The 57,179-nt window shown below is 48.9% G+C and carries 54 protein-coding genes; 32 read left to right on the top strand and 22 right to left on the bottom strand.

Going from position 1 to position 57,179, the window contains the following annotated elements; all coding sequences use genetic code 11:
• Positions 1 to 15 precede the first annotated feature (15 nt).
• The 8 genes from WCN91_RS06040 (at position 16) to rplI (ending at position 7,014) form a co-directional block, all read left to right on the top strand.
• On the top strand, positions 16 to 1,332 hold the full coding sequence (locus tag WCN91_RS06040; protein ID WP_342677275.1) for an adenylosuccinate synthase: 1,317 nt from the start codon (positions 16 to 18) through the stop codon (positions 1,330 to 1,332).
• 118 nt (positions 1,333 to 1,450) lie between these two features.
• On the top strand, positions 1,451 to 2,074 hold the full coding sequence (locus WCN91_RS06035) for a tetratricopeptide repeat protein (RefSeq protein WP_342677274.1): 624 nt from the start codon (positions 1,451 to 1,453) through the stop codon (positions 2,072 to 2,074).
• A gap of 132 nt (positions 2,075 to 2,206) precedes the next feature.
• Complete coding sequence (gene rnr / locus WCN91_RS06030; protein WP_342677272.1) at positions 2,207 to 4,660, top strand: ribonuclease R; 2,454 nt, start codon at positions 2,207 to 2,209, stop codon at positions 4,658 to 4,660.
• Positions 4,661 to 4,672: 12 nt separating this feature from the next.
• The gene (rlmB, locus tag WCN91_RS06025; RefSeq protein ID WP_105200296.1) at positions 4,673 to 5,407 is read left to right on the top strand and encodes a 23S rRNA (guanosine(2251)-2'-O)-methyltransferase RlmB; all 735 of its coding nucleotides are present in this window, start codon (positions 4,673 to 4,675) and stop codon (positions 5,405 to 5,407) included.
• 187 nt (positions 5,408 to 5,594) lie between these two features.
• The gene (rpsF, locus tag WCN91_RS06020) at positions 5,595 to 5,939 is read left to right on the top strand and encodes a 30S ribosomal protein S6 (RefSeq protein ID WP_105200104.1); all 345 of its coding nucleotides are present in this window, start codon (positions 5,595 to 5,597) and stop codon (positions 5,937 to 5,939) included.
• Between the two features lie 18 nt (positions 5,940 to 5,957).
• Positions 5,958 to 6,287 (top strand): primosomal replication protein N, encoded by a 330-nt coding sequence (priB, locus tag WCN91_RS06015; protein WP_105200105.1) that lies wholly within the window; start codon positions 5,958 to 5,960, stop codon positions 6,285 to 6,287.
• Between the two features lie 11 nt (positions 6,288 to 6,298).
• Complete coding sequence (rpsR, locus tag WCN91_RS06010) at positions 6,299 to 6,526, top strand: 30S ribosomal protein S18 (RefSeq protein ID WP_010386263.1); 228 nt, start codon at positions 6,299 to 6,301, stop codon at positions 6,524 to 6,526.
• Positions 6,527 to 6,561: 35 nt separating this feature from the next.
• Complete coding sequence (gene rplI, locus WCN91_RS06005) at positions 6,562 to 7,014, top strand: 50S ribosomal protein L9 (protein WP_342677264.1); 453 nt, start codon at positions 6,562 to 6,564, stop codon at positions 7,012 to 7,014.
• 853 nt (positions 7,015 to 7,867) lie between these two features.
• On the opposite strand, the gene WCN91_RS06000 is transcribed toward rplI, so the two are convergent.
• Together WCN91_RS06000 and WCN91_RS05995 are read right to left on the bottom strand one after the other, a co-directional pair.
• Complete coding sequence (locus WCN91_RS06000; protein ID WP_342677262.1) at positions 7,868 to 8,524, bottom strand: hypothetical protein; 657 nt, start codon at positions 8,522 to 8,524, stop codon at positions 7,868 to 7,870.
• Between the two features lie 533 nt (positions 8,525 to 9,057).
• Positions 9,058 to 9,180, bottom strand: coding sequence for a hypothetical protein (locus WCN91_RS05995; RefSeq protein WP_342677260.1), 123 nt, complete (start codon positions 9,178 to 9,180; stop codon positions 9,058 to 9,060).
• Positions 9,181 to 9,721: 541 nt separating this feature from the next.
• Between WCN91_RS05995 and WCN91_RS05990 the strand changes: the two genes are divergently transcribed.
• From WCN91_RS05990 to WCN91_RS05960, 7 genes are all read left to right on the top strand, one after another.
• Positions 9,722 to 10,285, top strand: a complete 564-nt coding sequence (locus WCN91_RS05990) for an RNA polymerase sigma factor (RefSeq protein WP_342677258.1) — start codon at positions 9,722 to 9,724, stop codon at positions 10,283 to 10,285.
• Positions 10,272 to 10,781 (top strand): hypothetical protein, encoded by a 510-nt coding sequence (locus WCN91_RS05985; protein WP_342677256.1) that lies wholly within the window; start codon positions 10,272 to 10,274, stop codon positions 10,779 to 10,781. Before WCN91_RS05990 ends, WCN91_RS05985 begins: the two co-directional genes overlap by 14 nt.
• Positions 10,782 to 10,790: 9 nt before the next feature.
• On the top strand, positions 10,791 to 11,747 hold the full coding sequence (locus tag WCN91_RS05980) for a DUF4097 family beta strand repeat-containing protein (RefSeq protein WP_342677254.1): 957 nt from the start codon (positions 10,791 to 10,793) through the stop codon (positions 11,745 to 11,747).
• 298 nt (positions 11,748 to 12,045) lie between these two features.
• Positions 12,046 to 13,425 (top strand): replicative DNA helicase, encoded by a 1,380-nt coding sequence (gene dnaB, locus WCN91_RS05975; protein ID WP_342677252.1) that lies wholly within the window; start codon positions 12,046 to 12,048, stop codon positions 13,423 to 13,425.
• Between the two features lie 5 nt (positions 13,426 to 13,430).
• Complete coding sequence (alr, locus tag WCN91_RS05970; protein WP_342677250.1) at positions 13,431 to 14,510, top strand: alanine racemase; 1,080 nt, start codon at positions 13,431 to 13,433, stop codon at positions 14,508 to 14,510.
• A gap of 189 nt (positions 14,511 to 14,699) precedes the next feature.
• A complete protein-coding gene (locus tag WCN91_RS05965; RefSeq protein WP_342677248.1) occupies positions 14,700 to 15,680 on the top strand; it encodes an FHA domain-containing protein in 981 nt (326 codons plus the stop codon).
• A gap of 14 nt (positions 15,681 to 15,694) precedes the next feature.
• Positions 15,695 to 18,337 (top strand): protein kinase domain-containing protein, encoded by a 2,643-nt coding sequence (locus WCN91_RS05960; protein WP_342677246.1) that lies wholly within the window; start codon positions 15,695 to 15,697, stop codon positions 18,335 to 18,337.
• Here the strand turns inward: WCN91_RS05960 and WCN91_RS05955 are convergent.
• The 4 genes from WCN91_RS05955 to WCN91_RS05940 form a co-directional block, all read right to left on the bottom strand.
• Positions 18,324 to 18,872 (bottom strand): hypothetical protein, encoded by a 549-nt coding sequence (locus tag WCN91_RS05955; protein WP_342677244.1) that lies wholly within the window; start codon positions 18,870 to 18,872, stop codon positions 18,324 to 18,326. The two genes, WCN91_RS05960 and WCN91_RS05955, sit on opposite strands and share 14 nt — an antisense overlap.
• Positions 18,873 to 18,975: 103 nt before the next feature.
• Positions 18,976 to 19,407, bottom strand: coding sequence for a secondary thiamine-phosphate synthase enzyme YjbQ (locus tag WCN91_RS05950; RefSeq protein WP_342677242.1), 432 nt, complete (start codon positions 19,405 to 19,407; stop codon positions 18,976 to 18,978).
• Positions 19,404 to 19,871, bottom strand: a complete 468-nt coding sequence (locus WCN91_RS05945) for a chemotaxis protein CheX (protein ID WP_342677240.1) — start codon at positions 19,869 to 19,871, stop codon at positions 19,404 to 19,406. The genes WCN91_RS05950 and WCN91_RS05945 overlap by 4 nt, the downstream gene beginning before the upstream one ends.
• A gap of 33 nt (positions 19,872 to 19,904) precedes the next feature.
• Positions 19,905 to 20,339: a transcriptional repressor gene (locus WCN91_RS05940; RefSeq protein WP_105264849.1), complete on the bottom strand. Its 435-nt coding sequence runs from the start codon at positions 20,337 to 20,339 to the stop codon at positions 19,905 to 19,907.
• Positions 20,340 to 20,452: 113 nt separating this feature from the next.
• Between WCN91_RS05940 and WCN91_RS05935 the strand changes: the two genes are divergently transcribed.
• The 6 genes from WCN91_RS05935 to WCN91_RS05910 all read left to right on the top strand — a co-directional run bounded on the left by WCN91_RS05935 (position 20,453) and on the right by WCN91_RS05910 (position 24,894).
• Entirely contained in the window at positions 20,453 to 21,061 is a 609-nt protein-coding gene (locus tag WCN91_RS05935; protein ID WP_342677236.1) for a MarC family protein, read from the top strand.
• Positions 21,062 to 21,167: 106 nt separating this feature from the next.
• Entirely contained in the window at positions 21,168 to 22,178 is a 1,011-nt protein-coding gene (gene dusA / locus WCN91_RS05930; protein ID WP_342677235.1) for a tRNA dihydrouridine(20/20a) synthase DusA, read from the top strand.
• Between the two features lie 143 nt (positions 22,179 to 22,321).
• Positions 22,322 to 22,525, top strand: coding sequence for a PspC domain-containing protein (locus WCN91_RS05925; protein WP_342677233.1), 204 nt, complete (start codon positions 22,322 to 22,324; stop codon positions 22,523 to 22,525).
• Between the two features lie 102 nt (positions 22,526 to 22,627).
• Complete coding sequence (locus tag WCN91_RS05920) at positions 22,628 to 23,110, top strand: copper chaperone PCu(A)C (RefSeq protein ID WP_342677231.1); 483 nt, start codon at positions 22,628 to 22,630, stop codon at positions 23,108 to 23,110.
• 8 nt (positions 23,111 to 23,118) lie between these two features.
• Positions 23,119 to 24,105 carry a DUF2333 family protein gene (locus WCN91_RS05915; RefSeq protein WP_342677229.1) on the top strand — a complete coding sequence of 329 codons (987 nt, stop codon included), beginning with the start codon at positions 23,119 to 23,121 and terminating at the stop codon, positions 24,103 to 24,105.
• A 12-nt stretch (positions 24,106 to 24,117) separates the two neighbouring features.
• Positions 24,118 to 24,894, top strand: coding sequence for a TIGR04219 family outer membrane beta-barrel protein (locus WCN91_RS05910; RefSeq protein WP_342677227.1), 777 nt, complete (start codon positions 24,118 to 24,120; stop codon positions 24,892 to 24,894).
• A 62-nt stretch (positions 24,895 to 24,956) separates the two neighbouring features.
• Here the strand turns inward: WCN91_RS05910 and WCN91_RS05905 are convergent, their stop codons facing one another.
• The 3 genes from WCN91_RS05905 to WCN91_RS05895 all read right to left on the bottom strand — a co-directional run bounded on the left by WCN91_RS05905 (position 24,957) and on the right by WCN91_RS05895 (position 27,410).
• Positions 24,957 to 25,502: an SRPBCC family protein gene (locus WCN91_RS05905; protein ID WP_342677224.1), complete on the bottom strand. Its 546-nt coding sequence runs from the start codon at positions 25,500 to 25,502 to the stop codon at positions 24,957 to 24,959.
• Between the two features lie 186 nt (positions 25,503 to 25,688).
• A complete protein-coding gene (locus tag WCN91_RS05900) occupies positions 25,689 to 26,474 on the bottom strand; it encodes an META domain-containing protein (protein ID WP_342677222.1) in 786 nt (261 codons plus the stop codon).
• A 369-nt stretch (positions 26,475 to 26,843) separates the two neighbouring features.
• Positions 26,844 to 27,410: a PhnA domain-containing protein gene (locus WCN91_RS05895; RefSeq protein WP_342677220.1), complete on the bottom strand. Its 567-nt coding sequence runs from the start codon at positions 27,408 to 27,410 to the stop codon at positions 26,844 to 26,846.
• Between the two features lie 221 nt (positions 27,411 to 27,631).
• Here WCN91_RS05895 and WCN91_RS05890 point away from each other — a divergent pair, with 221 nt between their 5' ends.
• From WCN91_RS05890 to WCN91_RS05875, 4 genes are all read left to right on the top strand, one after another.
• Entirely contained in the window at positions 27,632 to 28,285 is a 654-nt protein-coding gene (locus tag WCN91_RS05890; RefSeq protein WP_342677218.1) for a paraquat-inducible protein A, read from the top strand.
• A gap of 5 nt (positions 28,286 to 28,290) precedes the next feature.
• Positions 28,291 to 28,629: a hypothetical protein gene (locus tag WCN91_RS05885; protein WP_342677216.1), complete on the top strand. Its 339-nt coding sequence runs from the start codon at positions 28,291 to 28,293 to the stop codon at positions 28,627 to 28,629.
• Positions 28,630 to 28,703: 74 nt separating this feature from the next.
• Positions 28,704 to 30,161: an efflux RND transporter periplasmic adaptor subunit gene (locus WCN91_RS05880; RefSeq protein ID WP_342677214.1), complete on the top strand. Its 1,458-nt coding sequence runs from the start codon at positions 28,704 to 28,706 to the stop codon at positions 30,159 to 30,161.
• Positions 30,158 to 33,268 (top strand): efflux RND transporter permease subunit, encoded by a 3,111-nt coding sequence (locus WCN91_RS05875; RefSeq protein ID WP_342677212.1) that lies wholly within the window; start codon positions 30,158 to 30,160, stop codon positions 33,266 to 33,268. The genes WCN91_RS05880 and WCN91_RS05875 overlap by 4 nt, the downstream gene beginning before the upstream one ends.
• An 18-nt stretch (positions 33,269 to 33,286) precedes the next feature.
• Here the strand turns inward: WCN91_RS05875 and WCN91_RS05870 are convergent, their stop codons facing one another.
• From WCN91_RS05870 to WCN91_RS05860, 3 genes are all read right to left on the bottom strand, one after another.
• Positions 33,287 to 34,774 (bottom strand): Ppx/GppA phosphatase family protein, encoded by a 1,488-nt coding sequence (locus WCN91_RS05870; RefSeq protein WP_342677210.1) that lies wholly within the window; start codon positions 34,772 to 34,774, stop codon positions 33,287 to 33,289.
• On the bottom strand, positions 34,761 to 36,839 hold the full coding sequence (gene ppk1, locus WCN91_RS05865) for a polyphosphate kinase 1 (protein WP_342677208.1): 2,079 nt from the start codon (positions 36,837 to 36,839) through the stop codon (positions 34,761 to 34,763). Before ppk1 ends, WCN91_RS05870 begins: the two co-directional genes overlap by 14 nt.
• A 109-nt stretch (positions 36,840 to 36,948) precedes the next feature.
• Positions 36,949 to 37,449 carry a glycine cleavage system transcriptional repressor gene (locus tag WCN91_RS05860; RefSeq protein WP_342677206.1) on the bottom strand — a complete coding sequence of 167 codons (501 nt, stop codon included), beginning with the start codon at positions 37,447 to 37,449 and terminating at the stop codon, positions 36,949 to 36,951.
• Between the two features lie 293 nt (positions 37,450 to 37,742).
• On the opposite strand from WCN91_RS05860, the gene WCN91_RS05855 reads away from it, so the two are divergent.
• The 7 genes from WCN91_RS05855 (at position 37,743) to WCN91_RS05825 (ending at position 46,551) form a co-directional block, all read left to right on the top strand.
• Positions 37,743 to 39,974, top strand: coding sequence for an ABC transporter permease subunit (locus tag WCN91_RS05855; protein WP_342677204.1), 2,232 nt, complete (start codon positions 37,743 to 37,745; stop codon positions 39,972 to 39,974).
• Between the two features lie 16 nt (positions 39,975 to 39,990).
• Complete coding sequence (gene pstA, locus WCN91_RS05850) at positions 39,991 to 41,640, top strand: phosphate ABC transporter permease PstA (protein ID WP_342677202.1); 1,650 nt, start codon at positions 39,991 to 39,993, stop codon at positions 41,638 to 41,640.
• 29 nt (positions 41,641 to 41,669) lie between these two features.
• On the top strand, positions 41,670 to 42,494 hold the full coding sequence (gene pstB / locus WCN91_RS05845) for a phosphate ABC transporter ATP-binding protein PstB (protein WP_342677200.1): 825 nt from the start codon (positions 41,670 to 41,672) through the stop codon (positions 42,492 to 42,494).
• Positions 42,495 to 42,553: 59 nt separating this feature from the next.
• Entirely contained in the window at positions 42,554 to 43,255 is a 702-nt protein-coding gene (gene phoU, locus WCN91_RS05840; protein ID WP_342677198.1) for a phosphate signaling complex protein PhoU, read from the top strand.
• 263 nt (positions 43,256 to 43,518) lie between these two features.
• On the top strand, positions 43,519 to 44,196 hold the full coding sequence (locus WCN91_RS05835) for a TIGR00153 family protein (protein ID WP_342677196.1): 678 nt from the start codon (positions 43,519 to 43,521) through the stop codon (positions 44,194 to 44,196).
• A 72-nt stretch (positions 44,197 to 44,268) separates the two neighbouring features.
• Positions 44,269 to 45,537, top strand: coding sequence for an inorganic phosphate transporter (locus tag WCN91_RS05830; RefSeq protein WP_342677194.1), 1,269 nt, complete (start codon positions 44,269 to 44,271; stop codon positions 45,535 to 45,537).
• A gap of 99 nt (positions 45,538 to 45,636) precedes the next feature.
• Positions 45,637 to 46,551, top strand: a complete 915-nt coding sequence (locus tag WCN91_RS05825; RefSeq protein WP_342677192.1) for a hydrogen peroxide-inducible genes activator — start codon at positions 45,637 to 45,639, stop codon at positions 46,549 to 46,551.
• 136 nt (positions 46,552 to 46,687) lie between these two features.
• Here the strand turns inward: WCN91_RS05825 and yacG are convergent, their stop codons facing one another.
• From yacG to WCN91_RS05775, 10 genes are all read right to left on the bottom strand, one after another.
• The gene (gene yacG, locus WCN91_RS05820) at positions 46,688 to 46,927 is read right to left on the bottom strand and encodes a DNA gyrase inhibitor YacG (protein ID WP_342677190.1); all 240 of its coding nucleotides are present in this window, start codon (positions 46,925 to 46,927) and stop codon (positions 46,688 to 46,690) included.
• Between the two features lie 81 nt (positions 46,928 to 47,008).
• A complete protein-coding gene (pilB, locus tag WCN91_RS05815; protein ID WP_342677188.1) occupies positions 47,009 to 48,685 on the bottom strand; it encodes a type IV-A pilus assembly ATPase PilB in 1,677 nt (558 codons plus the stop codon).
• A gap of 75 nt (positions 48,686 to 48,760) precedes the next feature.
• Complete coding sequence (coaE, locus tag WCN91_RS05810; RefSeq protein ID WP_342677186.1) at positions 48,761 to 49,396, bottom strand: dephospho-CoA kinase; 636 nt, start codon at positions 49,394 to 49,396, stop codon at positions 48,761 to 48,763.
• Positions 49,389 to 50,279, bottom strand: coding sequence for a prepilin peptidase (locus tag WCN91_RS05805; protein ID WP_342677184.1), 891 nt, complete (start codon positions 50,277 to 50,279; stop codon positions 49,389 to 49,391). The genes coaE and WCN91_RS05805 overlap by 8 nt, the downstream gene beginning before the upstream one ends.
• Before the next feature lie 10 nt (positions 50,280 to 50,289).
• Positions 50,290 to 51,516: a type II secretion system F family protein gene (locus tag WCN91_RS05800; protein ID WP_342677182.1), complete on the bottom strand. Its 1,227-nt coding sequence runs from the start codon at positions 51,514 to 51,516 to the stop codon at positions 50,290 to 50,292.
• A 97-nt stretch (positions 51,517 to 51,613) separates the two neighbouring features.
• On the bottom strand, positions 51,614 to 53,308 hold the full coding sequence (gene pilB, locus WCN91_RS05795) for a type IV-A pilus assembly ATPase PilB (protein ID WP_342677180.1): 1,695 nt from the start codon (positions 53,306 to 53,308) through the stop codon (positions 51,614 to 51,616).
• 399 nt (positions 53,309 to 53,707) lie between these two features.
• Positions 53,708 to 54,220 carry a pilin gene (locus tag WCN91_RS05790; protein ID WP_342677177.1) on the bottom strand — a complete coding sequence of 171 codons (513 nt, stop codon included), beginning with the start codon at positions 54,218 to 54,220 and terminating at the stop codon, positions 53,708 to 53,710.
• 368 nt (positions 54,221 to 54,588) lie between these two features.
• Complete coding sequence (gene nadC / locus WCN91_RS05785; protein ID WP_342677175.1) at positions 54,589 to 55,431, bottom strand: carboxylating nicotinate-nucleotide diphosphorylase; 843 nt, start codon at positions 55,429 to 55,431, stop codon at positions 54,589 to 54,591.
• Positions 55,432 to 55,453: 22 nt separating this feature from the next.
• A complete protein-coding gene (trmL, locus tag WCN91_RS05780) occupies positions 55,454 to 55,918 on the bottom strand; it encodes a tRNA (uridine(34)/cytosine(34)/5-carboxymethylaminomethyluridine(34)-2'-O)-methyltransferase TrmL (protein ID WP_105253736.1) in 465 nt (154 codons plus the stop codon).
• A 127-nt stretch (positions 55,919 to 56,045) separates the two neighbouring features.
• A complete protein-coding gene (locus tag WCN91_RS05775; RefSeq protein ID WP_425416017.1) occupies positions 56,046 to 57,029 on the bottom strand; it encodes an IS110 family RNA-guided transposase in 984 nt (327 codons plus the stop codon).
• Positions 57,030 to 57,179: the final 150 nt, after the last annotated feature.

Genomic DNA, 57,179 nt, shown 5'->3' with positions numbered 1-57,179 from the left:
CTAAGTGAATTTGCAATGGGTAAAAACGTCGTTGTATTAGGCACCCAGTGGGGTGACGAAGGGAAAGGGAAGGTTGTTGACCTTCTTACAGATAAAGCATCTTTAGTAGTACGCTACCAGGGTGGTCACAATGCTGGTCACACACTAGTGATCAATGGTGAGAAAACCGTACTGCACTTGATCCCATCGGGTGTACTGCGTGACAACGTTAAATGTATCATCGGTAACGGTGTTGTACTTGCTCCTGACGCATTAATGAGAGAAATCGGCATGCTTGAAGAGCGTGGCGTGCCTGTGCGTGAGCGTCTTCTTATTTCTGAAGCTTGTCCGCTGATCTTGCCTTATCACGTAGCACTTGATGTTGCGCGTGAAAAAGCACGTGGCGACAAAGCTATTGGTACTACTGGTCGTGGTATCGGTCCTGCCTACGAGGACAAGGTAGCACGTCGTGGTCTGCGTGTTGGTGATTTGTTCAACCCAGAGCAATTCGCGAACAAACTGCGCGAGATCCTTGAGTACCACAACTTCACTTTAGAAAATTACTACAAGGTTGAGCCAGTCGACTTCCAGAAGACCTACGATGACGCTATGGCTGTGGCTGAGATCCTTAAAGCCATGGTTGTTGACGTTACCGAGCTGCTTGACCAAGCGCGCGCAAACGGTGAAAACATCCTGTTTGAAGGTGCTCAAGGTACACTTCTTGATATCGACCACGGTACATATCCGTATGTAACTTCTTCAAATACCACAGCGGGTGGTGTGGCGACAGGTGCTGGTTTTGGTCCACTAAACCTGGACTACGTACTAGGTATCGTAAAAGCCTACACTACTCGTGTTGGTTCAGGTCCATTCCCTACAGAGCTTTACGACGGCCTTGATAAGCAAGACCCAGTTGGTAAGCACTTAGGTGAAAAGGGTCACGAGTTCGGCGCGACCACAGGTCGTCTACGTCGTACCGGTTGGTTTGATGCCGTGGCCATGCGCCGTGCGGTACAGATCAACAGCATTTCAGGCTTCTGTATGACCAAGCTTGACGTTCTTGATGGTCTAGAAACCATTAAGATCTGTACTGGCTACCAGCTTGAAGATGGCACGGTTACTAACGTAACTCCGCTTGCCGCTGAAGGCTACGAGAAGGTAACGCCGGTATACGAAGAAATGCCAGGCTGGAGCGACAACACTTTCGGTGTGACTCGCGTTGAAGACCTGCCTAAAGCAGCTATCGACTACATCAAGCGTGTTGAAGAAATCACAGGTGTTCCTGTTGATATCATCTCTACCGGTCCAGACCGCGTTGAGACCATGATAGTACGTAACCCATTCGGTGAGTAATTACCAAATGTGTTAGAAAAAGCTGCCTCGGCAGCTTTTTTTGTGCCCATATTTTTAAATTTTGGCATTGCTTTTGCTGTTGAAGTGACATTAAGCGAGAAAGCGTCAAAGGAGCGTTATGCGTTATTTACTTACCACTTGTGTTCTATTAGCCCTTAACCTTGGCGTGGCCCGTGCTGCTGAGCCTTTGGAAGCGGTGCAGCTGTATACCCAGGATGAGCTGGTAGAACTGATCCGTAAGAATACGCATCTACAACGTGTTAAAGACGATGATTGCCAGTTGGTGCAAGATATTGCCGCTCGAGCCAGTAAGATGCAGCTACCGACCTACCAATTTCTCTATGGTGATATGCTCGCCTATAACGTCTGCGTGGAACGGGATGTGGAGCTAGGTGTGTACTATATGCGTCAGGCCGCCGAGCAAGGCCTGGCCGAGGCGTTGGAACAATTGGGGCGTTATTATGATACAGGTCGCCTAGTGCAGGCGGACAAGGCCATGGCCATTATCTATTTACGTGAAGCCGCGGCGCAGGGCAACTTGCCAGCACAAATGCGTTTGGTGAAGCTGTATAACCAAGGTTATGGCAGCCCCCGTGATTATGAAGATGCTTATCGCTGGTTGTTCAATGCTTCTGTCGCTGATAAGGCTCAGCACAATAAAATTGCCCAGCAATTGACTTTGCTTGCCAAGAAAATGCCGGACTCTGCGGTTGCCCGAGCACGCTTACCTCAGGATCACTAGCATTCTTATAGCGGGAAAGAGCATCTATTTGGTTTAAAAGCTCAATAGACCCAAAACTTTAACAGTAATTCCCTGTTGCCTTTTTCTTATATGGGTTAAAATAACAGCATAAATCATAGTTTAAGATAGTGAATGACCAAGCAGGATCCATACCTCGATAGAGAACAGCAAAAATACGACAATCCCGTCCCCAGCCGAGAATTTATTCTCGACCACATAAAGAAACGCTCAAAACCTGCCACCTTTAGCCAACTTTGCGGCGAACTTGAAGTGTATGAAAGTGATCGTCAAATTGCTTTTAAGCGCCGTTTGCGTGCCATGGAGCGTGAAGGCCAGCTGCACTTTAATAAGCACAAGTGTTACGTCATCCCTGAAGATAGCGCCCTGGTGAAAGGCAAGGTGATAGGTCATCGTGATGGCTTCGGCTTTTTACAGGTCGAGGGCGAACCTAAAGACTGGTTTATCCCCCGCCACCAGATGAATATGGTGCTCCATGGTGATGTGGTGCTGGCCAAGGCTGGCTCACGTGGTCAGGGTGGCAAGGTGGAGGCGCGTATTGTCCGTGTGCTGGAAAACGAGCGTGCACCTATTATTGGTCGTTATTTTGTTGAGCACGGTATGGCCGTGGTGGTGCCGGAAGACCCGCGCCTGACGCAAGACATTATCGTGCTGCCCGGTGCAGAAAAGGGCGCGCGCCATAACCAGATGGTACAAATCGAGATCACCCAAAACCCGACCCGTCATATGAATGCGGTGGGCAAGGTCACCGAAGTGCTGGGCGAACACCTGGCGCCGGGTATGGAAATCGAAGTGGCACTGCGCAACTATGAAATTCCTCATCAATGGCCCGAGTCCGTTGAGCAGCAAGTAGCGCCTCTGGGCGAATTTGTTGAAGATACAGATAAGCAAGGACGTGTCGATTTACGTCATTTGCCGCTGGTGACCATAGATGGCGAAGACGCCCGGGATTTCGATGACGCCGTGTATTGCGAGCGCAAAAAATCCGGTGGCTGGCGTCTGTGGGTGGCCATTGCCGATGTCTCTCACTATGTACAAAAGGGCTCAGCGCTGGATATGGAAGCCATCAACCGAGGTAACTCGGTGTACTTCCCCGAGCAGGTGATCCCCATGTTGCCGAAAGTGCTGTCAAATGGCCTGTGCTCATTAAACCCTAAGGTGGATCGCCTTTGTATGGTGGCTGAGATGACGGTGTCGGAAGCGGGTAAACTATCGGGTTACCGCTTCTACGAGGCGGTGATGAATTCACATGCCCGCCTAACCTACACCAAGGTACATGGTATTTTAGAGGGCGATGAGCGCCTGTGCGAAGAATACGCACCATTAGTGGATTACCTTAAAGACCTGCAGCAAATGTATATGGCGCTCAAAGCGGCGCGCCAGCAGCGCGGAGCCATAGAGTTTGAAACTCTGGAAACCCGCTTTGTCTTTAATGCCCATCGCAAAATAGAGTCTATTGTGCCCGTGGTGCGTAACGATGCTCATATGCTGATTGAAGAGTGCATGATCCTCGCCAACGTTGCCGCCGCGCGCTTATTGGAAAAGCACGAAGCCAGCGCCCTGTATCGGGTGCACGATGAGCCTGACAGCGAAAAGCTGGGGCATTTCCGTGAATTCTTAGGTGAGCTGGGTGTGGAGCATCCTTTTGGTGATGCCCCCGAGCCCGGTGAGATCACCGCCGCCATCAATAAGTTGGCGGAGCGTCCGGAAATTGAGCTTATCCAAACCATGTTGCTACGCTCAATGAAGCAGGCCGTGTATCAGGCAGATAATATTGGCCACTTTGGTTTGGCGCTGCCAGCCTATGCACACTTTACCTCGCCCATACGTCGTTACCCGGATTTGGTGGTGCACCGCGCCATTAAGGCCATTTTAAAATCTCAGGGTCAACAAACCAGCGGCGAGTATGCTTACAGCGCCGATGAAGCGGATCAACTGGGCGAGCAATGCTCCATGACCGAGCGCCGCGCCGATGATGCCACCCGTGAAGTGGCGGATTGGCTAAAATGTGAATATATGCAAGACCATGTGGGCATGCAGTTTGGCGGGGTGATCTCCTCGGTGACCAACTTCGGCATTTTTGTACGTCTGGATGACCTGCAGATTGACGGTCTGGTGCATATTGCCAGCTTAGGCGATGAATATTTCCATTATGATGGTGCCAAGCACTGTTTAGTGGGCGAGCACACCAACAAGGTGTACCGCATGGGTGATAAGGTGCGCGTGCAGGTGGCCTCGGTGTCCCTTGAAGAGCGCCGCATTAACCTGGTGCTGGCCAGCGATGCTGAAGACAGATATAGTCGCCGCCGCGCTAAACCTTCGGTGCGCGAGCAGCTAAAATCTGGGGAGATCCCAGGAAAAGGCAAAAAGCCCAGATCTGGCGCCAAGCCCGGAGCTAAGTCAGATTCCAAATCTGGCTCAAGGTCGGGTGCTAAACCCGCTGGCAAGGGCAAGCCTAAAAAGGCTGGTGAAAAAGACAAAAAGGGGGCCGTGGCGAAAAAAGCCAAGGCCAAGAAGGCAAAGAAAAAGCAGCGTGCAGGTAAAAATGCCCGCACCAGAGCAAAATAGTAGAGAGTGTTTGTGAGCAACGAACTAATTTTTGGCTTTCACAGCGTTGAAGCCATCTTAAGCAAAGAGCCTGAGCGCTTTTTAGAGATTTACGCACTCAAGGGTCGCGAAGATAAGCGTCTTAATGACGTTATTAATCAGGCCCGCAAGTTTGGTATCTCAATCCAGTTTATGCAGCGCAAGGCTCTGGACGATAAGGCCAAGGGCGAACAGCACCAGGGCATTATCGCCAATGTGCGCGCCGGTAAGCAGTACAGCGAAAAAGACTTGGACGATATTATCAAGCGTGAGCAAACCCCCTTCTTGTTGGTGCTTGATGGCATTACCGATCCGCATAATCTCGGTGCCTGTTTACGTAGCGCCGATGCCGCCGGTGTCCATGCGGTAGTGGTGCCTAAGGATAAGTCGGCCAGGTTAAATGCCACGGCTCGTAAGGTGGCCTGTGGTGCAGCGGAAACCGTACCCTTAGTGCAAGTGACCAACTTGGCGCGTACCCTGCGTGAAATTAAAGACGCGGGTGTGTGGGTTGTGGGCACTGCCGGTGAAACCGACACCACCTTGTTCGAAGCCAATCTCACCGGCCCAATCGCCATAGTGATGGGCGCCGAGGGCGATGGCATGCGCCGTTTGACTCGTGAACACTGTGATGTGTTGGTGAAAATCCCCATGGTAGGCACTGTATCCAGCCTCAATGTATCCGTGGCTACAGGCATCAGTTTATTCGAAGTGTTAAGACAGCGCGCTTAACTTCTCGAAATAGCGTGAAGCCCGCATTATCGCGGGCTTTTTTATTGCTTAAGGCGGATAAATTAAGTTGCTTAATTTGCCAGCAATGCGTAGAATACGCGCTCATTTCGACCTTTTAACTTTAATTCCTTGCCTTAAACCGAGTGGTCGAAACGGTGGAAGGCTATATTAACCGTAAGGAATACCCATGCGTCATTACGAAATCGTATTCATGGTTCATCCAGATCAAAGTGAACAAGTAGCTGGTATGATCGAGCGTTATACTGGTTCTATCACTGAAGCTGGCGGTAAAATTCACCGTCTAGAAGACTGGGGTCGTCGTCAACTGGCTTACCCAATCGAAAAGCTTCACAAAGCACACTATGTTCTAATGAACGTTGAAGCACCAACTGAAGTAATCAACGAGCTTGAAACTTCTTTCCGCTACAACGATGCAGTGCTTCGTAACCTAGTTATGCGCACTAAAGATGCAGTAACTGAAGCTTCTCCTCTTGCTAAAGAAGAGAAAAAAGAAGCTGCTGCTGAAGCTTAATCGTTCTGCGTGGTTGTAATGGCTGAACTGTCTAGCGAGCAAGCGCTCAACCTAGTCGAACTTGGTGGCGTTATTTGTAAGGCCCCAAAATTCAGTCAAAGCCCGGCCGGTGTGCCACACTGTATTTTCGTGCTTGAGCATCGTTCAATACAGGTGGAAGCGCAACTTAACCGACAAAGTTATGTTCGCATTCAAGTGGTCGCAAGTGGCAATGAGCATCAACCAGCAACACAATATTTGCAAGTTGAGCAACAGGTACGAGTAAGGGGATTTTTAAATCGCCACCAGGGCCGAAACGGTCTTAGTCAACTGGTACTGCACGCTCAGCAAATTGAAAGAATTAATTGAGGAAAATACTCATGGCACGTTACTTCAGACGTCGTAAGTTCTGCCGCTTCAAAGCGGAAGGCGTACAACAAATCGATTATAAAGATCTAGCTACTCTTAAAAACTACGTTACAGAAAGTGGCAAAATCGTACCTAGCCGTATCACAGGTACTAGCGCTAAGTATCAGCGTCAGCTAGCAACCGCTATCAAGCGTGCTCGCTACCTAGCCCTTCTTCCATACACTGACTTACACAAGTAAGCAGCGGATTAACTGTTTTTAAAAGGTGTAGAGACATGCAAGTTATTCTACTAGACAAGATCGCAAACCTAGGTAGCCTAGGTGACCAGGTTTCAGTTAAATCTGGTTTCGCACGTAACTTCCTTTTCCCTAAAGGTAAGGCAGTTCCTGCAACTAAAGCTAACATCGAAACTTTCGAAGCACGTCGCGCTGAGCTTGAAGCGAAAATCGCTGAAGAGCTAGCTGCTTCACAAGCACGCGCTGAGAAGCTTGAAGCACTTGCAGAAGTGACTCTTGTTTCTAAAGCAGGTGACGAAGGTAAACTATTTGGTTCAATCGGTACTCGTGACATCGCTGACGCGATCTCTGCAACTGGTATCGCTGTAGCTAAATCAGAAGTTCGCCTACCTACCGGTACTATCCGTGAAACAGGTGAATTCGACGTAGCAATCCAGGTTCACTCAGAAGTTACTGCAACTATCAAAGTGATCGTTATTGCTGAAGCTTAATCGTCGATTAGCTTTATGTGAAAAACCGCGCCAAGGCGCGGTTTTTTTATGCCTGTTGTAGGTCAGGCTTTAGCCTGACAACCTTGTAGATCGGTGCTCTGCACCGACAAAGGGGAGAATAGCGCTTATTGTCGGGGTGAACCCCGACCTACAACGACAATGCACCAATGATGTTCGCCTTTGTAGGTCGATGCAGTGGGCGAGGCTTTAGCCTTGCAATTTTGTAGGTCGGTGCTCTGCGCCGACAAAGGGAGAATAGCGCTTATTGTCGGGGTGAACCCCGACCTTGTATCTCTCAGGATTAGATGATTAGCTATCACCTAATACTGAGAGATGATATCTACAACGACAATGTACCAATGATGTGCAACTTTGTAGGTCGCTGCTGTGGGCGAGGCTTTAGCCTTGCAAGGTTGCTATTTTATCGGAGTGTAGGTGCTTTGTGCCGACAAAGAGGCCGACAGGAACCCAGCTTCAGGGATGAATTGCTTGCAGGCATTCCGTTATGGCCTTCAAATTAAGATTTTGTCGCGTTGGCGACGGCAACCAAAGGGCGGTTTGCGCCAACCGCCCCTTGGAACCCCAAGGCGCCCGTGATTCGCCAATGCTTACGAACTCAGCGTTTTGTTAAACGCTCCGCTTAGCTTTCAACACGGTTTAACTCGTCGTCCTGACTCGATAAACCTAACTACGCATCCATGCTCCGTTGTTTCAAGCACACTCCACAACAAAATCTGATTTCTCCAGCGCGAATCCAAACGGGAAATTGAGCTGATACATCAGAGCTATTCGGTCAGATTTAGTGTGGCTATTGATTGGGTTGGGTCAGATGCAAAATGCAAGACCTGACCCCTTAGCTGTTTGTATTTTCTATTGCGGTAAGCAATGCTTCTAAATCTAGCTTACTTTCAGATATGAAGTCTGGCTCACCTAACTCCAAAGAAATTCTATATGTTTTCTGCCCAAACTTTTTTGAAAATCTTTCTTCTTCAAGCTTATAGCCTTCCTGCTGCTGGAATTCAGATAAATTATTAGCGTTAAAATTTGAGGGATTACAAGTAGGTGAAAAGGGAAAATATATATAAAAATTATTGAACTTTGATTCAAGGAAATAATAGACGTTCTCATTGTTAACAAATCTACTCAAGCGAATCCTCATGAGTGGAGTTGTATTTATATCTGACATATTGATGCCAACCAAAGCAAAGGGGTTAATTTTTGTGAAATTGAAGCCTTTGTTTGAGCGGATCCACTCTATATGCTCATTAAACTCACTGACGTATTGGTCAGGTAATAAAGATATTAAGGACTTTAACAAGCTTTTATACACCTTAACGTTCAGGTATTTTTGTCCTGTTAAATCAATGTTGTCCCCAATATGTGATGAATGCTCAATATCTATAAAGCTGTGACTTCCTGAGATTTTATCATTTCCCTTAAAAGTCATGATTGAATGCCCTTTTTTTCCTTTCAGTCGTGTTATGAAAGATGGTGGAATAAAACGACTCAAGTGACGTTCATAGTCGCTGAATAGCCTGTTGCAAACATCGCATTCATTGATAGTGAAGACACTTTTATTTCCGAGTAATTCGGGTATGGAATGAGCTCGCTTATCAAATGTGACCTGGGAAGTCTTTTTACAAAACCTACATGCTCGGCCTTTTTCGCCTATTTCTAGAAGGTTCTTATCTGAATAGTTAATCTGAGTATGATCTAATATTAGTTCAGGCAAATGAACTCCAAAATGAGGTGGTATTTATCTTTAGATAGTGCGGTCAACTTGTTTAAATTCAACTTAAATATGTATTGTTTCAAGTCACTGGGGGTAGGTCTTGCATTGTGCACAATCTAGGTTTCTTTATTAACGACCGTTACTTTCTCATAAAAGTCATCATGCTCCAGCACTAACAAATAGTGACTCGATCCCCATGGCTTGGGGGTGTTGAGATGACGATGAAACAGAGGTGTTCACCGTGTTTATTTTTGAGTTGGTGCGGGGGCGTGTATGCCTTGTTGAGGGTGGTAATTCATACTCTTTACCGTCTACTTCGATGGTGGCACAAGCTCTTGGGTAACGCTGAGATTAGCTGATTTCACTAAATGCCAACCATCGCAGTTATCGGCCCAGGTGTAGTGCTCTGTATTTACGGTATTAACGGGTTTCATATAAGTCCTAATATAAGCGTTTAAGGTCTATTATCTAGCAACCAAAGCTACCCCGTAATAAAGCAAAGGCCAACCTATGCCGATGGGCAAACTTAAAAATTATCCGTATAAGCAATCGGAAAATCCGAGCTCGGTGTATCAGCCTAACCCCCTTACATTGCATCCGAAACGCGATACGAGAAGAGTAATCGCCCTTTGGACCAAGGGCGAAAACATGCCTAGGGCATGGACGCCCTATGCATGTTGGTTACGTTCACTTCTCGTGGCTCGTTGAGGAAATCATGCAATGTTGGGGCGCCTTGGGGTTCTTAGGGGCGGTTGGCGTAAACCGCCCCTAAGGTGTCGTCGCCACTGCGACAAGATCTCAATTCAAAGTGCCATCGTCACTACAGAACACCCAACTTTTCAGCCCCACGCCAAATGCACCTTTGTGACCCTTTGAAAATAAATTAAAAAATTTTTAAAACCATTTAAACCCTTTGTACTTTTGGGTGCGTCTAATAGAGTAACAAAGCAAATAAACAACAACAGGATGACGCGGATGTTGGTTAATGCCGAACAGGCATTCTCACAAACACAAACGGCGCAACAGGAACTACAAATCATAGAGAAAGCCCAACAGGGTGACCAAGATGCCTTTTATGTTCTGTATCAAACGCATGTAAAGCGTGTGTATGCGCTCTGTCTGCGCTTGGTGGCCGACCCGGCGCAGGCGGAAGATGTGACTCAGGAAGTGTTTGTGCAATTGTGGCAAAAAATACATAGCTTCGATGGTCAGTCGCAATTCAGCACCTGGTTGCATCGCGTGGCCAGCAATATCGCTATCAGTTATCTGCGTAAGCAAAAGAACTGGATTCAGCGGGTGGTGAGCAGTGAAGATGCCGGCATGGAGCACGAGCAAGCAGCGCAATGTCAGGAGCTTAATGGTCTCGACAAACTAATAGTGCGTTTGCCCGAGCGAGCTAGGCAGGTATTTGTACTGCATGCGGTGGAAGGCTATCGCCACGAAGAGATAGCACAAATGATGAATATGGCGGTGGGATCGTCAAAATCCCAGTATCACCGCGCCAGAGGGTTGTTAAAGGAGTGGTATGAAAATGAATAAACCAGACTTCGACCAGTTTTTAGATGAGCAACTGCAATCGCAGCAAAAAGAAGTGAGCCCAAGCCGCGACCTGTGGCCAGGTATTGAGCATGCCATTAACTTGCAGCAAGGCGCTAACCAAAACAAGGCAAAGCGCAATTGGTTGATGCCGGCATTCGGCAGTGCCGCCGCCGCAATTCTGGTGGCCGTGGTGGGCTTAAATATGCCGATGCAGCAAGGCGCTCAACAACCCCAGTTTGCGCTTATAAGCGATGTATTTGAGCAACAAAAGCAGAGCCTGCTGGTGCAGTACCAATCACAACCGGCGTTAACCGACAACTGGCAACAGCAACTCGAAGAGTTGGAGCAGGCGGAAAAGGCAATCAAAACCGCGCTGGAAGACGACCCAAATAATCGCGCCTTGCTTGGCATGTTAGCGCAAGTATACCAACAACAACTTGATTTAATTAATAAAGTGCACCAGCCAAAGCAGGGCACTGTATTACAGCATATTTAGGAGAAGAAGATGAAAGCACTAGCATATACCCTGGCATTGGTTCCATGTTTGGCCTTAGCGGGCGAGAAAATCGACGAGCAAATCAATGTACCGGCTGATGGTCGTATCTTTATCGATAATCAGCGCGGCGACATCATTATCAAGGGCTGGGATAAGGCCAGCCTGCAGATCAAGGGCGAGCTGGACGACAGAGCCGAGGGCTACACCCTGGAAACACGGGGTCAACGCACCGACTTTATTGTTAAAATGCCTAAGAAATCCAATTGGGGCTGGGGCAATAATGATGATGAGGGTGAAGGCTCCAAACTCACCATTTATATGCCGATGCAAAGCGCCCTAAGCCTTGAAGGCGTGAATGTGGATGTGGATGTAAGCGATCTCAATGGCGACAGCCGTATTGAAACCGTTAACGGCGATATCGATGCCAAAAAACTACAAGGCAAACTGACCTTTGAAACCGTTAACGGCGATATTGATGGCACCGACCTGCAAGGTGATATTCGCTACCAAACCGTCAATGGCGATATTAACGATATTAATTCTGCCGGCCAGTTGCGCATGACCCTAGTAAACGGCGATGTCACCAGTAAAACCAGCTCAGAAGATATTCGTTTTGAGAACGTCAATGGTGATCTGACCTTGCACGCACAAACCTTAGGTAATCTGAAGCTGAATACGGTTAACGGCGAGCTCGAAGTGTATGTGCAAGAGCTTAAAGCGAATGCGCAGATTCGTGCCGAAAGCGTCAGTGGCGACTTTGACTTATACCTGCCAACGAATGTATCGGCACGCTTTGACTTAGACGCTCATGCCGGTGGCGATATCCGTAATGAGCTGAGCAAAGACAAGGCGGTCAAAGCCAAGTACGGCCCGGGTGAGAGCCTAAGTTTCACCCTGGGTCAGGGTGAGGCCGAGGTGGAAGTGACCACCATCAGTGGTAACACCAACTTACGTAAAAACGACTAATTAACGCGACTAGCAAAAAACAACTCCCAACTTAGTGGGCGTTTATACCAATTCTGTTAAGTATGTGATCAGTTATAGCGCTGGATAAATGATATGAACACAAGGCGGGGTTTTTCTTATGTAGTTATTCTACATAGAAAAATTCCAACACAGTGAGCATGATATTTAGCCCGCTAGAATGATTAGCTATTTAAGTGAGTTGGTATTAGCCCGCTTCTTTTTTAAAAATACCACGCAATTGTTGCACTGCCATACTAAGCCGATAGAATAAGGCAATTCGCTCCCCTTTAGAGTAACTATGGCAAAGATAGATAAACAGGTTGATAGCCTAAAAGTACCCCCGCATTCCATTGAAGCCGAGCAATCCGTGCTTGGTGGCCTAATGCTTGATAATGAAGCTTTTGACCGTGTGGCTGAGATAGTGGTATCTCAGGATTTCTATACCCGCACGCACAGGTTTATTTTCGAGGCCATGGAACGCTTGGTGGAAGCTGGGCAGCCCATAGATCTTATTACCATCTCGGAATCGCTGGAGAAAAATAACCAGCTGGAAGGCATAGGTGGCTTTGCTTATTTAGGGGAAATTGCCAAAAATACGCCAAGTGCGGCGAATATCTCTGCCTATGCGCAGATCGTACGTGAACGTGCGGTTGTGCGTGAAATGATCGGTGTGGCTAATGAAATTGCCGAAGCGGGTTTTAACCCCGAAGGGCGTGACAGCCATGAATTACTCGATCTGGCCGAGAGTAAAGTATTTAAAATCGCTGAACAGCGCACCAAAAGTACCGAAGGTCCGCAAAATATCCATACTATTTTGGAAAAGACCGTCGATAAGATTGAAGAATTGTATCAGTCGCCCCAAGACGGTGTAACCGGTGTCAGCACAGGTTATTCGGATCTAGATAAGATGACCGCAGGTTTACAGCCTTCGGATCTGATCATAGTCGCCGCTCGTCCGTCCATGGGTAAAACTACGTTTGCCATGAACCTCGCCGAACATGCGGCCATGACCCGAGATAAGCCCGTAGTTATCTTCTCCCTGGAGATGCCCTCGGAGCAGATCATGATGCGTATGTTGGCGTCATTAGGACGTATCAACCAAACCAAGGTACGTACCGGTCAGCTGGACGATGATGATTGGGCGCGTTTATCGTCCACCATGGGACTACTGATCGAAAAGGGTAAGATGTATGTTGATGATGCCTCGGGGCTAACGCCTACCGATGTGCGTTCACGAGCCCGTCGTATCGCCCGCGATCATGGCGGCATCAGTATGATCATGGTCGACTACCTGCAGCTGATGCGGGTGCCAAGTTTGTCTGATAACCGAACCCTGGAAATCGCCGAAATTTCCCGCTCACTTAAGGCCCTGGCCAAAGAGCTGGAATGCCCAGTAGTCGCCCTGTCGCAGCTTAACCGTACACTGGAGCAGCGTGCCGATAAGCGCCCGGTAAACTCGGACTTACGTGAATCTGGCTCAATCGAGCAGGATGCCGACTTGATCATGTTTATCTACCGTGACGAAGTCTATAACGAAGACAGTAACGACAAGGGCACCGCGGAAATCATTATCGGTAAGCAGCGTAACGGCCCTATCGGTAAGGTCAGGTTAACCTTCCAGGGACAATACTCACGCTTCGATAATTATGCCGGACCGGCAATGGATGATGAGTACTAATAATTATGGCCCTGGCTACGGCAACAATTGACTTTTCTGCACTGCGAGCCAATCTCGCCCGGGTAAAAGAGCTGGCACCCAACAGCCAGGTGATGGCGGTGCTTAAGGCCAACGCCTATGGCCATGGTCTGGTGCCTATAGCTCAGCAATTGGCGGGGGCGGATGCCTTCGCCGTGGCCCGCATTGAAGAAGCGCTGGCGCTGCGCACCGGCGGCATTACCAAGCCTATTGTCTTGCTTGAAGGCTTTTTTAAGGCCAGCGATATCGACATCATGCTGGCCAACAATTTTCAAACCATAGTCCATGACGAGTACCAGTTGGCAGCGCTGGAGCAGGCGCAGTTAAGCGGTCAAATCAAGGTGTGGCTTAAGGTCGATACCGGCATGCACCGTCTTGGCGTTGAGCCGCAGCAGTTCGAGCAGTTTTATCAGCGTCTTAAAGGCTGTGCCAATGTCCATGAGCAGCTGCATTTGATGACTCATTTCGCCTGCGCCGATGAGCTTGAAAACAGCTATAACCAAACCCAGCTGGCCACCTTTACTACCTTGGTCAGCGACAAGCCCGCCCCCTTATGCCTGGCCAATTCCGCCGCCATTATCAATTACCCGCAAAGCCATGGTCACTGGGTACGCCCCGGATTAATGCTTTATGGGGTATCGCCGGTGCAGGGTAAAACCTCCTCTGAGCTGGGTTTACAGCCGGTGATGAGCCTGACCAGCGAAGTGATCGCCGTGCGTCGGGTGAAAAAAGGCGAACCAGTAGGCTATGGCGGTCATTGGCAGGCCAGTGCCGATACCCAGTTGGCTGTGGTGGCTATAGGTTATGGTGACGGCTACCCGCGTCACGCCGAAAACGGCACCCCGGTGCTTATTAATGGTCGTCGTTATCCGCTGGTGGGCAGGGTGTCCATGGATATGATAAGCGTTGATATAGGCGCCGATAACCAGAGCGTGGCGGTGGGTGATGACGCCATTATGTGGGGCGCCGAGCTCGGCATCGAAGAAATTGCCAGCTGCGCCAGCACTATCGCCTATGAATTGCTTTGTAATATCACTCCACGGGTTACCTACCAGTATCTAAACTAGGCGGCACTTAAGCCGCCCAGCGCCATTGAGCTATTCGAAATACCCCAGATTAAATTGATTTATAATAAGAAATTGGCTTTTCCCTTGGGGTTTGTGGCCAACTTGTTACACGGTTGTTTCTTTTTTCTAAAAAAAAGCCCAAAATATCAATTACAACAATTCTTATAGGGATAGGTGCTGGGAGCGGATATGGCTTACCTTATCGAACTAGACACGGACAATGTGATCTACCTGCATGCCCACCATAGTTTTGGTCGCTTTCAATATAGCGTCGATACCCTAGTTGTTGAGCCCAGCGTGTCGAAAATTCACTGTATTATCGAGTGGCAAGGCAGTCACTGGCAGGTCCGTGATCTTAGCCGTAATGGCACCTGGTTGAACTCGAAGCGCTTGGAAAAAGACCGCCCCGAAATACTGCATTGCAATGACTTGCTTACCTTTCCTGGCAATAGCAGCCGCGGATATCGAGTTGCCAATCTCGATAAGCCCGAGGATATGCTGATTATTCTCAACTCATTGCAACGGCCCACCGAGCAGTATATCCCCTTGAGCAGCTATAATTTGATCCCAGATGAGCAGCCGGAAATTGCCGTTTTTATTCAGCGTGAAAGCGGCTTTTGGTGCTTTGAGCGTCTTGATGGACCGCCGCTTGAGCACACCATTATCATAGAGCATGACAGGGTAAGTGACAGTCGCCATACCTATCAATTGCACCTAAGCCATAGCGAGGCGGCAACTGCATTGCGCGAGGTAGCCAGCGTGAAGCTGGCGGATCTGAACTTTATTTTCAATCTTACTCTGGATGAAGAGTCGGCGGAGCTGGTAATTAAAGGCCCCAATGAAGAGGTCGACCTGGGTGAGCGTTGCCATCATTATCTTACCCTGAACCTGGCGCGCTATAAGGCGCAGGATGCGGCCCAGGGCGTACATGAATTAAGCCAGGGCTGGGTTGATACCGAAGTGATCGCCAAAGACTTGGGTATAGACTCCCGCTATCTTAATATTCAAATTCATCGTGCCCGCAAACAATTTAGCGATGCCCTGGCCCATGTTGAAGGGGCGGATCATGTGATTGAGCGCAAGCTGCGCAAGGTGCGCTTTAACGCCAGTAACTTCGAGATTTATAAGGGTCATCAACTCGAGGGCGCAATCAACAGCGCTTCTAACTAGTAGGGCTGGCGGTAATGCAGAAGTTAGCACACTACGAGATTAAACATCTGATCTACCAAGGTGCCATGGGTACCGTCTTTGAGGCTTTCGATACCAAGCTGGAGCGCACGGTTGCCTTGAAGGTGTTGGCGCAGGCGGATCTTAGCGCCGCCGACAGTGCTGAAGCCCTGAGTGAAGCGCGCTTTCTGGCGCGGTTAAATCACCCTAATATTATTCAAGTATTTGATTGTGCAGAAGATCATGGTACGCATTTTCTGGTAATGGAGTTTTGCCGTGGTAAAAACCTGCTGCAGTACCAAAAACAGCATTTACTCAGCCTGGAACAAAAACTCTCCCTGTTGATCGATATCGCCAAAGGGCTGGAGCATGCTCATCGCAACGGCATCATTCACAGGGATTTAAAACCCAGCAATATTTTGATCAGCGAATCGGGGGCAGTAAAAGTCGCCGATTTTGGTATTGCCGAGTTTATCGGTGCAAATGCCAAGGCCGGTGCCAGCGCCGGTACTCAAGGCTATATGGCGCCGGAGCAGATCCTTGGTCAGCCTCTTAGCAATAACAGCGATTGGTTTTCTTTTTGTGTGCTTGCCATCGAGTTACTGACGGGACAGCACCCCTATGGTGGCCAAGGCAGTGAGAAAGATGTGGCACGGGCCATATGCGATGGCCAGTTTATTGATCTAAACGCGTTTTCTGCCTACTTGCCGCAGCCGCTTATCCATATACTCAGTCAAGGCTTGGCGGTAGAGCCGGGTAAGCGCATTAATTTACGCCGTGGCGCCTTGAGCACTCAGCTTGAACAAATATTGCAGTTGCAGGTACAGCAGGCCATTATGGCGCAGCAGACCGAACCGCTAGAGACGTCAGCTCAAGATAAGCCGGATCCTGTGGCTTCAGCTGAGGTTGCTCCCGAAGTTTCAGAGGCGGCTAAAGCGAGCTCAAAACCTACCCGGCAAGCCTGGTATTATGGCCTTACTTTTACCTTGATCAGCGCCTTGCTGGTGAGCCTCTATCTATTTCGCGGTTACTTTATCAAGGCGCCTGTGGTGGCTATTTTGCCTACTCAGGTAGAGATAGCAGCGCCGGAGCTGGCCTACTACCAGGGCACGCTGAGCGGCTCTATTCAAAGTGCATTGTGGCAACAATTGGCATCGCAAAATGAGCATCTGGTGAGTCGTACGGAACTGCAGATGCTGGCTAAGGGCGTTGAGCCGGAGCGCTTACAAGACCCTAAAACCTATTTTCAGATGCTGGCCGATTACACCGGTGCCAGCGTCTTTATCACCAGCTCGGCTTCTTGCCAACAGCGCTATTGCAGCATTGAAATCAGCCGCTTAGAGGCACCAAACTGGCAGCTGGTGGCCACTAAACAGTGGCAGGCGGACTTGGTCGATACCCGTAATGTGCATGAGTCGGCGCGCTTTTATGGCGCCAGCCTCTTTGCTCATGAAGCCACTTTTGCTACGCAGGACGAGCAGGCGCTACAAGAGCAGATCTTCAATTATTACAGCCGTTATTATCATGATGGCGAGATCAGTGAACCCTTGTTTAACGATATTATGGCCTTGCTGGGTACTCAATCGCATTTTGATGTGGGTTATACGCTGGCACGGGAGTTGGCACTGCAGCTTAAGGAGATCACCGGCAAGGATGAATATGTAGAGCAGGTGCAAGGCTTGTTTGCCAAAGCACCGCGACAATATCAGCGTCGGCCCAGCTATTTTAGCAGTCGAATCTTGCTGTCCTTGGCCCAAGGGGAGGTTGAAGACGCCTCGCACGACCTGGCGCAATTACGCCAGCTAGGTGGAGGAGAGGCTGAATATTTAAATCTGCAAGCGTCTTGGTATTTGGCTCAAGGAGAGCGAGAAAAGGGGCGTGATGCCTTGGAGCGCTCTCTGATGATGCGACCCAATCTAAATGTGCAGAAAAAGCTGGCGGCTTTGCTCTATAGCATGGGTGACATCGACTCGGCGCTGTCCTTACTCGATGATGTGCTTAATAAGCTGCCATTGGACAGGGATGCCCTACAGTTAATGGCGGTGCTGGCGCTCACTCAGGGGGATTTTGCTACCGTGATCCAGCATTATGAGGCGAGCATTAAGGAGTCCTTAGATCCCAAAGATGTTGCCAATACCACCACCTTGGCAAATCTCGCTCTAGCCTATTTGTATGTGCAGCAATATCAACAGGCGCAAATGATAGCCGGGCAAGCCCATAGCCTAGCGCCAAATAATTCGGGGATCCTGTTAAACTATGCGGATGCCCTGACCCTGGCGGGGCAATTGGCTTTGGGGCGTGAGTATTATCAGCAAGTGATAGATGTGAATAACGGCCAGCAGTCCGCTTATTCCTGGTCGGACAGGGCTCAGGCCTATGCTCATCTAGGCGATTATCAAAGGGCAACCACAGCCATTAATACCAGTTTGGAGCTGGGGCAGGAGCTGGCTGATATCCATTATGCCGCGGCCATTGTTTATGCTGCCACCGGCGATAATCATTCGGCGCTGTATTATGTGCAAAAGGCAATGCAGGCGGGTTATGGTGCCAATTGGTTTGTCCTACCCTGGTTTAAGCCGTTATGTGCCTACCCGCAATTTACCCAGCGATTACACCCGTCACAACGGCTTTGTGATAACGCCGAAGTTACTGCTCTTTAGGGCGCTCGACAATAATGCGCGGGTCCTGCGACATATAAAAACGCCCGCTGCTCAATTGCTTGGCGGTATAACGAAAGCCAATGGTAAGCGGCTGTGCCGAAGGTGAGGGTGTGACCTCAATTACCTTATCCAGCGGGCTGTTATCACTGCCGGCATAACGAATCGTGGGCTCTACCTGGCGCAGCACTATGGTGAGCTGCTTCTTATCTTCGCTCAACTGCGAGTCGACATTGTAGTTACAATTACTATCGTTTTTAACGTATTCCACGCCATTGCCGAAAAACTCCCAATCCGAGTCTTCAATATGCACTATAAATCTGGCTTCCTGACGCTTTTCAATACTGGGGTCGTCGGGATTATTGTTGAAGGTGACGGTGAAGTCATCGTTATTGGCGCCGCCGAGGCTTTCGCCGCTTTCGCTAAGCTGGGTTACCCAGCGTTTAGAGCTGCTAGGGGTGAGCATAAAGCTTTGCTGTGCTGTGTAGTCATTGGGCTGGCAGGGAACGATCAGAGTGTTACTATTGGCTGTTAGCATTATTGTTCCTTATTGGTTCAGAGGCCTATTAAATATAGGCCATAGTTTGAGCACATAAGGAATAATGTAATCTATTGTAAGAACAGGACTTTTGGTGTTTTTGTTAGGGGTACATTTGACCCTGAAAGGTCGCCAGAATGCGTCGCTTGCCACCCATATCTCTGTGCTCACCCAGATAAATGCCCTGCCAGGTGCCAAGCAGCAAACGCCCGTCGCGAATAGGCAAGGTCAGCTCGCAGCCCAGGGTGCTGGCCTTAATATGGGCCGGCATATCGTCATCCCCTTCATAGGTGTGACGATAGAAGGGCTGGCGTTCGGGAGCGGCCCAGTTAAAGTGGGCTTCCATATCCTGGCGCACCGTGGGATCAGCGTTTTCATTTATGGTTAAACTGGCGGAAGTGTGCAGCAGCAACAGATGTACCAGGCCGACCTGATATTGGCCGATTTGTGGCAAAAGCCGCTCCAGCTCATCATCGATAAGATGAAAGCCAAGCGTTTTGGCAACCAGAGTAATTTGCTGTTGTTGCCAGCTCATAAGGTATCAAAGCTCACTTCGATATGGGCCTTGCCCGCGGGGGAGCTAAAGGGCATCAGCAGGGTTTTACCTTGGCATTTATGGCTAAGATGGTGGCCTTTGCCGGTTACCACTACGGGAGTGGCCATATCAAACTCATAGCCCTTATCACCAAGGAGGTTTTTGGCGCCGCCTGTGACCATGTTAGTGATCTCGCCGACCATGTCGGTGACCTCATCATTGATCTTGGCTGGGCGCTCACCCAGCATACGCTGCATAATATCCAGGGCCAGGGCTTCATCGAAGGTGATCGACATCGAGCCCTTGGTTTGTGGGCCAATCATGCCTATCATCCCAGACACATCGCCCAGTGCTACGTCACCATTTTTTATGCTCGGGGTGCCCGGCACCAGCTTGGTGTCGGCCATGGTGGCCAACACCTTTAACAGGGATGAAAGAAATGGATTAATAAATTCGACATTCATAACTGGAGTTAATTCAACGTACTGCTGTGGTGCTTAAGATTGGCAGTTTTTACAAATGCCATGAGCCTCAATGGTTTGGGCGCTGACGCTAAAACCATGCTCCAAGGCGAGGGCACTTAATTCATGGGAAAGAACGCCGGAGTGCAGCTCGGCCACATGACCGCACTGATCACAGATCAGCAATTGCACCGGGTGGATGGACTCAAAATGATGGCACAGCATAAAGGCATTGGTGCTTTCTATTTTATGAATAAAGCCTTGCTCCGCCAAAAAGTCCAGGGCACGGTAAATAGTGGCCGGTTTGGCGCTGCTTTCGGTAACTTTAAGCTGCTCTAATAAGTCGTAGGCACCTACACCGCTTTCGGTGCTCGCCAGTAAGCGAAAAACCTTTTCTCTAATGGGTGTGAAGCGCGCACCCTTGCTATCACACATTCTTTTCGCTTTATTGACCAGCGCATCAACGTTCATAGGTTACCTTTTTGATCTTCTCGCACCCCTAATAGCATACTATGGTCGTGAAAAATTACTATCTCTGAATTGTTGCCAACGGTATAATTTTGTTTTCATAACTGGGAGTTAGCGTGAACGAGTTAATTGCCTCATTTATCTTCTTTTTTGCGGTTATCGACCCGGTTGGCACCATTCCGGTGTTTATCGCCGTCACCCGTGGCGAAGATGCCGCCTTTAAACGCAAGGTAGCCTACAAGGCCGTCGCCGTTTCAGCCCTGGTGTTACTGTTCTTTGTCGTGGTCGGCGAGCTGCTGTTAAACGCCATTCGTATTCCCTTAGCCGCGTTTCAAATTGCCGGCGGTATAGTGCTGCTGTTATTTGCTTTGACCATGATCTTCGGTGAGGGTAAGCCTGAGTCCGAGATCAAGAGTATGCGCGACTCCACCGAAACCGCTATTTTCCCTTTGGCTATTCCTTCTATTGCCAGCCCGGGAGCCATGTTGGGCGCGGTACTTATGACTCGTAATGCCGAGTATACCTGGGTCGAACAGGCAATCACCTCTGCTGTAATGCTGGGTGTGCTGGTTTTGGTGCTCATACTTTTACTGCTTGCCCGTTATGTGCATAACTTTATCGGTGACAGTGGTGCCAGCATTATTTCCCGGGTTATGGGTTTGATCCTAAGCTCAGTGGCGGTAGCCAATATTCTCGGCGGCATTAAAGATTATTTTGCGCTCTAGTAAGAGGATTGCTTGATGGCGTGAAATTTACGCGTGAGTTGCGTATAATTCGCGCCCTTACTGCACACTTAATACATAATCGCAGGCGTTTTTTAGGTAATTAGCCATGACAGATACTATCACTCATACTCCGACTCCCACTTGGCATTGGCAGCAAGACTCTTTCCGCCGCTTTAGCGTTGCCCCCATGCTGGATTGGACCGACCGTCATTGCCGTACCTTTCATCGCCTGATGAGTAAGGAGGCGGTGCTTTACACTGAGATGATCACTACCGGCGCCATTATTCATGGCAAGGGCGATTACCTGCATTTTAATCAGCATGAGCAACCGGTTGCCTTGCAGCTTGGTGGTTCCAACCCTGAAGAGCTGGCCTATTGCGCTAAATTGGCGGCTGAGCGTGGTTATGCGGAGATTAACTTAAACGTGGGTTGTCCTTCCGATAGGGTGCAAAATGGTCGCTTTGGCGCCTGTTTGATGGCCCAGCCTGAGCTGGTGGCCGAGGGCATTGCGGCGATGAAGGCGGTGACAGATATTCCTGTCACGGTAAAAACCCGTATCGGTATCGACGAGCAAGACAGCTATGAATTCCTGTTGGCGTTGATCGATGCCAACCATAAAATCGGCTGTGATGATTTTATTATCCATGCCCGTAAGGCCTGGTTGCAGGGCTTAAGCCCGAAGGAAAACCGTGAGATCCCACCGCTTGATTATCCTCGTGTGTATCAGCTGAAAAAAGATTATCCACATCTGCATATCAGCATTAACGGCGGCATTAAAACCCTTGCCGAGTGTCAGCATCATTTAGAGCATGTAGATGGTGTGATGATAGGCCGTGAAGCCTACAGCAATCCGTATTTGCTGGCGCAGGTGGATGCCGAGCTTTATGGCCTGCCGGGCTGTACCTTGACCCGTCACCAAGTTGCCGAGCAAATGTTGGATTATATTGACGATGAAATGCGCCAGGGCGCCCGATTTTGGCATGTGGCGCGTCATATGCTGGGGCTTTTCCAGGGCATGCCGGGAGCGCGCGGTTATCGCCGTCACCTGTCCGAGAATGGCCATAAAAGTGAAGCCACGGCGCAAACCCTGGTACAGGCATTGGGCTTTGTCAGCTAGAAGTAGGCAAATACACTATAAATTAGTCTGTCAGGCTAATTGAAATTAGCCGGTTAGGTTTTATAATCCTTTAAATTCAATATCTTATATTTTGGCATATAACTTGAGAGCCATGCACTAGTTCCACTAATAAGGAGTACAGCATGGCTAAATCAAGCAGCACTTATTATCGCGATGCCCTGAATAAGAAAATCTCCGGCGTATGTGCCGGTTTTGCGAAACATCACCATCTGCCAATCTGGTTGGTTCGTTTGGCGGTGATCATCGTCTTCCTTAATGCCCCCTTTATCATGGCGGCGCTTTACCTGGTTTGCCACCTGATCTTTGAGGAGCAGATCCTTGTTTAATCCCATCTTTATGGGGGTTAGGTCGCTGATTTTGCTAAAGACACTCAGTTGTGATTAAGTTATATTAGGGTACCTTCAGGAAAATCTATTCAAGGAAGCATTATGTTGCGTATTTTCAATCGGGCCTTGCTTGCGGCAACGGCCCTTTGTGCTTGTGCCTTTAGTTACGCCCAGGATGGGCTGATGATAAGCGATGCCAAGGTTCGCCAGTTTTTGCCGGCGGCCAGCAGCTCGGTGGGTTATTTTACGTTGGAAAATCATTCCGAGCGTGAGCGCACCCTTAAAGCCGTTGAACTGGAATCGCTGGGGCGCGTGGAAATTCATACTCATGAACACAGCGATGGCATGATGAAGATGCGTAAGTTGGACAGTCTCACTATTGGCGCAAATAGCCGCCTTGTGTTGCAACCGGGTGGGCTACACTTAATGTTATTTTCGCCACAGCAAGCCCTTAGCGTCGATCAGACACTGAAGATGACATTGATCTTCGCCGATGGCGAACGTTTAAACGCTCAGGCGCGTGTTTTCAGCTTAATCGAGCAAAAGCACGACAGCGGCAGTGAGCACCAGCACCACCACAACTAGGAGTTGATATGTCACAGCATAAAGGAAAGATCGCTGCGGCCATCGCCGCGGTATTATTGTTATTCTATTTAATTGCCGTGTATTGGAGCATAGAGCCGGACCGCTTTGATGTGCTCGAAAATGCCAAGCAGCAGGCCGCTGAGCGTAACGAGCAAGTGGTAACCGGCTATGTGACCACCTCGGCGCTGATCACAGTGACCCAAACTTTACTTGATAAACCAGGTGGCTACCTAAGTAACGATATGATGCCGCCGAGCGTGATGATGGACAATATGCCGGCCTGGGAATACGGCGCACTGGAAATGGCCCGCGATATGGCCCTCTCCATGCGTAAAGATTTCAGCCGCTCGCAATCTCAGTCAACCGAGCATCCGTCGCTGAAAAAAGCCCAGCCGCAATTTAATATCAGCAATACCGCCTGGATGTGGCCAAGTGCCGAGGGTGAGTATCAAAAAGGCATAGAGCTGCTGATTGAATACCGCTCACACATTGCCGACAGTGGTGATCGCCAAAGTCAGTTTTACGCCCGTGCCGATAACCTGCGCGCCTGGGTTAAAGAGGCAGAAAAGCGTCTAGGCAGCTTAAGTCAGCGTCTCAGTGCCAGTGTTGGTCAGGAGCGCTTAAATACGGATTTAGCCGGAGACCGTGAAGCCCATCAGGCCACTTATGCTCCTCATGAGCAAATAGTGCGCACTTCATGGTGGGAAATTGACGACGTATTCTATGAAGCCCGTGGCGCTACCTGGGCACTGCTGCATTTTCTTGATGCCATTGAACATGACTTTGCCGACGTATTAGAGAAGAAAAATGCCAAGGTGAGTGTGCAACAGATCATCCGTGAACTTGAGGCGACTCAGGAGCCGGTATGGAGCCCCATGGTATTAAATGGCAATGGTTTTGGTTTTGTAGCCAATCACTCTTTGGTGATGGCTAATTATATTTCGCGTGCCAATGCGGCACTGATTGAACTAAGTGAGTTACTCGCACAAGGATAATAGGGGGATAAAATGAAAAAGTACGTTCTAGCGGCGGCTGTATCATTAGCAAGCATGGCACCAGTAGCCCAGGCCGATACGTTATTAGGTTTATACGTAGGTGCCGAAGGCTGGCAGGCAGAGCCTGAAGGCAGCTTTGGTAGTAAAGGTAATGCCCAGCAGGATTTCAAATTCGAAGATGAAACCTTAACCAGCTATTACGTGGCCTTAGAGCATCCAATTCCACTTATCCCTAACGTAAAATTACGTTACACGGAAATGGATGTAACCGGCGATACCACCCTAGTTGATGGTTTTGAGTTCCAGGATGTGAACTTTGGCGCCGGCACTAATCTGTATACCGAAACCGATCTTACTCATATCGACTATGTGTTGTATTACGAAATCTTCGATAACGATACCCTGTCGATTGACTTGGGTTTAAGCGCCAAGCAATTCGATGGTGACTTTTACATCATTGATACCATGAATGGTGAGAACCCTAGCTCAGGTGCCATGGTGCGCACCGACTTCTCTGGCTTTGTGCCATTAGCCTATGGCCGCGCACAAGTGGGCCTACCATTCACTGGTCTTAGCGTATTTGCCGAAGGCAGCATGTTCGCCCTGGACGACAGCTCAGTACATGACTACCAGGTTGGTGTAGAGTGGGAAGTGATCGATAACCTAGCGGTTGATGTGGCGGTTCGAGCGGGTTACCGTAGCATGCTGATCGAGCTGGATGATATCGATGATATCAATACGGATATCGATGTATCTGGGCCTTTTGCCGGTGTGCAGGTACACTTCTAAGCGCATATCTATGCAGCAAAAAAGCGCCTTATGGCGCTTTTTTTGTGTCTTTCAAAAGCAGACTAGGCGTCGCTGTTTTTGAGCTCAGGCAATTCGACCTGAGTTCTTAGATTATTCAGACTGTGGGTGATGGTATTTTGCAGTTGATGCTCGGCAAGCCAGGCCAGATAAGGGCCAAGTACCGGGATGGTAATTTCTCCGCGCTGTTGCCAGGTCACCTTGCTGCCTTGGGTATAGCCTTGGATGCTGATAGTGCCGCGGGAAAGGTATTCGTCATTTATGAGTACCTGAAATTCTAATTGCTCGGCGCTGCTGTGGGTGATGCTTAGCTCACCACGGGAGTTGTCACCCAGCCAGTTAATATGTGCGCCCACACCCTGAGTTTTGCCATATAGCTGCAACTGGGCGCGATCTTCAATTTGCTGCACCGCCAGCCATTTGGGCCACTTGTTTAAATCCTGCAACCAAGGGGCAATTTGCGCCGGTGAGCTAGTGATATCGACACTGCGCTGCACCTGGTAACTGGGGGGCAGTACCAGGCCAAAAAGGATGAAGACCAGCAGAATGAGCACCAGGATTTTGAGCAATTTTTCTAAAGCTGTCAGCATGTTAGATTGCCTCTTCTTGTGAATTGCAAATAGCCATACAAGGTTAGAATATCCTGTTCGTGGCAAATTTACCATGCCGTTGTTTTTATATAAGGAACAAAGGCGGCGTTTTACTAGAGAGGTGGGGCGGGACAGTGCAGAGAAAAGAAGGGCGAATGCGGCGCTAAAACGCCGCAATAAAAAGCTTTATGGAAGGTGTACGGCCTTAAAGCTGGCCAGGGCATCGCCTTGCTCATTTTTCAGTAACAGGGTGTCACCATTAATGTGGTATGAGAAGGTATCGGCTAGTGCCTTGCTAAATGCCTGTTCTTGATCCATTTGCTCCATACACATTTTTCTAGTGCTGGCTAGAGACTTAAAGCGTAAGCCAAAGTGCTGAGCTGTTACGTATTGACCCATAACCTGGTTACAGCCCAAGAAACCGCTGACACGACCGTCCTGGTGCAGGGTAATTTGTGGTTCACGCTGTTGAACAACGACTTGCTCGGCGCCAATTTTCATCGCTTTCCAGTAGGTGTTAACCAGGCTTTCATTTGGCTTGGCAACGCGTTCCATCATCACCTTAATCGGGCTTTGTGTCTGCGTGGTACCGAAGGGATCGTTATTTTGCGTGGTGATATAGCGCAGCTCACCATTATGGGTAATTTTGGCGCTGACGCTGTAACGCATACGCTCTTTTACCGCGTCGGCGGCATAGGTTAAGGCTAGATCATAAGGCGGCGCACCATCTAAAGTGACGGTTTCGCTGGCAATAACCTCGGCGGCTACATCCATTTTTGAGACATCGGAAAGGGTAACGGTTAACTGCGAGCCTGGCGGTAGCATGCTGCGGTCTTTGTAAAGAACCTGCACCTGCATGGTTTTCATTTGTTGCTCGGCGGTGGTTTCTGCGCCTTGCTCCGGGGTGTTGCTACAGGCACCCAATAATACGCTGGTAAGGGCTAGGGCCGAAAAAGTAATCTTTTTGCTCATATTATTAACTCCTTTAATACTGCCAGTATTTTAAGTAGATATGTAGGGTCTGTTGACCTTTGTTGTTCGTTTCTGCAGCAGTTTGTAGTGTATTTATACAAGGCGGCACATGTGTGGTGTAGTTATTCTACATAAACATGTAACAACACAGTAAAAATGCGCTACAAGCGCTGCCCTACGGGTTCATCTAAACGCATCCTGCTCTGTGTTGCTCGCTATGTACATAGAATGACTATGCAGCATAACGAGCGTCGTGATCAGAATGCGTTTAGATTGAACATAAAGTAAACCGCAAAGATAAACAGACCCTATTAATTACGCCTTAATACATGGACTTATACTGCGACCCTCGCGGTTAAACGCCAGTCGCTATTTCTTTACGAATTTAGTCAGAATAACGATTCGCTGACCTTCCACACGCCCTTCAATATGCTCAGGGTTTGAGGTCAGGCCGATATTGCGTACCGCTGTGCCACGTTTGGCAACCAGGCTGCTGCCTTTTACATCTAGATCTTTAATCAGGGTGACGGTATCACCAGCGGCCAGGCGCACACCGTTTGAATCGAGATGCACCACATCTTCGTCTTCGGCAATAGCGGCTTCGGCCCACTGTTGGGTTTGCTCATCAAGGTAGAGCATATCCAGCATATCGCCGGCCCAGCTGTGCTCGGCACTTAGTTTATTCAGTAGGCGCCATGCCACTACTTGTACCGCAGGCACCTGGCTCCACATGCTGTCGTTAAGGCAGTGCCAATGGGTGTCGCTTAACTGCTCTTGGTTTTGTAATTGCTCGGCACAAAAACCACATACCAGGATGGATTTGTCGGAATGGGCTTCACCTTCAGGTGGTACGGCGTACACGCTTAGGTTGTCGCTGCTGGCACATAATTCACATTGGTTGTTGCTACGATCGCGTAACGTTTGTTCTATGCTCATAAAAATCAGTACTTAATAGAGTGGAGTAAAGCCCAATTATAACCAATATACCCACACAAAAGGTATTGTTTTAGGAACTGCTGTTTATACAGTAAACCTTTAGGGAAGGCAGTCCCTAATTAATTCGTGTACATAAATGTACAAAAAGGACCATAATAACAAGCTATTGCGAGACGGCGTGGCCCGCATGTTGCGCTTTTTGACACTCTTGGAGGAATGCCGTGCATCGTTTGTTGATTGGTTTACTGCTTATTTTGTCTCTGCTGTTGTTAGCCTTTGCCGTTACCGAGCCGGCACTGACCATAGAAGCAAAAATTGCCAAGTCTGAACTGGCAAACAGTGCCGTTGAAGCCATTACCGAAGAGAGCGATAGTCAAAGTCGCTATATGCTCCATACCTTGTCGCAAATGCTCGGCCTGGATCGACTCGAAGGGCATATTGAAGCCTATGGCAAGACGCGCGGCATCTGGGGGACTGTGATGGAGTTGTACCAGCATAACAATGTTTTAGTGGCCGTGCTGGTGGCCATGTTTTCCGTGGTGGTGCCCTTGTTTAAATCCACATTGCAATTTGTTGTTTTGCTGCTCGGACCTGGGCCGAGAGCGGGCAGCCGACTGGGGCGAGTGCAGGGGCGTTTGCAAAGGATCGCTGCTATGCTGAGTAAATGGAGCATGGCCGATGTGTTTGTGCTGGCGCTTATCATCACTTATCTGGGTGGCAATGCCGATGGTCACTTTGGTCAGCTGGTCATAATGCAGGCGCAGCTACACTTGGGCTTTTGGCTGTTTCTCGGCTATTGCCTAGTATCGATTATCTCGAGTATACTTTTACATCACCAGCACCAAAGGTGGTGCAACCCTGTGATAACCAAATAGGTTTTATGCGTAAATTCATTGTTCATCTGGTTACCTTTTGCCTGCTACTGAGCTTGTTCAGTGGTGCGGCAGCGGCGTCGATGGAAAAACAATGTACGCATATGCAGGACCAGCAAAGAGTTATGCAGATGATGGATCATGATATGGGTGCAGACCAAGATCATGATTGCTGCCAGCAAACGGCTCAATGCGCCTGCCCAGATACCCTGTGTCATAGCCAGGTCTTCCTTTCTTATCAGCTTATTATCGCCAATAGCGACTATGTGTTTACGCCGCCGATGACGGTGCAGCACAGTCCTATGCGCCGCAGCACGAGTCTCTTTCGCCCACCTATAAACGCCTAACCTAGGACAAGTGTGCCCGGCGCACGCTGCCCTGTTGTTCCAATTTCAGGTTAGTTAATCTTTAGGTAAGCAAAATGAAGCAATTTTTTAAGTATCTTGTCGCTATGCTAATAGCCGCGGCAGCCACCTGGTTTTTTCTCGGTAGCGGTTCCCATCAAGTAAGCACAGAGGGCGCAGAGAAGGCCGAAGATGGTGAGAAAAAGCCCTTATACTGGGTCGCTCCCATGGACTCAAGTTATCGCCGCGATGGCCCGGGAAAGTCACCCATGGGCATGGATCTGGTGCCCGTTTATGATGAGCCCGAGGATGAACCCGGGGTTATCGCCATCAATGCCAGTGTTGAGAATAATCTCGGGGTGCGCAGTGAGCCGGTAAAGCCGCGAGTGCTGGTTAAGGAAATCACCACCTTTGGCAATATTCGTTACGATGAAGAAGCCATGGTGCATGTGCATCCGCGGGTGTCGGGTTGGGTCGAGCAGCTGTTTGTTAAATCCGAGGGCGCCAAGGTTGAGCAAGGCCAGCCCTTGTATACCCTTTACAGCCCTGAGCTGGTTAATGCGCAAAAAGAGTTTCTGCTGGCGCTGAGTAGCCAGGATCAGGTGCTGCGTAGCGCCGCCGTGGCGCGTTTACGGGCATTCCAAATTGCTTCGAGCTTTATCAGTGAACTGAGTAAAACCAAGCAAGTAAAGCAAAGCATCACCTTCTACGCCCGCCAGTCCGGGGTGGTGGAGCAATTGAATGTGCGCGAAGGCTATTTTGTAAAGCCGGAAAACTCCCTGATGGATATTGCCTCCACCGAGCAGGTGTGGGTTATTGTTGATGTGCATGAGCGCCAGCTACCTTATTTACAGCAAGGCGCGCAGGCGGTGATGACCTTGGATTATCTGCCGCAAATGCGCTGGTTGGGAGAGGTGGAATATGTGTATCCCAGCCTGAACAAAACGACCCGTACCGCCCAGGTACGACTGCGTTTCGATAACCCGAATGATGCCCTTAAGGCCAATATGTTTGCCAAGGTGGCGATCACTGCCAGCAATAATGCCCCGACCTTGAGTGTTCCGCAGCAGGCGGTGATCAATACCGCCGAAGGGCAGCGTGTGGTGTTGGCTCTGGGCGACGGTCGCTTCCAGTCAGTCAGCGTGCGCACCGGTCGGGTGGCCAGTGGCTGGGTTGAGGTTTTAGCCGGGTTGGATGAAGATCAGCAGGTGGTAACCTCGGGGCAGTTTCTGCTGGACTCAGAGTCTAACAAACAAGCCGAATTGGCACGCCTGGATGCCCGTGAGTATGCCAATGCCACGGTGAACGGCGAGATCAAGGCGGTACACAAAGAAACCCGCACCTTGAGTATAGCCCGCGAGGCCATTACCAAGTGGAATCGCCCGGCAACTACCATGGACTTTAAATTAGACGCCGGTCTGAGCACTGACTTTGTACAGGTGGGTATGAAGATCCGCTTTCATTTCGAGGTTCGTGCCGGGCAGTTTGTGATCACCCGTATCGATGTGCTTAACGACGAGGGGGATAAGGCATGATAGCGGCGCTGATCCATTGGTCCATCAATAATCGGGCGCTGGTGCTTTTATTAACTCTGATCCTGACAGGTTCGGGCATTTTTGCGCTGAAAAACACCCCGGTCGATGCCATTCCCGATCTTTCCGATGTGCAGGTGATAGTGAAAACCAGCTATCCGGGACAGGCTCCTCAGGTGGTGCAAGATCAGGTCACCTTCCCTCTGACCAGCGCCATGATGTCGGTGCCAGGCGCCAAAACCGTGCGCGGATTTTCCTTTTTTGGCGACTCCTATGTGTACATTATTTTCGATGATAACACCGATATGTACTGGGCTCGCTCGCGGGTACAGGAATACCTTTCTCAGGTTGAAGGGGATTTACCCGAGAGCGCCAAGTCTCGCCTTGGCCCAGACGCCACAGGCGTAGGCTGGGTGTATATCTACGCCCTGGTTGATAAGACAGGTCAGCGTGATCTGAGCGAATTGCGAACCTTGCAGGACTGGCTGCTGAAATATGAATTGCAGGCCCTGGAAGGCGTTTCCGAGGTGGCCACTGTGGGTGGCATGGTTAAGCAATACCAGGTCGAGCTCGACCCTCAAAAGTTGCGTGCCTACGATATTCCCGTAGCCATGGTGGCCCGTGCCATCAAGGACAATAACCAGGCCATAGGCGCTTCCGTGATTGAGCAGGCGGAGGCCGAATACATGGTGACCGCCACCGGTTATATTCAATCTACAGAAGCCCTGGCAAAAACGCCCCTGGGGCTGCAAAGCAATGGTGTGCCCTTGTTGCTGCAAGATGTAGCCCAGGTGACCCTGGGGCCGCAAATGCGCCGTGGCGTGGCCGAGCTAAACGGTCAGGGCGAAGTGGTCGGCGGTATTGTGGTGATGCGCTTTGGCGAAAATGCCCAGCACACCATAGAGGGAGTGAAAACACGCCTGGCGGAGCTGGCATCCAGCCTGCCCGAGGGGGTGGAAGTGGTGCCCGTGTATGACCGCTCTAAGCTGATAGAAGATGCGGTTGATAACCTTACCGATAAGCTGCTTGAAGAGCTGCTGATTGTGGCCTTGGTGTGCGCCGTGTTTTTATTCCATTTGCGCTCGTCTTTGGTGGCGGTTATTACTTTGCCACTGGGCATATTGGTGGCCTTTATCATCATGTATTTGCAAGGGATTAACGCCAATATCATGTCACTGGGTGGGATTGCCATCGCCATCGGCGCCATGACCGACGGCGCCATAGTTATGATAGAAAATATGCACAAGCATATGGAGCGTGAGCCGCTCAATGATGACAACCGCTGGCGCATTGTGGCTCAAGCGGCCTCCGAAGTCGGCCCAGCACTCTTCTTTAGCTTGCTGATTATCACGGTCAGCTTCTTGCCCGTGTTTATTTTGGAGGCTCAGGAAGGACGTTTGTTCGCGCCTTTGGCCTTTACCAAAACCTACGCCATGGCCGCCGCCGCTGGCTTGGCTATTACTTTGGTGCCTGTGCTTATGGGTTACTTTATCCGCGGCAAGGTGATCAGCGAGCAGAAAAACCCGCTTAACCGTTTGCTGGTGGCCTTGTATCGACCCTTGCTCAGCGCCGTGTTGCGGCTGCCAAAAATATCCTTGCTGCTGGTGCTGGCTATCGGAGCCGCCACCTATTTGCCGCTGAGCAAGCTCGGCAGCGAATTTATGCCGCCTTTGGATGAAGGTGATTTGATGTATATGCCCACCACTTACCCGGGGATCTCCATAGGTAAGGCCCGTGAGCTATTGCAGCAAACGGATAAGCTGATCAGTACAGTGCCCGAGGTGGAGTCTGTATTTGGCAAGGTGGGGCGAGCCGATACCGCCACTGATCCGGCGCCGCTGACCATGATAGAAACCTTTATTCAGTTAAAGCCGCGCAGCCAATGGCGTGACGGCATGACCACGGAAAAACTCAAAGCCGAACTCGATGCCCTGGTGAAATTTCCGGGCCTGACCAATGCCTGGGTAATGCCGATTAAAACCCGTATCGATATGTTAGCCACGGGTATTAAAACTCCGGTGGGGATCAAGGTAGCCGGGCCGGATCTGGCACAGATACAAACCATAGGTCAGGATATAGAGCGGCTGTTAAAAGACTTCCCAGGTACTGCCTCTGTGTACTCGGAGCGGGTGGCCGGCGGCCGTTATCTCGATATTCGTTTTGATCGTGCTTTACTGGGACGCTATGGACTTTCCATGGCTCAGGTACAAACCATGATAGCCACAGCGGTCGGTGGTCAGGCACTGACGCAAACCATCGAAGGGCAGCAGCGCTATCCCATCAACCTGCGTTTCCCGCAAAGCTACCGCGATGCCCCAGAGCGTTTAGGACAATTGCCCATCATTACGCCAGCCGGGGCACAGTTACAGCTGGCAGATGTCGCCGATATTCGGGTGACTGCAGGCCCGGCAGGGATCAAAAGCGAGAATGCGCGCATTAACGGCTGGACCTTTATTGATATCGACAAGCTTGATATGGGCACTTATGTGACCGAGGCCAAGGCTTATCTGGCCGAACATTTGGCGCTGCCGCCCGGGTATTCACTGCGTTTTGCCGGTCAGTATGAGTATATGGAGCGGGCCAAGGCCAAGCTTAGTTATGTGCTGCCTTTGACCTTGGCGATTATCGCCATCTTGCTCTATCTCAGTTTCCGCCGTTTTGCCGAGGTGGCCATAATTATGGGCACAGTGCCGCTGGCTTTGATCGGCGGCGTATGGCTCTTGTATTACCTGGAGTTCAACCTTTCTGTGGCCGTTGGCGTCGGCTTTATCGCCTTGGCCGGGGTGGCGGTGGAAATTGGGGTGATCATGCTGGTGTACTTAAATCAGGCCTATACTGAGGCCAGTGAAAAATATGGGCAGCTTACGGCGCAGCAGCTGCGCGATGCCATCACTCAAGGTGCTGGGCTCAGGGTGCGACCCGTGATGATGACGGTAGCCACCATTATTGTCGGCCTCTTGCCCGTACTTTTTGGCAGTGGCACCGGCAGTGAGGTTATGAGCCGCATTGCCGCACCCATGGTCGGGGGCATGGCCAGCGCTTTATTGCTGACCCTGATAGTGATCCCCGCGGTGTACTACCTGTGGCGTGCGCCTTCTACTCGTAGTTAAATGCTCTAAAAACTGGGCTTAAAACACTTGAAGTTTTAGGCCCAGTTTTTGCCATTGTCTTTGCTCCGCTTCCAGATCGGCGGCGAACAAGCTGTGCTCTTTAAGCCACTTGCCCTTAAACTCCACGTTCAACGAATGATCATCCACTGTGATGGCAAACTGAGGCTTACTTTGCGCCTGGCGCTTGCGGTTAAGCAATACAGCCAAGCGAAACAAGGCGATCAGCCGATAGAGTGTGGCCTGCGGCATATGGATAAAGTCGGGCATTTCCCTGAGCTTGATTTTCTTGCGCGAGAAACGGGTTAAGGTCGCCAGCAGTTGTTGCTGCTCCTGAGTAAAGCCGGGCAACTGACTGTGGGCAATAATATAGGCGCTGTGTTTATGCAGCGCCGAGGAATTGATGCTCAAGCCTACTTCATGCAGTTGTGCGGCCCAGTTAAGGGCGGCTAAATCTTCTTCGCTTAATTGCCACGGCTCGGCAACATGAGGAAAAAGCCATTGCAGGGAAGCGCAAACATTGGCGGCGTGCTCGGTATCTATCACATAACGGGCACTTAAGTTGGTGATGGTGGTAACGCGGATATCCTTGTCCGTGAGCTTGTCATGCAGCTCGTGCAGCAGGCCTTCACGCAGCGAGTAATCGCAATAATTAAGCTTTTCTATATTCAGCGAGCGCATCACCGCAATCATAATGGCCAAACCGCCGCAAAAGGTGCCGCGACGCTCGGGCACCAGCTCGTCATAGGGGAGATTATCGAAGTGACCGGCGGCGCAGCTGCTGTTCATTAGCTGTAATAAGTCGTCCAGGGTCAGAGTTTGGTTCAGATCGCCCTGATGGCAAACCGCGGTCAATACCTTGGCGGTGCCTGAGGTGGCCAGCACATGCTGCCAACCCAGTTGCTCATAACTGCTGGTGATTGACTCCAGCTCCTGCTCGGCACGCAAGATGGCGCGCTGAAAACGCTTTTTGGTGATCCGGCCATCGCCGAAAAACTGCTGCGAATAACTAACACAGCCCATGCTTCTGCTGCTGAGCGCCAAGTGCTGATGATGCTCGCCGATCACCAGCTCTGTGCTGCCACCGCCTATATCTATGACCAAGCGGCGTCCATCATGATGCATATGGTGAGCCACGCCTTGGTAAATCAGTCGCGCTTCTTCCTGACCGGAAATCACATCAATATGAAAGGGGAAAATCGCTCGCACTCTTTGCATAAAGCGCTTAACGTTGCGCGCCCGGCGCAGAGTATAAGTAGCCACCACCTTAACGTTGGCGGCGGGAAAGTCCGCCAGGGTCAGGGCAAATTGCTTAAGCACAGCAACAGCCCTGTCTATGGCCTCATCGCTGAGGCAGTAGCGGTGATCTAACCCAGCGGCTAGATAGACCCGTTGTTTTTCCTTATGTAAGACCTCAAAGCGGCCATCGACTTCACGGGCCAACAGCAGATGAAAGCTGTTCGATCCTAAGTCAACGGCGGCGTAGGTAGTGGGCTCATTGGTTTGCACGGCTGCTTTCCCATTTCTTCAGATAATCATGTATGGCTATCTGCGAGCGGATTTTCTTTTTATTACCGCGACGCACATAGTGATTTTGTTGTTGTGCGTCAATAATACGGGCTTTGCTGCGGTCGCGCCATTGTAGTTCAAGAATATCTATGATCACCTGCTGTAGAGCCGGGCTATAGATGGGCACGCCCACTTCAACGCGATGATCCAGGTTGCGGGTCATCCAGTCGGCAGAGGAAATATACACCTTACTTTGCTCATATTTACCAAACACCATGACTCGCGGGTGCTCCAAAAAGCGATCTACTATGCTGATCACCTTGATATTCTCGCTTAAGCCTTTAATGCCGGGCACCAGGGAGCACATGCCGCGAATGATCAGACGTATTTTCACCCCTTGCTGCGAAGCCAGATAGAGCTTGTCGATCAATTCCTTATCTACCAGGTTATTGATCTTAATAAGAATGTTGCCATTGCGTTTAAGCTGACATTGTTCTTCTATCAAGCTATAGATGCGCTCGCGGGCATTAACCGGCGACACCATAAGGTGTTCAAAGTTAAACGGCTTGTAGCTGTGCTCGATAAACTTAAAGACGTTATCGCATTCTTCACAAATGGCAGGATCTTTGGTGAACAGGCTAAAGTCGGTATAGATCTTCGCGGTTTTCTCGTGGAAGTTACCCGTGCCTATATGAGCATAAGAAACAATTTGCCCCTGCTCTTTACGATGGATCACGCAAAGTTTGGAATGCACCTTTAAAGATGGAATCCCGAAGATAACCTTGATACCTGCTTCGTCGAGGGATTTAGCCCATTCAATATTGTTCTGCTCATCGAACCTGGCCTTGAGCTCCACCATGACGGTCACCTTTTTGCCGTTTTTGGCGGCATTGACCAGGGCGCCAATTAAGCGCGACTGGCTGGCAACGCGATAAATATTGACCTTGATATGCACAACATCCGGGTCGAAAGAGGCCTGGCGCACATAATTCAAAAAGTGATTAAAGGTGTGATAGGGGTAATAGAGCAAGATGTCTTCATGGCTGATGGCATCGAACACGCTGCTAAAGCGCTCAAAGGCATGAGAGCGCAGGCTCGGCAGCGGGGTGTTTTCTAAATAACGACGTCCCACATTGGGAAAGGCCAAAAAGTCGCGGAAGTTGCGGTAGCGGCCACCTGGGATCAGGGCGTCAAAGCGGTTGATACCTAAGCGTTTACGCAGCACCTTATGCATTTCCGTGGGCATAGTATGGTCATACACCAGACGCACCGGCTCGGAGCGTAGGCGCTGCTTTAAGCCCTTGGACATCTTGTCCAATACGCCTTCTTCGATTTCATCATCGAGATTGTATTCGGCATCTCGGGTTAGTTTAATGGCGTAGCCACGAATGGAGTCAAAGGCGAAAAAGTTACCGAATACGTCTTTTAGAAAATACAGAATAATATCATCGAGCAACACAATGTTTTTTTGGCGTCGGGTTCTTTCCGCCGGCAGCACCACAAAGCGGGGCAGGCGGTTGGTGGGCACTTCAAGCAGGGCATAATGGCTTTTATCATCCTGCATTTCCACGAACAAATAGGTCATGGTGTCGTTGATATGGCCGGAGTAGTTTTTGTTTTCGTCCACCAAAATAGGTGAAAGGTGTTCAAGTACCTCAGCCTTAAAGAAATCCCCTAACCATTGCTGATGAAAGGGGCTGAGCTGCTCTGGGCGTTTTACATGAATATTGTGTTCGGTCAGGGTCTTGAGAATATCATCATAGGCGACATTGAAGTCCTGCCCCAGGGTTAATACCTTGTCCTGAATTTGCTGCATTAAGGCTTCATCTTCGTCGAAATTGGCATCTGGCAGCTTGTTAAGAAGGATTCGGCGCTTTACATCGGCAACCCGCACCTGGAAGAATTCATCGAGATTATTGGAGAAAATACCTAAAAAGCGAATACGTTCGATAATGGGGTTAGTTGTATCTCTAGCTTCTTGCAACACCCGCTCGTTAAACGACAGCCAACTCAGCTCTTTGGGATAATAGCTGATGACTTGCAGGTCGACTTGGTCCATGTTCATAACACACTCAGAATAAAGGGCTGGCTAAGTGCGCTAATTTATTGCAGGAATGTGACCGAAATATGACAGTATCGACAGCCTTGCCTATTTCGGTCGGAAATTTTTGCCGCTAATCTTCGATATCGACAATCACGTCTGCGGTAATGGACTCCAGGGCTTCAATAACCACATCCCGGCTCATACCTGCAGGTAATGACACGGTTGCCATGGCGCTGAAAATGGGTACACCCCAGTTCGGTGCGCTTTGTCGCTTGGATGTCAGGTGAGTGATATTGGCACCCTTATGACGGATCACAGTTGCCAGCTCTTGTACTATACCCGGGCGGTCATTGCCGGTGATCACCAGGTTAATTAACTCGGCGCTTGCAGCGCTGGCAAGGTCGCCGGATTCAACGCGAATTTCCAAATGCGCAATGCTGTGTAATGAATCCTGTAACTCGCGCAGATGCTCTTCGGCCACTTCAACCTGAACGATACCGGCAAACTTACCGGCAAGATGAGAAAGGTTACTGGCTAACCAGTTACCATGATGACTAAGAATAACGGAAGCAAGGTCTTCTACGAGGCCGGGGCGGTCTTGGCCGATTACGGTTAATACTAACTGCTGCATAGGTTACTGTCTCTTTATTATTGTGAGTGAAAAGCCCAATTAAGGGAGCATATATAAACCCCAGAGAAATCGTTAAGGCAATGTTAATTATGAAGTTTTAAACAGGTTTGAATATTTATTCAAGTCCTTCATCAGCAAGTATTGACCCCTTTTTGAAGTTTGTCCAATTGTGAGGGTCTGTTCGGCTAAGAAGATTAAAGTTCAGCTTTTCGTAGCAGTTTTAGAGCCATGTAACAAAACTGTCATTTTGATGAAATATAATCCGCACATCGTCAAGATCTAAGGGTAAGTTGATGACTTCCAATCCGCAAAACCTGTCATTTAGCACGGATAGAAGCCGTCTGTTTAAAGACAAAATAGCTCAGTTTAGTATTACCTCAGGTGGGGTAATGGTACTCGTGGCGCTGTTGCTGATATTTTTCTATCTCCTCTATGTAGTACAGCCAATTTTTGAATCGGCTGACGTTCAAGAGCGAGCACATTTCACCGTAGACCAACAAGAAGTTGTAGGTCTAGGCCTTGAAGAGCAAACCGAGATCGCTTACCTGCTTAAGCGCAGCGGTGCCGTCGATTTTTACAAGGTCCAAGGTACAGATTTCGGTAAGCAAATCACCGAGCTGACGGCAGAGCTGCCGGCGGCGGTGTCCAGCTTTGCAACTAGCGCACCACACCAGGGCTTGTACGCCTATGGTTTGGATAGCGGTGAAGTGGTTATTGTAAAGCCCAGCTTCCAAGTTAGCTTCCCTAACAACCAGCGTCAGATGACGCCTGTGCTTAATTACCCCTTGGGTAGCGAGCCGCTAACGGTTGACCAGCAGGGTGCTGCTATTAAGCGCTTTGCCTTTGCTCAAACTGAAAGCAAGCTTGTTGTGGTTGCCTTGACCACAGATAAGCGCGTGGTATTTAGCGCCTATGTGGGTGAAGAAAACTTTATGACCGGCGAAACCGAATGGGTTGCCGAGCAAACCGAGCTGGATATTGATGGTCGTATTGATGAGTTATTGATCTCTCCCGATGGCAGTCGCGTTTTTGTGCGCTCGGCCAACCAGATTTATATCTTCGACAGCCGTTATGCTGACGACGTACAACTGACGCAGATTTTGGCGGCGAATGAAGAAAACGCCAATATCGTTTCTGCTCAATTGCTTGCTGGTGCCAACTCACTGATGCTGGCGAACGACAACGGTGAAGTGTCGCAGTGGTTTGAGGTCAATACCGACGAAGGTAAGGAATTTAAGAAAATTCGTGCCTTTGAAACCTCAAAGCAAAAAGCCATTAATGTTTATTCTGAGTTCTATCGTCGCACCTTCTTCACTACCGGTGCTAACGGTGAGCTAGGCCTGTATTACACCACCAGTGAAGCCAAGCTATGGCAAGGTAAGGTGGCCGAAGGCGCAATTAAGAGCTTCGCCATCGCTCCGCGTGCCAATGCGGCGCTAATTCTTGCCGATAACAAGGTGAGCGTGCTGGAAATTGAAAACGAGCACCCGGAAGTAACCTGGTCAGGTCTATGGCAGGAAGTCTGGTATGAAGGCTACCCTGAGCCGGACTATATCTGGCAGTCAACCTCGGCCAGTGATGACTTTGAATCTAAATTCTCTTTAGTGCCTATTTCATTTGGTACTTTAAAAGCGGCCATGTATGCCATGCTGTTCGCCGTGCCTATCGCTTTGTCGGCAGCTATTTACACCGCTTACTTTATGTCGAGCGAGCTACGTAAAGTGGTTAAGCCTACGGTTGAGATTATGGAAGCCTTACCAACGGTTATCCTGGGTTTCTTAGCCGGTCTATGGTTAGCCCCGCTGATCGAGGAAAATCTCCCGGCTATTATTGCCCTCTTGGTGCTCTTACCTATAGGTATCCTGGCTACGGCCTTAGCCTGGAACAAGCTGCCGGAGCATATTCGTCACCGCATTCCTGAAGGCGCGCACTCGATTATTCTTATTCCTGTGGTCTTGTTTATCGGTTGGTTGTCTTTCGCCATGAGCGGTACGATCGAAGCCTGGTTGTTCGGCGGTAACGTACGCCAGTACATCACCAACGAATTGGGCATGACCTTTGACCAGCGTAACTCGCTTGTTGTGGGTATCGCCATGGGCTTTGCGGTTATTCCGACCATCTTCTCTATTGCTGAAGACGCGGTATTCAGTGTGCCTAAGCACCTGTCACACGGCTCACTGGCCCTGGGTGCCACCCAATGGCAAACCTTGGTACGCGTGGTATTGCTTACCGCCAGCCCGGGTATCTTCTCAGCCATCATGATGGGTCTAGGTCGCGCCGTGGGTGAGACCATGATCGTACTAATGGCTACGGGTAACACGCCGATTATGGATTGGAGCATTTTCCAAGGTATGCGTACTCTGGCGGCCAACATCGCGGTAGAAATGCCAGAGTCGGAAGTAGGTAGTTCGCACTACCGTATTCTTTTCCTTGCCGCCTTTGTGCTGTTTATTTTCACCTTCGTCTTTAACACGCTTGCTGAGTTTGTTCGTCAGCGCCTGCGTGAAAAGTACAGCTCACTGTAATTAGAGGAGAAACGACATGATAAGACAGTGGTTTAAGTCTGGTTCTCCTTGGATTTGGATGACCGGTGGTGCGGTAAGCATCAGTTTGATTTCGGTGATCGGCCTGCTGGCCTTGATCGCATGGCGTGGTCTGGGCTTCTTCTGGGCCTCACCAGTACACGAATTTAATATTCAGGGCTCGGTAGAGCAGCACACGGTAATAGGTGAAATCTATGACCACGAAGTGGTGCCGACCAGCCGTGTACGCCAAGCAGGCGTAGACCTGGGGGATTTCCAGGGTGAAGAGGTAACTCGTTACCTGATCAAAACCGGTAACCGTGAATATGTGGATTTGGATTTCCGCTGGATTTTGGAAACCGATATTCAAAGCCAATCTACACCCAATAAGTTGGCCGTGTTCGAGCGTTCTAAAAACGGTAACTTCTACGGTTATATCGAGCAGGTGATCGAAAATGGTCAGCCGGTTCAAGGTAACCTAGAAGAAAAGCTCGAAGAGCTGGTAGAGCGTGCGGTAGACCTTAATGAGCGGGCGCTGGATCTGCAAAATGGTGACATTGGTCATATTAACTATGAGCTTGAGCGCCTGCGTTTAAAAGAGCGTGGCTATGAGCTTGATAATGAGTTGACTCACGAACGTGCCGCCGAGCTTGAAGCTCAACGTAAGGCCTTACGTGAAGAGTATAAAGAGCTGGAAAAAACACTTTTCCAACTACGTGATGACGCCAAGCGCGATCAGGTTGTAGTAAAAGACATGCGCGGTGAGCTGGTAACCCTGCCACTGTATCAGGTGCTGGATTTCTGGTTACCGAACGACATGGGCTTCTTTGCCAAGGTGGGTCATTACTTTGGTCAGTTAGGTAAGTTTCTTAGCGACGATCCCCGCGAAGCGAACACCGAGGGTGGGGTATTCCCGGCTATCTTCGGCACCGTATTTATGGTTATGCTGATGGCTGTGATAGTGACACCATTTGGCGTGGTTGCGGCCATTTACCTGCACGAATATGCAGCGAAGAACGCGGTCACCAAGATGATCCGTATCGCGGTTATCAACCTGGCCGGTGTACCTTCGATTGTATACGGTGTATTCGGTCTTGGTTTCTTCGTTTACATGCTAGGTGGCAGCATAGACCAATTATTCTACCCAGAATCGTCGCCAAGCCCGGTATTTGGTACTCCGGGTGTGATCTGGTCGGCATTGACTCTGGCTATTTTGACTCTGCCTGTGGTTATTGTATCAACCGAAGAAGGTTTATCACGTATTCCAAGCCAGGTACGTCAGGGCTCGCTTGCCCTAGGTGCGACCAAGGCTGAAACCCTGTGGCGCATCGTAGTACCTATGGCCAGCCCGGCCATTATGACGGGTTTGATCCTGGCGGTAGCCCGTGCGGCCGGTGAGGTTGCACCTCTGATGCTGGTGGGTGTAGTGAAAATGGCACCGACCCTGCCACTGGATGGCAACTTCCCTTATGTGCACTTAGATCGTAAATTTATGCACTTGGGTTTCCATATTTATGATGTAGGCTTCCAAAGCCCGAACGTAGAAGCTGCGCGCCCACTGGTCTATGCAACCGCATTCCTGCTGGTCACAGTGATTATTGCTCTGAACATCACGGCAATTGGTATTCGTAACCACTTGCGTGAGAAGTTCCGCGCGCTAGACAACTAATGTAAAGAATTGAGATAGGTAAGAACGTTATGATTACAGTTGCACCCGAAGTAAACGCAGCAAACACGCAAAAGTTGGATTTAACTAATCTGACTCCAGAGCAAACTGCGTTGCAGATTAAAAACCTCGATCTTTACTACGGCGAGAAGCAAGCGCTGACCAATGTCAGCATGGATATCCCTAAAGGCCAGGTAACCGCATTTATCGGTCCATCTGGTTGTGGTAAGTCAACGCTATTGCGTTGTATTAACCGCATGAATGACCTGGTTGATACTTGTCGTATCGAAGGTCAAATCCTGCTGCACGGCGAAAATATTTACGACAAGCGTGTTGATGTTGCGGCTCTGCGCCGTAACGTTGGCATGGTGTTCCAGCGTCCTAACCCATTCCCTAAGTCAATTTATGAGAATGTGGTTTACGGCCTGCGCCTACAGGGCATTAAAGACAAGCGCAAGCTCGATGAAGTGGTGGAAAAATCACTGCGCGGCGCGGCCCTGTGGGATGAAGTTAAAGACCGACTGCACGACAGTGCCTTTGGCCTCTCAGGTGGTCAGCAGCAGCGTCTGGTGATTGCCCGTTCAATCGCCATTGAACCTGAAGTTCTGCTTCTGGATGAGCCAACCTCGGCACTCGATCCAATCTCAACCTTGGTTATCGAAGAGCTGATCAGCGATCTAAAAGACAAATACACTGTGGTAATAGTGACACACAACATGCAACAGGCAGCCCGTGTGTCAGACCAAACCGCATTTATGTATATGGGTGAGCTAATTGAGTATGCAGATACCAATACTCTGTTCACTACACCAAGTAAAAAGAAAACCGAAGACTATATCACTGGTCGTTATGGTTAAGCTGTGATGGGCGTAGCAATGCTTGCTATCATTATTAGGTAAGAATTAAGAAGGCCATTATGGAACACAATATTAATAAGCACATCTCCGGTAAGTTTAACGAAGAGCTGGAAAATGTGCGCAATCAAGTACTAAGCATGGGCGGTTTGGTTGAGCAGCAGCTAAACAGTGCCCTGGACGCCGTTGCCAAAGGTGACAGCGAGCTGGCGAAGAAGGTAAAAGAAAACGATTACCGCGTTAACGCTATGGAAGTGAATATCGACGAAGAGTGTACGCGCATTATCGCCAAGCGTCAGCCGGCGGCGAGCGACTTGCGTTTAGTTGTTGCCATAGCGAAAACCATCGCTGATCTGGAGCGTATCGGTGATGAAGCCGAGCGTATCGCCAAAGTAGCGCTGGATTCCTTCACCAAGGATCAGCAGGGCTTGCTGGCGAATATAGAAAACATGGGTCGCCTGGTGTCAAAAATGCTACACGATGTGCTTGATGCCTTTGCCCGTATGGACGCGCAAAAAGCATTTGAAGTGCATAAGGCCGATGAAAGGGTTGACCGTGAATACGAAGCCCTGACGCGTCAAATCATGACCTATATGATGGAAGATCCGCGTTCAATTCCGCGTGTGATGGAGCTGATCTGGTCGGTACGTTCACTGGAGCGCATAGGTGACCGCTGTCAGAATATTTCCGAGTACGTTATCTACTTTGTTAAGGGTAAAGATATTCGCCACGTATCCCAGGATATGATTGCGAAAACCATCTAACCGATAGCAAAAATATAAGGGCAAAAGGACTTTTGCCCTTTTTTATGCTCATATTTTTCTGCGTCTTTGAGTTGGCAAAACATTGATGAATTGAGCATGAAAATTCATGCGCTCGGGTGATTAATAAGGTAAAATCACGCCCGAAGCAAAGATGCAAATTGAAAATAAATTTACACTGGCGGCGATTTTAGGAGCTATTCTAAGACGTTCCCGTGACCTGTTTATTACGATTTTATTGCAAACTAAGATTCAAAGGGTCAATTATGCCTAGTAATGCGTTTTTAGGGGTTTTTGCAAAATCACCTATTAAACCAATTGAAGATCATATAAAAAAGGTGCACAAAGCCAGCGCCATGCTTATTCCATTTTTTGAACATGTGTTTAAAAAGCAGTGGCATGAAGCGGAAGAGTTACGCCTGAAAATTCGCTCACTTGAACGTGAAGCGGACGAGTTAAAACGTGAAATCCGTCTTAACTTGCCACGTGGTTTGTTCCTTCCAGTTGAGCGTACCGACCTACTTGAGCTGATCACTCATCAGGATAAAATTGCCAATAAAGCAAAAGACATTGCCGGTCGTGTTGTTGGTCGTGAGATGACAATTCCAGAGACCATTCAAAAAGACTTTTTGCAATATTTATCCCGCTGTGTGGATGCAACCAAACAAGCATCAAAGGCAATTAACGAACTAGACGAGTTATTGGAAACTGGTTTTCGCGGTCGCGAAGTTGTGCTGGTGGAAAAAATGCTGGTTGAGCTTGATGCCATTGAGCAAGACACGGACGACATGCAAATCAGATTGCGTCATGAATTACGTCGCATCGAAGACACGATGAACCCAGTTGATGTGATGTTCTTATACAAGATCATCGAATGGGTGGGTGATTTAGCAGATATCGCTGAACGAGTTGGTGCTCGTTTAGAAGTGCTGTTAGCCCGTTAACATTGCCCGGATTTAACTCAGTGAAAGGTACAGAGTTAGATCACACAAAGTTAAAAAAATAAGGTTTTTCTGATGGATATTATTTCGTCCTACGGTACCCTGTTAGTGCTTGTTGCCGCAGCGGTAGGTTTCTTCATGGCTTACGGTATCGGTGCAAACGATGTAGCCAACGCCATGGGTACTTCTGTGGGTTCTAAAGCCCTCACGATCAAACAAGCAATCATCATTGCGATGATTTTCGAATTTGCCGGTGCCTACTTGGCTGGCGGTGAAGTAACATCAACGATCCGCAAAGGGATTATTGATGCCGCCCCATTTGCTGATCTTCCTGAACTTATGGTTTTGGGTATGATTTCCGCGCTGTTTGCCGCGGGTAGCTGGTTATTAATCGCCTCTTTCCTGGGTTGGCCTGTTTCCACAACTCACTCAATCATTGGTGCCATCATAGGTTTCGCCCTGGTTGCTGTGGGTAGCGAAGCGATCCAATGGGCCAAGGTTGGCGGCATTGTCGGCAGCTGGATTGTCACCCCGGCGATCTCAGGTTTTATCGCTTATCTTATCTTTATGAGTGCGCAAAAGCTGATTTTCGATACCGAAAAGCCGCTTGAGAATGCCAAGCGTTTCGTGCCTATGTATATGGGTTTTGCTGGCTTCGTAATGTCTCTTGTGACCATCAAAAAAGGCCTAAAGCACATAGGTATTAACCTGGGTGCTGTGGAAGGTTACGCGCTTTCAGTAGGTATTGCCGTTGTTATCGCCATTATCGGTAAAATCGTTATTCAACGTATGAAGATGGACCCTAAAGCCGACAAGAAAATGCAGTTCAACAACGTTGAAAAAGTGTTTGCGGTACTAATGGTTCTGACCGCCTGTTGTATGGCCTTTGCCCACGGTTCAAACGATGTAGCTAACGCCATTGGCCCTCTAGCTGCGGTAGTAAACATCGTTGAAGCCAACGGTGAAATCGCCAAGAAAGCGGCGCTGGCTTGGTGGATTCTTCCACTGGGTGGTCTAGGTATTGTTATCGGTCTTGCGGTACTAGGTAAGAAGGTAATTAAAACTATCGGTGAAGGCATCACTCACCTAACGCCAAGCCGTGGTTTTGCTGCCGAGCTTGCTGCTGCCTCTACCGTAGTTATCGCCTCAGGTACTGGTTTGCCTATCTCTACCACGCAAACCTTGGTTGGTGCGGTATTGGGTGTAGGTATGGCCCGTGGTATTGCTGCACTGAATATGGGCGTAATAAGAAATATCGTTGTTTCTTGGGTAATTACGTTGCCTGTTGGTGCTGCACTTGCTATTGTAATCTTCTACGTATTACGAACAGCATTTGGCGTATAAAGCGCGGGCGTTAAACGCCTGCCACGACTAAACAGTCTTTTAGCTTGAAAAGATCTCAACGCCCCAGGTGTTGGGGTCTTTTTATTTATGGGCATAAATATGACGAACCTACCCAGTATTAAGCAGCTTCAGTATCTCTTAGCCGTACACCAGCATCAGCATTTTGGCCGCGCCGCCAGCGCCTGCTATATAGGTCAGTCGACCTTAAGTAGTGCCATTCAGAACCTTGAGGAAAACCTTGGGGTGCAGCTCATCGAGCGAGAAAACCGCAGCCTGATGTTTACCGCCATAGGCGAAGAAGTGGTCGAAAAGGCGAAGAAGATCATCGATGACACCATGAGCGTTAAAGAGCTTACTCGCAGCCACTTGCACCCACTTAGTGGCTCGCTCACTATTGGTATTATTCCCACCATAGCCAGTTTTGTGGCCGCGCCACTGCATTGTTATTGTAAGGCCACCTTTAAAGAGTTGGATCTGGTGCTGGTAGAAGACACCAGTGATAAGTTGCTTGATAAACTCGAGCACGGCCATATAGATATTGCCCTGTTGGCCTTACCTTATGAAACCGGCCGTTTTCATACCCAGATCCTCGCCAAAGATAAATTCTATCTGGTGCATCATAAGGATTACCACATTGACTCTGAAGTCGATTACAACCTGCTGCCGGAACACAGTGTCTTCTTGCTTGAGCGCGAACACTGTATGACGGGCCATGCCCTGAGCGCCTGTAATTTAGAGCGCGCCAGCTGTATTAACCCTTTTGAGGCCAGTAACCTGCATACCCTGCTTTCCATGGTGGAATACAAGCTCGGCGTGACCTTCTTACCGCAAATGGCGCTCAATGCTGGGATTTTAGACTCCAAGCCCTTACTGGCGGTGAGCTCAGACTCAGATGCCCATCGTGATGTCGGTTTAGTTTGGCGTAAAACCACAGGGCGTATTGGCGATTTCCGTTTATTCAGTGACAAGGTGGGGGAATTCCTGCGCACCTGCTGCACGGTTGGCAGCGAATAAATGGTCGGTTGTAGGTCGGGCTTTGCCGCCATACTTGTAGGTCAGGCTTTAGCCTGACAAGAGAGCAATGCAGGAGCAATTGCCGATAAGCCCGACAAAAGGCATTATTGGTATCTTGTCGGCGCAGAGCACCGATCTAATCTTTAAAAAAACTATCTTCGCTTTTGGCCAACATGGCTTCTATTTCTTCGATAAAGGCACTGGCATCTGCGCTTTGTGGCTCATTGCTCAGGGGCGTGGATATACTGTTTGACTCTGCCGCCCATTCGCCTAAATCAATAAGCTGGCAGCGCTTGCTGCAAAATGGTCGATACTGGCTTTGGGGGCCCCATTCAACGTCTTGCTGACAGGTAGGGCAGTTTACTTTCGCAGGCATCTACACTTGCTCCGCATATTCTTAGATGCGGGCAAGTGTAGCTAAGCAGGGCGCTAATTGAAAGTTATATGCTAACTCGGGTTATATCAGGGTAACCCTATTAATTTCGGTTAGAGAGGTAATGCCAGTCGCCGCCTTGTGCAGACCAGCCTCCCTAAGAGTGGTAAAGCCATCTTGCTTGGCGATGGCGGTGATCTCTATTGAATTGACGCCATTCATAACCGCCTGAGAAATCTTCTGGTTAATCGGCAACATTTCATAAAGGCCGACACGACCTTTATAGCCTTCGGTACACTCATCACAGCCAACGGCTTTATACAGGGTAAGGTTGGCAATTTCCGCTTCGCTATAGCCCTGCCTTAGTAACTCATCCATCGGCAATTGCTCTGGCTCCTTGCAGTGCTTACACAAACGTCTTGCCAAGCGCTGGGCGATTATCAGGGTCACTGAACTGGCCACGTTATAGGCGGGAACGCCCATATTAAGCAGTCGAGTAATGGTTTCCGGCGCCGAGTTGGTATGTAGGGTTGAGAGCACCAAGTGACCGGTTTGCGATGCCTTAATGGCGATTTCCGCGGTTTCCAGGTCACGTATCTCACCCACCATGACCACATCCGGGTCTTGACGCAGGAAGGCGCGCAGGGCGTTGGCAAAGGTTAAGTCGGCCTTAGGGTTAATCTGTACCTGGTTTATGCCCTTTACGTTAATTTCTACCGGGTCTTCCGCGGTAGAAATATTGCGCTCGGCGGTATTTAAAATACTCAGGCCGGTATACAAGGACACGGTTTTACCCGAGCCGGTGGGGCCGGTCACCAGTATCATGCCCTGAGGTTGCGCTAATGCGTCTAAGTAGAGGATCTTTTGCTCAGGCTCATAGCCCAAAGCGTCAATACCTAGCAGGGTAGTGGAGCCATCGAGAATACGCATAACGATCTTCTCCCCCCACAATGTCGGCAAGGTGCTGACACGGAAGTCGATTTTCCTATGCTGCGACAGGCTCATTTTAATACGCCCGTCCTGAGGCTTACGCTTTTCAGAAATATCCAGCTTGGCCATTACCTTAATACGGGCGGCGAGGCGGTTTGCCAAATTAAATGGCGGGTGCGCCATTTCATGTAAAACGCCATCAATACGAAAGCGAATACGGTATTCACCATCATAGGGCTCAAAGTGTAAATCGGATGCCTCGCGGTGAATGGCATCACGAAGAATTTTATTGATATAGACAATAATGGGAGCATCGTCATCACTGGTTTCATGCTCATCGTCCCCATGGCCTTCATCCTGGTGAACCTGGCCCAGATCATTAACGTCTTGCTCGGAGAGTTTTAAGGCATGGGTGGCATCAAACAGGTTTTCAATAACCTTATCTATCTGCTGATAATCGCAAAGCACCACATCACATTGCAGGCCGGTACTGAACTCGTAGTTTTCCAGCGCCCCGTAATCCGTGGGGTCGGATACCGCCAACATCAGTCTATTACCCTTTTGTGCCAGCGGCAGCACATGATGACGGCGTATCAAGCGCTCTTTCAGCAGGCTTTTGTCTATGCTTTGTTCATCAAACTGACTGAGATCAAAATAGGGAACACGAAAGAGTTCAACACACTGGTTTAATAGCTCGTTTTGACTCATATTGCTGCAGCGCACAATCAGTTCGGCGGCGCTGCGACAGCGGTCCTGCTCCAGCCTCACCTTGTCATTATCAAGGCGACCCAAGGTGATAAACTTTCGGATAAGAGGAGAGTTAATATTCATAAAATACCGATATAACGCCAGCTAGATGTAATTATAATAAGCTTTGAACAAACTAAGTTATTACAGGCTATATGGTTATTGTTGTCTATCTGCACAGGAATGCAACTTAACTTGCTTTAAATAACTGTAATGATAGCGCTGCACCTTGCGTTTAAGTGCTGCTAATGTGCCTGAATTACTAATAATATCATCGGCTTTTTGCACCTTGTTGCTACGGCTCATTTGTGCCGCAATTATGGCCAAGGCTGCCTCAGGTGTCATTTTATCGCGCTCACAGGTGCGCTTTAATTGCAGCTCTAATTGTACATCAATCAGCAGGGTGCGTTGACAGTATTTTTCCAGCCCGTTTTCAAACAGCAGTGGCGCTTCTAGAATCACATACAGGCTTTGCGCCCTTGCTAATTGCTCGAGCATCTCGGTGCGGATAAGTGGATGCAGCAGGTTATTAAGCCAGAGCTTCTCGCTATTATCGCTAAATACGATTTTTCTTAACCTGGCTCTATTAAGGGCGCCATGGGTATCGAGTATGCTTTCCCCGTGGCGCTTAACTATGGCATTTAAGGCCGGGCTGCCCGGCTCCACAACCTGGCGGGCAACCAAGTCGGCATCGACAACCTCGATGCCGAGCTCGGCAAAAAACTTACTGGCGCTGGACTTACCGCTGCCTATGCCACCGGTCAAACCCAATACCCAGGGATGTGCCTTAACCAAGGATCAAGCTCATATAGCTTGATTGCAACTGCTCGCCCCAGAGCATGGCTATCCAGCCGGCGATGGCAATATAAGGGCCAAAGGGAATAGGAGTAGCCTTATCCCGTCCTTGAATTGTCAGCAGGGTGATACCGAGCACAGCCCCAACCACGCTGGAAAGCAGAATAATTATGGGTAAGGCTTGCCAGCCAAGCAAGGCACCGAAAACTGCCATTAGCTTAAAGTCACCATAACCCATGCCTTCCTTGCCGGTTACCAGTTTAAACAGCCAATAAACGCTCCAAAGGCTTAAATATCCGGCCGCTGCACCTATAATGGCCTCGCCTGGGGGAATTGTGATACCAAAAACACTGGCCAAAAGTGCCAACCACAGCAGCGGCAGGGTAATTTGATCCGGCAACAGCATATGGTCGATATCGATAAAGGTCAGCGCCACTAAACACCAGGTTACGGCAATATATAAAAGCGCCAACTCACTGGCGCCAAGCTGCCAGGCAACCACTGTACCTAATAGGGCAGTAATTAGTTCAATGGCTGGATAGCGCACCGAAATTGGGGTTTTACAATTGGCGCATTTGCCGCCGAGCAAAAGCCAACTCAATACGGGAATATTCTGCCAAGGCTTTATCTTGCTCTTACACTTAGGGCAGGTAGAGCTAGGCGTAATTAGGTTAAAGGTGCTTTGGGGCTCCTGCGCATCGCCTTGAGCTAATTCATCCGCTAATAACAGCCGGCATTCGCCCTGCCATTGGGCTTGCATCATTTTTGGCAGTCGGTAGATAACCACATTTAAAAAACTGCCAATGGCAAGGGACACGAAAAAAGCCGTGGTATAAAAAAACCACGGCTGCGCTTGCATTAAGCTTTGTACTTCTGAAAACATATATTTACTGTTAGCCTACAACATTACCTAGCTGGAAGATAGGCAGGTACATGGCAATAATCAAACCACCAACTAGTACGCCTAATACGGACATAATTAGTGGCTCCAATAAGCTGGAAAGGCCATCCACCGCATCATCTACTTCCTGTTCATAGATGGTGGCCACCTTGGCGAGCATATCGTCTAAAGAGCCGGACTCTTCACCTATGGCCACCATTTGAATTACCATATCTGGGAAGATATTAGAGTTACGCATGGCCCAGTTCATTGGGTTACCCGAGCTTACTTCTGCCTTAATCTCCAATATGGCATCGCGATATACGGCGTTACCAGAGGCGCCTGCTGCCGAATCTAAGGCATCTACTAAGGGCACACCGGCGGCAAAGGTGGTCGATAGGGTGCGGGCATAGCGGGCCACTGCTGCCTTATTTAAGATCATGCCGATAACGGGGATTTTTAAAATATAGGCATCCACCTTATCGCTAAATTTTTTATTACGCATCCTTGCTTGTGCAAACAAATAGCCACTGATTACAGTAACAAGTAAGGCTACCCACCAATAGGCCTGCATAAATTCGGAAATAGCGATGACCATTAATGTAAAGGCTGGTAGTTCGGCACCAAAGCCATCGAAGATATCTTTAAATTGGGGAACTACGAAAACTAAAAGAATTGATGTAACTATAATGGCAACCACAATAACAGCGGTAGGATAGAAAAGTGCCTTTTTAATCTTGGACTTAAGCGCCTCGGCCTTTTCTTTATAAAGGGCGACCCGATCGAAAATCCTGTCTAAGGCACCCGACTGTTCGCCGGAAGCAACCAGGTCGCAATAGAGATCATCGAAATACTTAGGGTATTTACGAAGCGCTGAGCTCAAAGGGTGACCGGCCTTAACCTCTTCCCCTATATTGTTCAGCAGATTTTTAACACTGGGGTTTTCTGAGCCATCAGCAATCATATCTATGGCTTGTACTAAGGATACACCCGCCAATAACATGGTGGCTAATTGCCTTGTTAATATGGCGATATCCTTGGCCGTGATCTTTTTTTGCCCAGAGCCGAATAAAGCCTTAGGTTTACGTTTAACTTTAGAAGGAGTAATACCCTGCTTACGCAGTTGCGCCTTAACCAGGGCGATACTTGTACCGCTAAGCTCACCCTCGAGCTTTTTACCTCGGGAGCTAACCCCCACCCATTGGAAGGTGTCTTGCTGACTTTTTAATTGTTTTGCCATTTAACTATCCACAATCCTGTTGAACTAGACTAATAGTAACACGCTGGTTACGTTTCGCTTACTTTTAGTGTAGAGCATAAAGGTTTCAATTTGTTATCTACGCATTGGTAACTCGGTTTACTTCTACCAAGCTGGTGACCCCTTGGGCGACCTTTTTTAAGCCGGATGCGCGCAGGTTATTAACCCCTTCACCAGCTGCAACCTCGGCTATCTCTAATGAGTTACCACCGCGCATAATAATTTCCGCTATTTTTGGGGTAATAGGCATCACCTCATAAATACCTACCCGGCCTTTATAGCCTTCGGTGCATTCATCACAACCTTTTGCTTTGAAAATAGTCAGTTCAGCTAACATCTCATAATTAAAGCCCTGCTTAAGCAGCTCTTCCTGGGGTAACTGCTCCGGCTCTTTACAATGGTTACAAAGGCGACGCGCCAGACGCTGGGCGATAATCAAACTCACCGAGCTGGCGATATTATAAGAAGGCACCCCCATATTCATTAAACGGGTCAGGGTTTCGGGGGCCGAGTTGGTGTGCAGGGTTGAAAGCACCAGGTGGCCGGTTTGTGCCGCCTTAATGGCAATTTCTGCTGTGTCTAAATCTCGTATCTCACCCACCATAACCACGTCCGGGTCTTGACGCAAGAAGGCGCGCAGGGCGTTGGCAAAGGTCATATCCGCGCGCATATTTATTTGCACCTGGTTAATGCCTTCCAGGTTGATTTCTACAGGGTCTTCGGCGGTGGAAATATTACGCTCTGCGGTATTGAGTATATTTAAGCCGGTATAAAGGGATACGGTTTTACCCGAGCCGGTAGGGCCGGTCACCAGTATCATGCCTTGTGGCTGGGCTAGGGCATCTAAATATAATTTTTTTTGCTCAGGCTCATAACCCAATACATCGATACCCAGCATGGCGCTGGAGCTGTCGAGAATACGCATTACTATTTTCTCGCCCCACAAAGTAGGCAAGGTACTGACCCGGAAGTCGATGCTTTTTTTTGCGTTTATTTTCAGTTTAATACGGCCATCCTGGGGTTTGCGCTTCTCCGCCAAGTCCATATGAGACATAACCTTAATACGGGCGGCAATACGGCTTTCCAGATTCACCGGGGGCGAGGCAATTTCATGGAGTACGCCATCGACACGAAAACGAATGCGGTAGCGTTTTTCATAGGGCTCAAAGTGTAAATCCGAAGCGCCGCGCTTAATGGCATCCATTAATATCTTATTGATATAAACGATAATGGGGGCATCGTCTTCCTTGCTATTTACATCCGTAGCCAGGCTTTTTTTATTATGGCTGTCGTCGGCTTCAACCCCATCCAGCTCCTTCATATCGCCTTCGGTTAACCCCAGGCTTGCGGCGCTGTCAAAAAGGCTATCAATTACTTTTTCTAAGTGATCGTAGCGAACCACTAAAGGCTCGGTTTGCATCCCGATATTAAATTCATAGTCTTCAAAGGCATTAAAATCAGTGGGGTCTGCCGTTGCTATATAAAGTGTTTTTCCTTTAACTGCAATGGGTAAAATCTTATGCTTTCTAATTAAATTTTCATTAAGATATCTGGCAGCGGGTGCCTGGCTTGCATCAAAAAATGACAGGTCAAATTGCGAAGCATGGAACATCTGTCCGGCGCGAGCCTGCAGACTTTCCGGCTTCATATTGCCCAATTGGCAAAGTAATTCGGGAAGATAAGCTGTCTTTTGCGACTTTGCTTGATTTAATTGTTCAGGGCTAATTACGCCAAGGTTGACCAGGCGACGGGCTAAGGGAGAGTTGATATTCATTGAGCCATCTTAGAGTTAACTTCTTGTTTATGAAATGGGTTCAATCAGTATTTTGGAAAAGATAATACTTAAAAATCACACTTAAACATTAGCAATAAATTAAGTTAATGTCGGCGTTAATTACATACCCGTTACCTTAGCTAAATCCTATCTCTGCAGCAAACGTTTATTTTTATCCATAGAACGAGAGCTAATAATGAAATTCTGATTTATCTCACGTTTGCAAACAGGTTGTTTGATTGGAGAATGCTGCTTTTAAATTGGTATAGACTCTAAGAGTAATCTAATGCTTTCTACTGGTGCCTAAGGGCATGTTCTTATAAGTGAGAAAACGATAAAAATATGGCCCTAGGAAAGTCCTATAGGCCATACTTATAACTTGTTACTGTTAGTACTTAATTAATTACCACCACCAGCTGCAGCTGCTGCATCACAAGTAGCAGGTAACCAGCTTGCTTTCGCATCCGTACCAATATTACCAGTACACACCCACTCAGAAACAGTGAAACCTGGAGGTGTAGTGAAGTCTGTTGCTGATGCTGCGCCTGAAGTCGCTGCACCGGAAGCATCTTCGCCTGATTTTTGAGGTGTTAGGACAATATCTAAACCGAGCATATCGTCAGCGCCTATCGCAATAACTTCGCCCTTATCATCGACAGTTAGGGATGAGACATATTTGGTTGCTTGGAAATCAGCATCGCAATTGTCTGGGTTTTTACCGATTTGAGCTTTTTCACTTACACAAGTACGGGCTGTACTTGCAGCCAGCATTACTTCTGATGCTTTTGCACGGTTAGTGTAATCTTGGTAAGCAGGTAGTGCTACCGCAGCAAGAATACCGATGATCGCAACTACGATCATTAATTCGATTAGGGTGAAACCCTGTTGTTTATTGTGAGTCATTTTTTCCATCTTCCTCTCCTAAAGGATTTTTTGGGCAAAGTTAAGGTAACCTGAGCTACTGCTTTAATCTAGTTGAACCTGAACGGCTTTTCAATGTTAATAGTTTTAATTTTTCATTAAAGTGATTAACACAATAAAGGCCAGTGAGGCTAACCCTAGGGAAAATTGTAGTCGAATTTTAAATGGCTACTAATTTAACCTGTAATTTTTCGCAGTGTACGCTGCAACTGTTACTGTTTTATTGATTTATAACAAAGTATTACTTTATTTTATAAACCTCATTCTTTGAAACGAGATGCTATCATGTGGCCCTTGTTTTGGGTAGTCCTTTTTATAACATAGTGTAACACCTGTAACTAGGCTGTTATTTTTCTTTTTTAAAAACGCATTGATAAATCAATAGCTTTGATATGCTTAGTCAGGGCGCCACTGGATACAAAGTCAACGCCAATGTTAGCGTATTGTTGCAGAATCTCGAAGGTGATATTGCCCGATACTTCCAGCTTGGCACGCCCGGCTGTGCGCTCTACTGCGGTGCGTACATCGTCCAGCGAGAAGTTGTCGAGCATAATGATATCGCTGCCCGCAGCTAAGGCTTCTTCTAGTTCGCTGAGGTTTTCTACTTCTACTTCCACCGCTTTATCCGGATGGTTTTTGCGTGCCTGAGCTATGGCCGCCTTGATACCACCACAGGCACTGATATGGTTTTCTTTAATTAGAAAGGCATCGAACAGGCCGATACGGTGATTGCGCCCGCCGCCGCATTTAACCGCATACTTTTGTAGCGCGCGCAAGCCTGGGATGGTTTTACGGGTATCGAGGATTTCTGTGTTAGAACCGGCCAGTACCTGGGCATAATTGTGCGCCGCGGTGGCCGTGGCACTGAGCGTTTGCACAAAGTTCAGCGCCGTGCGCTCGGCGGTCAATATGGCTCTGGCATTACCCTTGGCGCTAAATAATTGCTGCTCTGGTTTCATGAGCTCGCCGTCGGCGATATAAAAGGTCAGCTCTACACTTGGGTCAACCTGCTGAAATACTTCGATTACCAGGTCTTTACCACAGAAAACCCCCGCTTCACGGGTGATCACCTTGGCATCGGCCTGTTGCTCTGCGGGGATAAGCTGCGCCGTAATATCGCCATCAAGGGCGCTTTGGCCGTCTAAATCTTCCGCAAGTGCTTGCGCCACCAGGCGGGTGATAAGTTCTGGAGTTGGGGTCATAAATTATTACCTATTGGCAGAGTTAAACGGCACCGGCGAAATCGAGCTGACGCCAGGATTCAAATACAAATACGGCCACCGCATTGGACAGGTTCATACTGCGGCTATTGGCCTGCATGGGAATGCGCACCCTTTGCTGCTCTGGCAGGGCGGCGATAATATCATCGGGCAGGCCGCGGGTTTCCGGTCCAAAGAGCAGAGCATCACCGGCCTGATAGTTCACCTCGTGGTGATATTTCTTACCCTTGGTGGTACAGGCAAAGATCCGCTTTGGTTGCTGTGAGTCTATATAGCTTTGTAAGTCGCTATGGCGTTGCACCTGAGAAAATTCATGGTAATCCAAACCGGCGCGCTTAATGCGTTTATCATCCCATTCAAAGCCAAGGGGCTCGATTAAATGCAGGCGATACCCAGTATTAGCGCAGAGGCGAATAATATTGCCGGTATTGGGTGGAATTTCCGGTTGAAATAAGATGATGTCTAGCATGATATTTATCGACAATCTAAGGTGCAAAGCCAAAATTGGCGCAAGTATATCAAACTTGGCATTAAGAACGCATCTTTTGTAGGTCGCCTGTAGATACCATCTCTCATAACCAGCCTCAAGTGCATTTTTATATGACTTGAGGCTGATATTCTTGCTGATTCTTGATTACGCCATAACATATTTGCACAAGCTTTCTCATATTCGCGCCAAGGACTTGCATGGAGGTTTTACCGCGCTTAAGCAGTGCTTCTTTTTGTAGCCTTACACTCACGTTGTATCTCCCTGCCACAATCGCCGCCATATAAAGCTTAGCGCGTAACTTAGCAGGGCCAGTTTTAGTTAACGTTGTGCGGCCTTTGAGTTTCCCTGACTCATGCAATTTGGGGATTAACCCTGCATACGCCCCCACTTGCCTGGCATTGCTAAACTGTTTCGCTGCAAACAAGTAGGTTAACTCCCGAGACAATACAGGACCTATACCCGGAATGCTTTCTAAAAGCGCTCGGTTGCGCTTAAGCTGTGGGTTGCCATTAATGTGGTTGTTAATGTCCTGCTTAAGCTTTTCTATTTCACTTTCAAGCGTGCATATCATGTCTTTAAGAGACAATACAACACGCTCAGACGACAGGCTGAACTCACTTGAATCCAGGCGGTTAAGTTCGCGTTGGCGGTCTGATTCAAGGGTGTCTAAACGACGCAGTAAGGCTTTTAGTACACGTATTTCTTTTGCTTCTGGCTGCCATAACGCGAGATTGCTTTGCTGCGCACAACCGTAATTGGCGAGCATGAACGCATCGGACTTATCTGTTTTGTGAGTCAGGTTAATTGACTCTGCGTATTGCTTTGCCTTGCCGGGATTAGCAAGGAGAATATTAAAGCCATGGTCGTGTAAGAAGTACATTATCGACTCGTGATAAACCCCCGTTGGCTCTAATATGAGCACCATGTGCTCAGGGGCTGCTTTGACTGTTGCCTGTAACCAGTTTTTCAGACTCTCATGGCCTGCTTGTGTATTTTTGATTACTTTGGTTTTTCGTTTACCTGTTTCGCTCTCTTTCAACCAGCATACATCACATTTATTTTTGCTAATGTCTAAACCAATAAATTGCATCATCTCGATAGACTCCCCTTGTACATACAGCATCAACTTGCAATAAGTGCGCTAGGATACCATTCAGTTTATTGAGTGATAGAAGTGAGGGTCTAATCTACATCGCAGCATTGTTATTGCTAAGGTCGGCCACAAACTCACTCACTTCCG

This window comes from Pseudoalteromonas qingdaonensis (assembly GCF_038739665.1).
GTDB lineage: Bacteria > Pseudomonadota > Gammaproteobacteria > Enterobacterales > Alteromonadaceae > Pseudoalteromonas > Pseudoalteromonas qingdaonensis.
The sequence above is the reverse complement of the archived record's forward strand: the minus strand, read 5'-3'. Positions and strand labels throughout refer to the sequence as shown.

Excerpts from the sequence above, each read along its gene's own strand:
- WCN91_RS06040 (WP_342677275.1), top strand. The coding sequence starts at position 16 with ATGGGTAAAAACGTCGTTGTATTAGGCACCCAGTGGGGTGACGAAGGG.
- WCN91_RS06035 (WP_342677274.1), top strand. The coding sequence starts at position 1,451 with ATGCGTTATTTACTTACCACTTGTGTTCTATTAGCCCTTAACCTTGGC.
- rnr (WP_342677272.1), top strand. The coding sequence starts at position 2,207 with ATGACCAAGCAGGATCCATACCTCGATAGAGAACAGCAAAAATACGAC.
- rpsF (WP_105200104.1), top strand. The coding sequence starts at position 5,595 with ATGCGTCATTACGAAATCGTATTCATGGTTCATCCAGATCAAAGTGAA.
- priB (WP_105200105.1), top strand. The coding sequence starts at position 5,958 with ATGGCTGAACTGTCTAGCGAGCAAGCGCTCAACCTAGTCGAACTTGGT.
- rpsR (WP_010386263.1), top strand. The coding sequence starts at position 6,299 with ATGGCACGTTACTTCAGACGTCGTAAGTTCTGCCGCTTCAAAGCGGAA.
- rplI (WP_342677264.1), top strand. The coding sequence starts at position 6,562 with ATGCAAGTTATTCTACTAGACAAGATCGCAAACCTAGGTAGCCTAGGT.
- WCN91_RS05995 (WP_342677260.1), bottom strand. The coding sequence starts at position 9,180 with ATGAAACCCGTTAATACCGTAAATACAGAGCACTACACCTGGGCCGAT.
- WCN91_RS05990 (WP_342677258.1), top strand. The coding sequence starts at position 9,722 with ATGTTGGTTAATGCCGAACAGGCATTCTCACAAACACAAACGGCGCAA.
- WCN91_RS05985 (WP_342677256.1), top strand. The coding sequence starts at position 10,272 with ATGAAAATGAATAAACCAGACTTCGACCAGTTTTTAGATGAGCAACTG.
- WCN91_RS05980 (WP_342677254.1), top strand. The coding sequence starts at position 10,791 with ATGAAAGCACTAGCATATACCCTGGCATTGGTTCCATGTTTGGCCTTA.
- dnaB (WP_342677252.1), top strand. The coding sequence starts at position 12,046 with ATGGCAAAGATAGATAAACAGGTTGATAGCCTAAAAGTACCCCCGCAT.
- alr (WP_342677250.1), top strand. The coding sequence starts at position 13,431 with ATGGCCCTGGCTACGGCAACAATTGACTTTTCTGCACTGCGAGCCAAT.
- WCN91_RS05965 (WP_342677248.1), top strand. The coding sequence starts at position 14,700 with ATGGCTTACCTTATCGAACTAGACACGGACAATGTGATCTACCTGCAT.
- WCN91_RS05960 (WP_342677246.1), top strand. The coding sequence starts at position 15,695 with ATGCAGAAGTTAGCACACTACGAGATTAAACATCTGATCTACCAAGGT.
- WCN91_RS05955 (WP_342677244.1), bottom strand. The coding sequence starts at position 18,872 with ATGCTAACAGCCAATAGTAACACTCTGATCGTTCCCTGCCAGCCCAAT.
- WCN91_RS05950 (WP_342677242.1), bottom strand. The coding sequence starts at position 19,407 with ATGAGCTGGCAACAACAGCAAATTACTCTGGTTGCCAAAACGCTTGGC.
- WCN91_RS05945 (WP_342677240.1), bottom strand. The coding sequence starts at position 19,871 with ATGAATGTCGAATTTATTAATCCATTTCTTTCATCCCTGTTAAAGGTG.
- WCN91_RS05940 (WP_105264849.1), bottom strand. The coding sequence starts at position 20,339 with ATGAACGTTGATGCGCTGGTCAATAAAGCGAAAAGAATGTGTGATAGC.
- dusA (WP_342677235.1), top strand. The coding sequence starts at position 21,168 with ATGACAGATACTATCACTCATACTCCGACTCCCACTTGGCATTGGCAG.
- WCN91_RS05925 (WP_342677233.1), top strand. The coding sequence starts at position 22,322 with ATGGCTAAATCAAGCAGCACTTATTATCGCGATGCCCTGAATAAGAAA.
- WCN91_RS05920 (WP_342677231.1), top strand. The coding sequence starts at position 22,628 with ATGTTGCGTATTTTCAATCGGGCCTTGCTTGCGGCAACGGCCCTTTGT.
- WCN91_RS05915 (WP_342677229.1), top strand. The coding sequence starts at position 23,119 with ATGTCACAGCATAAAGGAAAGATCGCTGCGGCCATCGCCGCGGTATTA.
- WCN91_RS05910 (WP_342677227.1), top strand. The coding sequence starts at position 24,118 with ATGAAAAAGTACGTTCTAGCGGCGGCTGTATCATTAGCAAGCATGGCA.
- WCN91_RS05905 (WP_342677224.1), bottom strand. The coding sequence starts at position 25,502 with ATGCTGACAGCTTTAGAAAAATTGCTCAAAATCCTGGTGCTCATTCTG.
- WCN91_RS05900 (WP_342677222.1), bottom strand. The coding sequence starts at position 26,474 with ATGAGCAAAAAGATTACTTTTTCGGCCCTAGCCCTTACCAGCGTATTA.
- WCN91_RS05895 (WP_342677220.1), bottom strand. The coding sequence starts at position 27,410 with ATGAGCATAGAACAAACGTTACGCGATCGTAGCAACAACCAATGTGAA.
- WCN91_RS05885 (WP_342677216.1), top strand. The coding sequence starts at position 28,291 with ATGCGTAAATTCATTGTTCATCTGGTTACCTTTTGCCTGCTACTGAGC.
- WCN91_RS05880 (WP_342677214.1), top strand. The coding sequence starts at position 28,704 with ATGAAGCAATTTTTTAAGTATCTTGTCGCTATGCTAATAGCCGCGGCA.
- WCN91_RS05875 (WP_342677212.1), top strand. The coding sequence starts at position 30,158 with ATGATAGCGGCGCTGATCCATTGGTCCATCAATAATCGGGCGCTGGTG.
- ppk1 (WP_342677208.1), bottom strand. The coding sequence starts at position 36,839 with ATGAACATGGACCAAGTCGACCTGCAAGTCATCAGCTATTATCCCAAA.
- WCN91_RS05860 (WP_342677206.1), bottom strand. The coding sequence starts at position 37,449 with ATGCAGCAGTTAGTATTAACCGTAATCGGCCAAGACCGCCCCGGCCTC.
- WCN91_RS05855 (WP_342677204.1), top strand. The coding sequence starts at position 37,743 with ATGACTTCCAATCCGCAAAACCTGTCATTTAGCACGGATAGAAGCCGT.
- pstA (WP_342677202.1), top strand. The coding sequence starts at position 39,991 with ATGATAAGACAGTGGTTTAAGTCTGGTTCTCCTTGGATTTGGATGACC.
- pstB (WP_342677200.1), top strand. The coding sequence starts at position 41,670 with ATGATTACAGTTGCACCCGAAGTAAACGCAGCAAACACGCAAAAGTTG.
- phoU (WP_342677198.1), top strand. The coding sequence starts at position 42,554 with ATGGAACACAATATTAATAAGCACATCTCCGGTAAGTTTAACGAAGAG.
- WCN91_RS05835 (WP_342677196.1), top strand. The coding sequence starts at position 43,519 with ATGCCTAGTAATGCGTTTTTAGGGGTTTTTGCAAAATCACCTATTAAA.
- WCN91_RS05830 (WP_342677194.1), top strand. The coding sequence starts at position 44,269 with ATGGATATTATTTCGTCCTACGGTACCCTGTTAGTGCTTGTTGCCGCA.
- WCN91_RS05825 (WP_342677192.1), top strand. The coding sequence starts at position 45,637 with ATGACGAACCTACCCAGTATTAAGCAGCTTCAGTATCTCTTAGCCGTA.
- yacG (WP_342677190.1), bottom strand. The coding sequence starts at position 46,927 with ATGCCTGCGAAAGTAAACTGCCCTACCTGTCAGCAAGACGTTGAATGG.
- pilB (WP_342677188.1), bottom strand. The coding sequence starts at position 48,685 with ATGAATATTAACTCTCCTCTTATCCGAAAGTTTATCACCTTGGGTCGC.
- WCN91_RS05805 (WP_342677184.1), bottom strand. The coding sequence starts at position 50,279 with ATGTTTTCAGAAGTACAAAGCTTAATGCAAGCGCAGCCGTGGTTTTTT.
- WCN91_RS05800 (WP_342677182.1), bottom strand. The coding sequence starts at position 51,516 with ATGGCAAAACAATTAAAAAGTCAGCAAGACACCTTCCAATGGGTGGGG.
- pilB (WP_342677180.1), bottom strand. The coding sequence starts at position 53,308 with ATGAATATCAACTCTCCCTTAGCCCGTCGCCTGGTCAACCTTGGCGTA.
- WCN91_RS05790 (WP_342677177.1), bottom strand. The coding sequence starts at position 54,220 with ATGGAAAAAATGACTCACAATAAACAACAGGGTTTCACCCTAATCGAA.
- nadC (WP_342677175.1), bottom strand. The coding sequence starts at position 55,431 with ATGACCCCAACTCCAGAACTTATCACCCGCCTGGTGGCGCAAGCACTT.
- trmL (WP_105253736.1), bottom strand. The coding sequence starts at position 55,918 with ATGCTAGACATCATCTTATTTCAACCGGAAATTCCACCCAATACCGGC.
- WCN91_RS05775 (WP_425416017.1), bottom strand. The coding sequence starts at position 57,029 with ATGCAATTTATTGGTTTAGACATTAGCAAAAATAAATGTGATGTATGC.